58 protein-coding genes and 3 pseudogenes (2 of these 61 running past the window's edge) are annotated in these 55,185 nt (G+C 61.2%); 32 read left to right on the top strand and 29 right to left on the bottom strand.

Going from position 1 to position 55,185, the window contains the following annotated elements; all coding sequences use genetic code 11:
• The 9 genes from FXB38_RS18845 to FXB38_RS42815 all read left to right on the top strand — a co-directional run.
• Window positions 1-627, top strand: partial view of a GntR family transcriptional regulator gene (locus FXB38_RS18845; protein ID WP_148752479.1) — the 3' portion only. 75 nt of this gene lie to the left of the window's left edge; the window shows 627 of its 702 coding nt (coding positions 76-702); the start codon falls outside the window, past its left edge; it ends in the stop codon at window positions 625-627.
• Window positions 628-721: 94 nt separating this feature from the next.
• Entirely contained in the window at window positions 722-1,585 is an 864-nt protein-coding gene (locus FXB38_RS18850; protein WP_148752480.1) for a fumarylacetoacetate hydrolase family protein, read from the top strand.
• Between the two features lie 6 nt (window positions 1,586-1,591).
• Window positions 1,592-2,173, top strand: a complete 582-nt coding sequence (locus tag FXB38_RS18855) for an amino acid synthesis family protein (RefSeq protein ID WP_148752481.1) — start codon at window positions 1,592-1,594, stop codon at window positions 2,171-2,173.
• A 226-nt stretch (window positions 2,174-2,399) separates the two neighbouring features.
• A complete protein-coding gene (locus FXB38_RS18860; protein WP_187434981.1) occupies window positions 2,400-3,170 on the top strand; it encodes a helix-turn-helix transcriptional regulator in 771 nt (256 codons plus the stop codon).
• Between the two features lie 140 nt (window positions 3,171-3,310).
• Complete coding sequence (locus tag FXB38_RS18865) at window positions 3,311-4,255, top strand: ABC transporter substrate-binding protein (protein WP_148752483.1); 945 nt, start codon at window positions 3,311-3,313, stop codon at window positions 4,253-4,255.
• A complete protein-coding gene (locus FXB38_RS18870; protein ID WP_148752484.1) occupies window positions 4,252-5,055 on the top strand; it encodes an ABC transporter ATP-binding protein in 804 nt (267 codons plus the stop codon). Before FXB38_RS18865 ends, FXB38_RS18870 begins: the two co-directional genes overlap by 4 nt.
• Window positions 5,036-5,818 carry an ABC transporter permease gene (locus tag FXB38_RS18875; protein WP_148752485.1) on the top strand — a complete coding sequence of 261 codons (783 nt, stop codon included), beginning with the start codon at window positions 5,036-5,038 and terminating at the stop codon, window positions 5,816-5,818. Before FXB38_RS18870 ends, FXB38_RS18875 begins: the two co-directional genes overlap by 20 nt.
• On the top strand, window positions 5,815-6,576 hold the full coding sequence (locus tag FXB38_RS18880; RefSeq protein ID WP_148752486.1) for an ABC transporter permease: 762 nt from the start codon (window positions 5,815-5,817) through the stop codon (window positions 6,574-6,576). Before FXB38_RS18875 ends, FXB38_RS18880 begins: the two co-directional genes overlap by 4 nt.
• A gap of 33 nt (window positions 6,577-6,609) precedes the next feature.
• A complete protein-coding gene (locus FXB38_RS42815; RefSeq protein WP_187434982.1) occupies window positions 6,610-8,394 on the top strand; it encodes an SDR family NAD(P)-dependent oxidoreductase in 1,785 nt (594 codons plus the stop codon).
• 43 nt (window positions 8,395-8,437) lie between these two features.
• Here the strand turns inward: FXB38_RS42815 and FXB38_RS18890 are convergent, their stop codons facing one another.
• Window positions 8,438-9,337 carry an MBL fold metallo-hydrolase gene (locus FXB38_RS18890; protein WP_187434983.1) on the bottom strand — a complete coding sequence of 300 codons (900 nt, stop codon included), beginning with the start codon at window positions 9,335-9,337 and terminating at the stop codon, window positions 8,438-8,440.
• 48 nt (window positions 9,338-9,385) lie between these two features.
• A complete protein-coding gene (locus FXB38_RS18895) occupies window positions 9,386-10,018 on the bottom strand; it encodes a DsbA family protein (protein ID WP_148752488.1) in 633 nt (210 codons plus the stop codon).
• Window positions 10,019-10,131: 113 nt separating this feature from the next.
• Between FXB38_RS18895 and FXB38_RS18900 the strand changes: the two genes are divergently transcribed.
• Window positions 10,132-11,028 carry a LysR family transcriptional regulator gene (locus tag FXB38_RS18900; RefSeq protein ID WP_148752619.1) on the top strand — a complete coding sequence of 299 codons (897 nt, stop codon included), beginning with the start codon at window positions 10,132-10,134 and terminating at the stop codon, window positions 11,026-11,028.
• On the opposite strand, the pseudogene FXB38_RS44860 reads toward FXB38_RS18900, so the two are convergent.
• Window positions 11,020-11,118: pseudogene (locus tag FXB38_RS44860) on the bottom strand (GMC oxidoreductase); the annotation flags it as partial. The gene FXB38_RS18900 and the pseudogene FXB38_RS44860 overlap by 9 nt on opposite strands.
• A gap of 795 nt (window positions 11,119-11,913) precedes the next feature.
• On the opposite strand from FXB38_RS44860, the gene FXB38_RS42820 reads away from it, so the two are divergent.
• Window positions 11,914-12,141 carry a hypothetical protein gene (locus FXB38_RS42820; protein ID WP_187434984.1) on the top strand — a complete coding sequence of 76 codons (228 nt, stop codon included), beginning with the start codon at window positions 11,914-11,916 and terminating at the stop codon, window positions 12,139-12,141.
• 490 nt (window positions 12,142-12,631) lie between these two features.
• Here FXB38_RS42820 and FXB38_RS18910 read toward each other — a convergent pair.
• Both FXB38_RS18910 and FXB38_RS42825 read right to left on the bottom strand, forming a co-directional pair.
• Window positions 12,632-13,124 (bottom strand): annotated as a pseudogene (locus tag FXB38_RS18910) (IS91 family transposase); the annotation flags it as partial.
• 1,008 nt (window positions 13,125-14,132) lie between these two features.
• Window positions 14,133-14,303, bottom strand: coding sequence for a hypothetical protein (locus FXB38_RS42825; protein ID WP_187434985.1), 171 nt, complete (start codon window positions 14,301-14,303; stop codon window positions 14,133-14,135).
• Window positions 14,304-14,526: 223 nt separating this feature from the next.
• Here FXB38_RS42825 and FXB38_RS18915 point away from each other — a divergent pair, with 223 nt between their 5' ends.
• Together FXB38_RS18915 and FXB38_RS18920 are read left to right on the top strand one after the other, a co-directional pair.
• Window positions 14,527-15,462, top strand: a complete 936-nt coding sequence (locus FXB38_RS18915; RefSeq protein ID WP_148752489.1) for an NADP-dependent oxidoreductase — start codon at window positions 14,527-14,529, stop codon at window positions 15,460-15,462.
• 18 nt (window positions 15,463-15,480) lie between these two features.
• Complete coding sequence (locus FXB38_RS18920) at window positions 15,481-16,203, top strand: DUF72 domain-containing protein (protein ID WP_148752490.1); 723 nt, start codon at window positions 15,481-15,483, stop codon at window positions 16,201-16,203.
• Between the two features lie 25 nt (window positions 16,204-16,228).
• On the opposite strand, the gene FXB38_RS42830 is transcribed toward FXB38_RS18920, so the two are convergent.
• Window positions 16,229-16,399, bottom strand: a complete 171-nt coding sequence (locus FXB38_RS42830; protein WP_187434986.1) for a hypothetical protein — start codon at window positions 16,397-16,399, stop codon at window positions 16,229-16,231.
• Window positions 16,400-16,426: 27 nt separating this feature from the next.
• On the bottom strand, window positions 16,427-18,736 hold the full coding sequence (locus tag FXB38_RS18925; RefSeq protein WP_148752491.1) for an FdhF/YdeP family oxidoreductase: 2,310 nt from the start codon (window positions 18,734-18,736) through the stop codon (window positions 16,427-16,429).
• A 208-nt stretch (window positions 18,737-18,944) separates the two neighbouring features.
• Between FXB38_RS18925 and fdhD the strand changes: the two genes are divergently transcribed.
• From fdhD to FXB38_RS18940, 3 genes are all read left to right on the top strand, one after another.
• Window positions 18,945-19,724, top strand: coding sequence for a formate dehydrogenase accessory sulfurtransferase FdhD (gene fdhD / locus FXB38_RS18930; RefSeq protein ID WP_148752620.1), 780 nt, complete (start codon window positions 18,945-18,947; stop codon window positions 19,722-19,724).
• A 29-nt stretch (window positions 19,725-19,753) separates the two neighbouring features.
• Entirely contained in the window at window positions 19,754-20,074 is a 321-nt protein-coding gene (locus FXB38_RS18935; RefSeq protein ID WP_246229979.1) for a hypothetical protein, read from the top strand.
• 104 nt (window positions 20,075-20,178) lie between these two features.
• Window positions 20,179-20,670 (top strand): DUF305 domain-containing protein, encoded by a 492-nt coding sequence (locus FXB38_RS18940; protein WP_148752622.1) that lies wholly within the window; start codon window positions 20,179-20,181, stop codon window positions 20,668-20,670.
• A gap of 17 nt (window positions 20,671-20,687) precedes the next feature.
• Here FXB38_RS18940 and FXB38_RS18945 read toward each other — a convergent pair whose 3' ends face one another.
• The 6 genes from FXB38_RS18945 to FXB38_RS18970 form a co-directional block, all read right to left on the bottom strand.
• The gene (locus FXB38_RS18945) at window positions 20,688-21,296 is read right to left on the bottom strand and encodes a cysteine hydrolase family protein (RefSeq protein WP_148752492.1); all 609 of its coding nucleotides are present in this window, start codon (window positions 21,294-21,296) and stop codon (window positions 20,688-20,690) included.
• A 2-nt stretch (window positions 21,297-21,298) separates the two neighbouring features.
• Window positions 21,299-23,539 carry a xanthine dehydrogenase family protein molybdopterin-binding subunit gene (locus FXB38_RS18950; protein WP_148752493.1) on the bottom strand — a complete coding sequence of 747 codons (2,241 nt, stop codon included), beginning with the start codon at window positions 23,537-23,539 and terminating at the stop codon, window positions 21,299-21,301.
• A gap of 9 nt (window positions 23,540-23,548) precedes the next feature.
• A complete protein-coding gene (locus FXB38_RS18955; RefSeq protein ID WP_148752494.1) occupies window positions 23,549-24,562 on the bottom strand; it encodes an FAD binding domain-containing protein in 1,014 nt (337 codons plus the stop codon).
• Window positions 24,559-25,056, bottom strand: coding sequence for a (2Fe-2S)-binding protein (locus FXB38_RS18960; RefSeq protein ID WP_148752623.1), 498 nt, complete (start codon window positions 25,054-25,056; stop codon window positions 24,559-24,561). The genes FXB38_RS18955 and FXB38_RS18960 overlap by 4 nt, the downstream gene beginning before the upstream one ends.
• 151 nt (window positions 25,057-25,207) lie before the next feature.
• A complete protein-coding gene (locus FXB38_RS18965) occupies window positions 25,208-26,257 on the bottom strand; it encodes a flavodoxin family protein (protein ID WP_148752624.1) in 1,050 nt (349 codons plus the stop codon).
• Between the two features lie 42 nt (window positions 26,258-26,299).
• Window positions 26,300-26,500: a DUF2934 domain-containing protein gene (locus FXB38_RS18970; RefSeq protein ID WP_347340228.1), complete on the bottom strand. Its 201-nt coding sequence runs from the start codon at window positions 26,498-26,500 to the stop codon at window positions 26,300-26,302.
• A 105-nt stretch (window positions 26,501-26,605) separates the two neighbouring features.
• Here FXB38_RS18970 and FXB38_RS18975 point away from each other — a divergent pair, with 105 nt between their 5' ends.
• Complete coding sequence (locus tag FXB38_RS18975) at window positions 26,606-26,926, top strand: hypothetical protein (RefSeq protein ID WP_148752495.1); 321 nt, start codon at window positions 26,606-26,608, stop codon at window positions 26,924-26,926.
• A 60-nt stretch (window positions 26,927-26,986) separates the two neighbouring features.
• Window positions 26,987-27,829, top strand: a complete 843-nt coding sequence (locus tag FXB38_RS18980) for a thioredoxin domain-containing protein (protein ID WP_148752496.1) — start codon at window positions 26,987-26,989, stop codon at window positions 27,827-27,829.
• On the opposite strand, the gene FXB38_RS18985 is transcribed toward FXB38_RS18980, so the two are convergent.
• From FXB38_RS18985 to FXB38_RS19010, 6 genes are all read right to left on the bottom strand, one after another.
• Window positions 27,735-28,811: a hypothetical protein gene (locus FXB38_RS18985; RefSeq protein WP_148752497.1), complete on the bottom strand. Its 1,077-nt coding sequence runs from the start codon at window positions 28,809-28,811 to the stop codon at window positions 27,735-27,737. The genes FXB38_RS18980 and FXB38_RS18985 overlap by 95 nt on opposite strands.
• Window positions 28,808-29,158: a c-type cytochrome gene (locus FXB38_RS18990; protein WP_347340229.1), complete on the bottom strand. Its 351-nt coding sequence runs from the start codon at window positions 29,156-29,158 to the stop codon at window positions 28,808-28,810. The genes FXB38_RS18985 and FXB38_RS18990 overlap by 4 nt, the downstream gene beginning before the upstream one ends.
• Window positions 29,159-29,337: 179 nt before the next feature.
• Window positions 29,338-29,868 (bottom strand): DUF3341 domain-containing protein, encoded by a 531-nt coding sequence (locus tag FXB38_RS18995; protein ID WP_148752499.1) that lies wholly within the window; start codon window positions 29,866-29,868, stop codon window positions 29,338-29,340.
• On the bottom strand, window positions 29,861-31,216 hold the full coding sequence (nrfD, locus tag FXB38_RS19000) for an NrfD/PsrC family molybdoenzyme membrane anchor subunit (RefSeq protein WP_148752500.1): 1,356 nt from the start codon (window positions 31,214-31,216) through the stop codon (window positions 29,861-29,863). Before nrfD ends, FXB38_RS18995 begins: the two co-directional genes overlap by 8 nt.
• On the bottom strand, window positions 31,213-34,101 hold the full coding sequence (locus FXB38_RS19005) for a TAT-variant-translocated molybdopterin oxidoreductase (protein ID WP_148752501.1): 2,889 nt from the start codon (window positions 34,099-34,101) through the stop codon (window positions 31,213-31,215). The genes nrfD and FXB38_RS19005 overlap by 4 nt, the downstream gene beginning before the upstream one ends.
• A complete protein-coding gene (locus FXB38_RS19010) occupies window positions 34,098-34,754 on the bottom strand; it encodes a cytochrome c3 family protein (protein ID WP_148752502.1) in 657 nt (218 codons plus the stop codon). Before FXB38_RS19010 ends, FXB38_RS19005 begins: the two co-directional genes overlap by 4 nt.
• Window positions 34,755-34,857: 103 nt before the next feature.
• On the opposite strand from FXB38_RS19010, the gene FXB38_RS19015 reads away from it, so the two are divergent.
• Genes FXB38_RS19015 through FXB38_RS19035 form a run of 5 tightly spaced genes read left to right on the top strand, consistent with a single transcriptional unit; the run spans window position 34,858 to window position 38,710 of the window.
• Entirely contained in the window at window positions 34,858-35,226 is a 369-nt protein-coding gene (locus FXB38_RS19015; protein WP_148752503.1) for a hypothetical protein, read from the top strand.
• A gap of 32 nt (window positions 35,227-35,258) precedes the next feature.
• Complete coding sequence (gene coxB / locus FXB38_RS19020) at window positions 35,259-36,200, top strand: cytochrome c oxidase subunit II (protein WP_148752504.1); 942 nt, start codon at window positions 35,259-35,261, stop codon at window positions 36,198-36,200.
• On the top strand, window positions 36,197-37,804 hold the full coding sequence (gene ctaD, locus FXB38_RS19025) for a cytochrome c oxidase subunit I (RefSeq protein ID WP_148752505.1): 1,608 nt from the start codon (window positions 36,197-36,199) through the stop codon (window positions 37,802-37,804). The genes coxB and ctaD overlap by 4 nt, the downstream gene beginning before the upstream one ends.
• On the top strand, window positions 37,797-38,438 hold the full coding sequence (locus FXB38_RS19030; RefSeq protein WP_148752506.1) for a cytochrome c oxidase subunit 3: 642 nt from the start codon (window positions 37,797-37,799) through the stop codon (window positions 38,436-38,438). Before ctaD ends, FXB38_RS19030 begins: the two co-directional genes overlap by 8 nt.
• Window positions 38,435-38,710 carry a cytochrome C oxidase subunit IV family protein gene (locus FXB38_RS19035; protein WP_148752507.1) on the top strand — a complete coding sequence of 92 codons (276 nt, stop codon included), beginning with the start codon at window positions 38,435-38,437 and terminating at the stop codon, window positions 38,708-38,710. Before FXB38_RS19030 ends, FXB38_RS19035 begins: the two co-directional genes overlap by 4 nt.
• Here the strand turns inward: FXB38_RS19035 and FXB38_RS19040 are convergent.
• From FXB38_RS19040 to FXB38_RS19055, 4 genes are all read right to left on the bottom strand, one after another.
• Entirely contained in the window at window positions 38,707-39,936 is a 1,230-nt protein-coding gene (locus tag FXB38_RS19040) for a c-type cytochrome (RefSeq protein ID WP_148752508.1), read from the bottom strand. The two genes, FXB38_RS19035 and FXB38_RS19040, sit on opposite strands and share 4 nt — an antisense overlap.
• Complete coding sequence (locus FXB38_RS19045) at window positions 39,929-41,707, bottom strand: GMC family oxidoreductase (protein ID WP_148752509.1); 1,779 nt, start codon at window positions 41,705-41,707, stop codon at window positions 39,929-39,931. Before FXB38_RS19045 ends, FXB38_RS19040 begins: the two co-directional genes overlap by 8 nt.
• Window positions 41,708-41,715: 8 nt before the next feature.
• The gene (locus tag FXB38_RS19050; RefSeq protein WP_148752510.1) at window positions 41,716-42,444 is read right to left on the bottom strand and encodes a gluconate 2-dehydrogenase subunit 3 family protein; all 729 of its coding nucleotides are present in this window, start codon (window positions 42,442-42,444) and stop codon (window positions 41,716-41,718) included.
• Between the two features lie 120 nt (window positions 42,445-42,564).
• Window positions 42,565-44,373, bottom strand: coding sequence for a thiamine pyrophosphate-dependent enzyme (locus tag FXB38_RS19055; protein WP_210250922.1), 1,809 nt, complete (start codon window positions 44,371-44,373; stop codon window positions 42,565-42,567).
• Between the two features lie 152 nt (window positions 44,374-44,525).
• On the opposite strand from FXB38_RS19055, the gene FXB38_RS19060 reads away from it, so the two are divergent.
• A complete protein-coding gene (locus FXB38_RS19060; protein ID WP_148752511.1) occupies window positions 44,526-45,740 on the top strand; it encodes an oxalate decarboxylase family bicupin in 1,215 nt (404 codons plus the stop codon).
• A 73-nt stretch (window positions 45,741-45,813) separates the two neighbouring features.
• Here FXB38_RS19060 and FXB38_RS19065 read toward each other — a convergent pair whose 3' ends face one another.
• The 4 genes and pseudogenes from FXB38_RS19065 to FXB38_RS19080 all read right to left on the bottom strand — a co-directional run bounded on the left by FXB38_RS19065 (window position 45,814) and on the right by FXB38_RS19080 (window position 48,297).
• On the bottom strand, window positions 45,814-47,100 hold the full coding sequence (locus FXB38_RS19065) for a PLP-dependent aminotransferase family protein (RefSeq protein ID WP_347340230.1): 1,287 nt from the start codon (window positions 47,098-47,100) through the stop codon (window positions 45,814-45,816).
• A 192-nt stretch (window positions 47,101-47,292) separates the two neighbouring features.
• Window positions 47,293-47,578, bottom strand: a pseudogene (locus FXB38_RS43860) (MgtC/SapB family protein); the annotation flags it as partial.
• An 87-nt stretch (window positions 47,579-47,665) separates the two neighbouring features.
• Window positions 47,666-48,100, bottom strand: coding sequence for a PPC domain-containing DNA-binding protein (locus FXB38_RS19075; protein WP_148752512.1), 435 nt, complete (start codon window positions 48,098-48,100; stop codon window positions 47,666-47,668).
• Window positions 48,097-48,297, bottom strand: a complete 201-nt coding sequence (locus FXB38_RS19080; RefSeq protein ID WP_148752513.1) for a hypothetical protein — start codon at window positions 48,295-48,297, stop codon at window positions 48,097-48,099. Before FXB38_RS19080 ends, FXB38_RS19075 begins: the two co-directional genes overlap by 4 nt.
• Before the next feature lie 281 nt (window positions 48,298-48,578).
• Between FXB38_RS19080 and FXB38_RS44865 the strand changes: the two genes are divergently transcribed.
• Together FXB38_RS44865 and FXB38_RS19085 are read left to right on the top strand one after the other, a co-directional pair.
• Window positions 48,579-48,710, top strand: a complete 132-nt coding sequence (locus FXB38_RS44865) for a hypothetical protein (RefSeq protein WP_347340231.1) — start codon at window positions 48,579-48,581, stop codon at window positions 48,708-48,710.
• Between the two features lie 10 nt (window positions 48,711-48,720).
• Entirely contained in the window at window positions 48,721-49,470 is a 750-nt protein-coding gene (locus tag FXB38_RS19085; RefSeq protein ID WP_148752514.1) for a MauE/DoxX family redox-associated membrane protein, read from the top strand.
• A 386-nt stretch (window positions 49,471-49,856) separates the two neighbouring features.
• On the opposite strand, the gene FXB38_RS19095 is transcribed toward FXB38_RS19085, so the two are convergent.
• The gene (locus FXB38_RS19095; RefSeq protein WP_148752516.1) at window positions 49,857-50,417 is read right to left on the bottom strand and encodes a type 1 glutamine amidotransferase domain-containing protein; all 561 of its coding nucleotides are present in this window, start codon (window positions 50,415-50,417) and stop codon (window positions 49,857-49,859) included.
• A 138-nt stretch (window positions 50,418-50,555) separates the two neighbouring features.
• Between FXB38_RS19095 and budC the strand changes: the two genes are divergently transcribed.
• Both budC and FXB38_RS19105 read left to right on the top strand, forming a co-directional pair.
• Window positions 50,556-51,323: a meso-2,3-butanediol dehydrogenase gene (budC, locus tag FXB38_RS19100; RefSeq protein WP_210250924.1), complete on the top strand. Its 768-nt coding sequence runs from the start codon at window positions 50,556-50,558 to the stop codon at window positions 51,321-51,323.
• Window positions 51,324-51,400: 77 nt separating this feature from the next.
• Complete coding sequence (locus FXB38_RS19105) at window positions 51,401-51,694, top strand: hypothetical protein (protein WP_148752518.1); 294 nt, start codon at window positions 51,401-51,403, stop codon at window positions 51,692-51,694.
• 188 nt (window positions 51,695-51,882) lie between these two features.
• On the opposite strand, the gene FXB38_RS19110 is transcribed toward FXB38_RS19105, so the two are convergent.
• Window positions 51,883-52,275 (bottom strand): VOC family protein, encoded by a 393-nt coding sequence (locus FXB38_RS19110; RefSeq protein ID WP_148752519.1) that lies wholly within the window; start codon window positions 52,273-52,275, stop codon window positions 51,883-51,885.
• A 328-nt stretch (window positions 52,276-52,603) separates the two neighbouring features.
• Between FXB38_RS19110 and FXB38_RS19115 the strand changes: the two genes are divergently transcribed.
• The 4 genes from FXB38_RS19115 to FXB38_RS19130 form a co-directional block, all read left to right on the top strand.
• Complete coding sequence (locus FXB38_RS19115; protein ID WP_210250926.1) at window positions 52,604-53,602, top strand: alpha/beta fold hydrolase; 999 nt, start codon at window positions 52,604-52,606, stop codon at window positions 53,600-53,602.
• Between the two features lie 37 nt (window positions 53,603-53,639).
• Window positions 53,640-54,134, top strand: a complete 495-nt coding sequence (locus FXB38_RS19120; protein WP_148752520.1) for an SRPBCC family protein — start codon at window positions 53,640-53,642, stop codon at window positions 54,132-54,134.
• Entirely contained in the window at window positions 54,079-54,645 is a 567-nt protein-coding gene (locus tag FXB38_RS19125) for an alpha/beta fold hydrolase (protein ID WP_148752521.1), read from the top strand. Before FXB38_RS19120 ends, FXB38_RS19125 begins: the two co-directional genes overlap by 56 nt.
• 509 nt (window positions 54,646-55,154) lie before the next feature.
• A protein-coding gene (locus FXB38_RS19130; protein ID WP_148752522.1) for an MASE4 domain-containing protein crosses the window boundary here: on the top strand, window positions 55,155-55,185 show its beginning. 1,664 nt of this gene lie beyond the right edge of the window; only the first 31 of its 1,695 coding nucleotides appear in the window; the start codon lies at window positions 55,155-55,157; its stop codon lies beyond the right edge, outside the window.

Genomic DNA, 55,185 nt, shown 5'->3' on the forward strand with positions numbered 1-55,185 from the left:
GAGGAGATCGTGACCTGCGGTCTGCCCCCCGGCGAGCCGTTGCGGTTCGACGTGTTGCGCGAGCGCTTCGGCGCGAGCTTCACCACATTGCGGGAAGCGCTGACCGCCCTTACCGCCGAGGGACTTGTCGACGCCCAGGAGCAGCGCGGATTTCGCGTGGCGCCGGTCAGCCACCAGGATCTGGTGGAGGTCACCGATGCCAGGGTGCTGATCGAGGTGGAGTTGATCCGCCGCTCGATTGAGAAGGGCGATGACGACTGGGAGATTGCCGTCATCTCAACCCTGCACAGGCTGAAGCGGATCGAGCAACGCGATCCCGAGCATCCGCTGCGCGATCCCGAATGGAAGATCGCCCATCGCCAGTTCCATCAGGCGCTGGTCTCCGCCTGCGGCTCGGCGACGCTGCTCTCGATTAGAGCCGAGCTGTTCGATCGCGCCGAGCGCTACCGGCATCTGTCGGCCAATTTCCGGCCGCGCCCGCGCGACAAGGCTGGCGAGCACCAGGCGATCATGCAGGCCGCCATCTCCCGCAACGCTGATCAGGCCGTGCAACTGATCGAGACACATATCCGCACTACCGCCGACAATGTCGCGAAATACGCCGGGCACCTGCTGGACGCCGAATAGACGGCGCTTTTTCAGGTCCCGCGGGCTTGCGCTCCGGACAATTTTCGAAAAAATACTATAAATCATCGAAAATTCTCACTGGTGGATCACAATCATGAAGCTGCTGTCGTTCCTGGACGGAAATCGGGAAAGCTGGGGAGCCATTGTCGAAAACGGTGTCGTGGATCTCGGCCGCGCCCTGCCCCAGTATCCGATCCTCGCAGACTTCGTCGGCAGCGACGACTACGCGCGCCGCGAGGCCATCGTCGCCGGGCACAAGCCCACGATGGCGCTCAGCGACGTCGAATATCTCCCCGTGATCCCGCGCCCGGAGAAGATCGTCTGCGCCGTGCGCAACTATCTCGACCACCACAATGAAGCGGTCGCCTTCGGCATGAAGCGCGAGATCACCGAATTCCCGCCCATCTTCCTGCGAGTCTGGCGTTCCCAGGTCGGCCACAACGCCCCCGTGATCCGACCGAAGGTCTCGGACAATTTCGACTGGGAGGGCGAACTCGCCGTCGTCATCGGCAAGGGCGGCCGTCACATCAGCCAGGCCGACGCCTGGGATCACGTGGCGGGCTACTCGATCTACAATGACGTCAGCGTCCGCGACTGGCAACGCCATGCCCAGCAGATCGCCTCCGGCAAGAACTTCGTCGGCACCGGCCCGTTCGGACCCTGGCTGGTCACGCCGGACGAGATCGGCGATCCCACCAAATTGAAGCTCGAAACACGCGTCAACGGCGCGGTGGTGCAATCCTCCGACACCTCGATGCTGATCTTCTCGATCCCGCGGCTGATCGAATACTGCTCGACCATTTTCGACCTCGTCCCCGGCGACGTCATCGCTACCGGCACGCCGGCCGGCGTCGGCTTCACCCGCAAGCCGCCGATCTTCCTCAAGCCCGGCGACGTGGTCGAGGTCGAGATCGAGAACATCGGCGTGCTGCGCAATCCGGTCGTGGATGAGGCATAGGCTCGCATGTCCTCCTATGACATTCGCAAGACCGCGCTCAGCGTCGAGACGGTCTGGCACGAACGCGGCCCCCGGCTGGAAAAGCCGCTCCTGATCGGGACGGCCGTTGCGGTCGTCGCCAATCCCTTCGCGGGACGCTACGAGCCAAACCTGATGCCGTTTCAAGCTGCCCTGCGTGAGCTCGGGCGCGAGCTCGCAACGCGCCTGATCGCGCAGCTCGGGGGCGCTGCGCATATCGAAGCCTATGGCAAGGGCATCATCGTCGGCGAGGACGGCGAGCTCGAGCACGGCGCCGTCTGGCATGAAGCCGGCGGCCAGGGTATGCGCGAAGTGCTCGCTCAGCCCAAGGCGATCGTCCCGGCGGCGAAGACCATCGGCGGTCCCGGCACGCGCCTGATGGTCCCGCTCGGACATATCCATGCGTGCTATGTGCGCAGTCATTTCGGCACCGCGGAGATGACGCTCTGGGACGCGCCCAGACGTGACGAGATCGCCTTCGGCCTGGTGATGGCGACCGGCGGCAGACCGCATGCGCGGATCGGCGGGCTCGCCGTATCGGACATCTCTGTGCACGATGGGCAGCGCTAGGCAAACGAAAGAGACATTGACCGCAGCAGCAACCCGGCGCGCTTCCGTCGGCTTTGCTCAACGTCATCGACGGTCCTGGATCCCGTTTCATCGGATTTGGACGCAGGTATTCATGCTTTCCTCCTCATACTGTCGAGCTGCTGAACAGTTCTGGGGCGAGCGCGGACGACCTCCAGCTGGACAGTCGAACTCCCCTTGAATTATGCTCCCAAAGGGGAGGACGGCGATGAACATAAGCACAAAGAAGCAGCGTGTTCTGTCCCGCGTTATCGGGCTGCTTTCCGCGCAGCATGCAAGCAATCAGGAACTCAGAACCATCATTGGACCGTTGTTGCTCGACCTGCTCGATGCCGATTTCTATGCGTCCTACACCTGGAACTCACGCAAACAAGCGTTCGAGCTCGGGGTCTCCGTCAATCTGGACGACGCCTGCGTCCCGAATTACGAGCGCTATTTCCAGCACCGGCACAAGGCGGGACTGTCCCGCTGGTTACGCCAAGGCGTCAATCCCGTCAGCGCGCTGATTTCGCACCGCGACTTGATGCGAACGGAGATCTACAACGAGTTCTTGCGTCCCTTTGGACACTACTACGGCATCAACCTGTTTGCGTTCGATGGGCGTGAAAGCATCGGCGACGTCAGAATCTGGCGGAGAAACGGACGGCCCGATTTCGACGACAACGAAATCGAGCTGCTTAAGCTGATTGAGCCCGGATTTACGCAGGCGCTGAAGCGCACTGCGCTCTCATGCGCACCCAGGCTGCTGCCAGGCCTGCAGGCCAAATTGTCGCCGCGCGAGGCGGCCGTTGCCGGCCTGGCCGCGAAAGGCCTCGCCGACAAGGAAATCGCCCGACGCCTCGCCGTGACCTTTGCAACGGTCAGGGCTCATCTCGACAGCGCATTCGCCAAGCTCGGGGTTCGAAACCGCACCCAGCTTGCTTCTCTCCTGCACGCTGCCGACGTGACGCAAGGCACGCAGAGCCGCACCAAGCACTGAACGGATCGGACGCTCCGGCGCTTTGCAGCTCGCAGCCTGTTGACCTCCCTCAAGCCTGCACCTCCCCAATCTTGGGGAGATGGTCTCACTCGCGCGCGCTGTTATCCTCACCGAGCCATTTCGGATAAGCAGACGCCATCATGCGAAACGCCCTCTCAACTCTTCTCAGGACCGCGCTGGCGGCTCTCATCGTTCAGCTTGCGCTGATCAGCTTCGCCACAGCTCAAACCAAGATCACCATCGGGGTGCCGCCGGTACCCGAATTCGTGCTGCCGATGATCGCGGTCGAGCAGGGCTATTTCCGGGATCACGGCATCGACGCGACGATCAAGATCATTCCCGGCGGTCAGTCGATGCCCGCGGCTCTGCAGTCCGACTCGCTTCAGATCGCCGCGCTGAGTACGGCGTCCCTGATCCAGGTAACAGACAGCGGTCTCGATCTCGTCATTGTTTCGGGAGGCGCCATCGCGTCGGTCAACGACACCAACTACGGGATCGTCGCCGGTGCGAACTCGGGCATCGTGAAATCGGAAGACTTCGTCGGCAAGAAGATCGGAACGCCGGGTCTGGGCAGCTTCTTCCACATCATGGCACGCGAATGGTTTCGGCGGAGCGGCGTCGACTGGCAGAGGATCACCTTCGTCGAAAGCACCTTTCCGCAGCTCGCCGATCTCTTGAAGGCCCGTACGGTGGACGCCGTACTCTCGACAAACCCCTTTCTACAGCGAGCTGCCGCGCCGGGGATCGGCGGGAAGATCTTCTACATTGCCGCCAACCTCCCCGACCGCCTGCCCCCCTTCGTCTATGCCAGCAGCAGAGCCTGGGCTGACGCCCATCGCGAGGCAGCCGCCGGATTCAAGCTCGCCCTGGACAAGGCGATTGCCTTTGAGCAGAGCGACTTGCCGGCGACGCTCGAAATCTTCGGCAAATACGTGAAGATGCCGCCCGAGGTGCTGAAGACGCTGACAATAAACAAGCTGGACACAGATGTGACGCCGCAGCAGGTCCAGCTCTGGGTCGACATGATGGACAAGCAGGACATGCTGCGGAACTTCAAGTCACCCGAAAAGCTCTTCCCGAAATGAACAAAACCAGCTCCCGACTCGCGCCCGCCGCCGAGGCTTGCGCGCAGCCTGCCATTGCGTTCGACGGCGTCCGGCTCGATTTCGGCGGCAAGTGCGTCGTGGACGGCCTTTCATTCACGGTCGCTCCCGGTGAGTTCGCGTGCGTCGTCGGCCCTTCCGGCTGTGGCAAGACGACCTTGCTGCGGCTCGTGACGGGTTTGCTGTCGCCGACCCGGGGCGAAGTGCGTCGCCTCGGGGTAACCGTCGACGGCCCGTCGCGTGACGTAGCGATCGTGTTTCAGGATTATGGGCGGGCTTTACTGCCTTGGCGAACCGCAGCAGGCAACATTGCCCTCGCGCTGGAAGCAATGGGCGTGCCGCGCCTGGCGCGCGCCGAGCGCGTTGCCGCCCTGCTCGACAAGGTCGGTCTCGCGGGACATGGCGACAAGTATCCGGCGCAACTGTCCGGCGGCATGCAGCAACGTGTGCAGATCGCCCGCTGCCTGGCCCAGGGGCCGCGCGTTCTTCTCATGGACGAGCCGTTCGGTGCACTCGATGCACTCACCCGTCAGGCTCTACAGGACGAGATCGCGAGGCTTGTGAGGGACAGCGGAGCAACTGTCCTCTTCGTCACCCATGATCTCGATGAAGCCATCTATCTTGGCGATCGGGTGTTCGCACTGCAAGCCAATCCCGGCCGATTGGCGGAAGTGATCGATGTCGGATTGCCGCGGCCCCGCGACCAACTCCGGACCCGCGAGCATCCGGAATTCCTTCGGCTTCGCCACGTGCTGTTCGACCATGTCCAGAAGACACATTGATATCGTGCTGCGCGCCTTGCCAGCGTGGCTGGTCCCGCTCGCATTTCTCGGCATCATCGAACTCGCAATGCGCGCCTCAAGCATCGAGAGCGATGGGCTCGCACTACCGAGCCAGACCGCGGCCGCCCTGCTCGGCCTGATCACCGATGGCGAGATCTTCCTGCGAACGGCGGAGACGATCGGCGCAATCGCGGTCGGTGTTCCCATCGGGGGCACGCTCGGCTTGCTGCTTGGCGTGTGGCTGGGCCTTTCCCCCACAGCCGCACGCCTCGCCTCGCTGTCGATCGAATTGTTTCGTCCGATCCCACCGGTTGCAGTCATTCCCTTGATGATGCTGATCTACGGTCTCGGCATCAGAATGGAAGCCGCGATCATCGCCTTTGCATGCTTCTGGCCGATGCTGCTGCTGACTCGCGACGCCGTGCTCGGCGTCGAGCCGCGATTGATCGAAGTCGCCCGCATACTCGGCCTGCCGCGCCGCAAGCAGATCACAAAGATCGCGCTGCCAGCAGCGGTTCCGCGAATCTTCACGGCGCTGCGATTGACCCTCGGCATCGCTCTGATCGTCGCAGTCACGACCGAAATTGCGGCCAACCCGATCGGCATCGGCTACGCAATCATCTCCGCCGGGCTCAGTCTCCGTCCCGAGGTCATGTATGCCTTCCTGGTCTGGCTCGCAATCCTCGGATGGCTGCTCAATGAGAGCCTGATTGCCATGCACCGGCGCCTGTTCGGCGCGGCGTACGGGGACGCGGCGACATGAGCAACTGGTCCCTGCGGGCAGGCTCCGTCCTCGTCACCTTGTCGATCCTTCTGCTCTGGCAGTTGGTGACGACCACCGGGTTGGTTCAGCCGATTTTCCTGCCTTCGCCCTCCTCGACATTCGCCAACCTCTTGCGGGGCCTGACCCGTGGCGACCTGCTCGCGCTCACCATCTCGACCATGGAGCGCATGATCCATGGCTGGACGCTGGCATCGCTCGGCGGCATCCTGCTGGGTGCCCTGATCGGCCTGTCGCAGCGCGCGCGCTATTGGCTGACGCCAACGCTCGAGCTCCTGCGTCCACTGCCTGCATCGACGCTCCTACCCGTGGGCATTGCGCTGTTCGGACTACATCCGAACATGCTGCTGGGAATCATCGCCTTTGGCGCAATCTGGCCCGTGCTTCTGCCGACCATTCACGGCTTCAGCGCGATCGACCCACGGCTGCGCGAAGTTGCGAAGAATCTCGGCATCGGCCCACTGGCATTTGCGCTGAAGTTCGGACTGCCGAACGCGCTGCCGGACGTGACCGCGGGGATGCGGCTGTCGCTGACCGCCTGCCTGATCATCACGGTGGTCGGTGAAATGATCACGGCGCAGCAGGGGCTCGGCTCCACCATCATCATGGCGGCGCGCTCGTTCCGCAGCACCGACCTCTATGGCGGGATCGTCCTGCTCGGAGCGGTGGGTGCAGCCAACAACGCGCTACTTGGACTTGTCGAACGCGCGCTCACGCCGTGGCGTAGGGCTCGAGCCTGATCTTTATGAATCTCTCTTGGAAGGACTTCGCCGATGAATGAGATGGCTGGCTTCAATCGCGACACGACCGCAGACGAGGTACTCGCGGGCATCGATCTGTCCGGCAAGGTCTACCTCGTGACGGGCGCATCGTCCGGCCTGGGCCGGGAGACCGCTCGCGTGCTCGCGTCGCGCGGCGCAAAGGTCATCATGGCCGTCCGATCGCCCGACAAGGGCGAAGCAGCCGCCACAGCGATCAGGACGGTCGTACCGGGCGCTGCGCTGGACGTCCGCCTGGTCGATCTCGCCTCGCTTGCCAGCGTGCGCGCGTTCACGGCGACCCTTGCAGGTTCGTACGGCGGCCTCGACGGCATCGTGGCCAATGCCGGCGTGATGGCGATCGACCATGCCCTCACCGCGGACGGTTTCGAGATGCAGTTCGGGGCCAATCACCTCGGGCACTTCCTGCTCGTCAATCGGCTGGCGCCGCTTCTCGAGGCGCGCGCACCCTCGCGGCTCGTCGTGATGACATCGGGCGCCCACCGCTTGCACAATGTCGACCTTGAAGATCCGAACTTCCGTCATAAGCCGTATGATCGCTGGGACGCCTATGGCCAGTCGAAATCGGCCAATGCTCTGTTCGCATTGGCGTTCGACGCGCATCACCGCGACGCAGGCGTGCGCGCGTTCACGGTTGCCCCAGGAATCATCACCGATACCAACCTCCACCACCATCTGACCCAGGATGATTTCGCGCCGCTGCGCCGCCGTCAGCCGGAGGTCGCCAATCTTCCGCGAAAAACTCTGGCCGCCGGAGCTGCAACGATGCTCTGGGCGCTCGTTCATCCCGAGCTCGATGGCCTGGGCGGCCGCTTTCTCGAAGACTGCGGCTTCTCCGAGGTGAACCCGGATCCACGCCTGCCCAACGGGATCATGCCATGGGCCCTCGATCAGGCTCATGCCGAAGCGGTCTGGGGCTTGTCGGAGCGCCTCGTCGGCGAGTTCTTTGCAAGAACTGCAGATTCGGGCGTCAAGACGTCCGCGACGGCTCTTCCCTCGTCGGCTGCTGTTGCCAGCGGGCTGTCCGTGAACCGGCAGCCCAGCACGAACCGGCTGCAAGGCCGGACATTGGAAGTCGCACTCGAAGCAGACGGCAAGACAATCCTGGAATTTCTACCAGATGGCGTGCTGCGCTGGCGCGGCCTGCCTGGTCTCGCGCTGGATCAAAGCGGGTTCTGTCCGGTCGACGTGGTGGAGGCGGCTCCAGACGTGCTGCTCATCGTGGCGATGCTGCCGGCACAGGGCCGCGAGACCATGGCCATCGTGCTCGACCTCAGCACGCATCACGTGTTGTTCGTCGCATCGCAGCTTGCCGACGGTCGGCGCCCGTTCGAAAGAAAGACCAGAGTGACGCAAAGATTCACGAAGGGACAAATTCGCAGCTCTCGACCTTCGTTGCAATCCTCTGCCCCCGAGCCTACACGCGACCTCATCGGAACGCGGGCGATCTACCGCTACAGCGAGGACACTGTTTACGAGCACCTATATCTGAACACGCACTGGTACTCATATCAGTGCCTGAAGGGCGTACGCCGGGGCGATTGCGGCACGGACGAAGCGAGTTATTGGAAGATCCGGGATGACATCTATGTCGTCACCTGGCGGGAGATCCTGATCGATCTCGCCGCCACTTTCGTCTACGACATGAAGGCCCGTCGGAGCACCGGCTGCGCCTGGGGAACGCCGGGCGGATCGCCGGAGCCCCGACATATCCTGACGGGAGCCTTCTTTGAGAAGCTCAAGGACGCGGGCTATCCTGCCGACATCGAGCTCATTTGACCTGTGGCTGAGAGGCGGATCAGCCCGATCCGCCCTCCCTTTCTTAGCCCCACTTCATCTCGCCCTTGGCGACCTTGGAGCCGATATCGAGTGCCACGCCCATTCCGAGATTCGGGAAGCGGGCTTCCATAGCCGCCTTGAGCGCGGCACCGTCAGCTGCCTTGGCGAGCTCTTCATCGAACGCGAGCAGATATTTTTTGGTGTGCTCGACGGCGGAGAGATCGACGGCAACGCTCGGCGCCATGTGACCTGCCACGACGATAGACGGCCTGCGTGCGGCGATCTTGTCGAGGTTCGCGACCCAGGCCGCGCGCTGCTCCTTGGTCGGCGTATCGGCGGTCCAAACGTGAACACCGGAGAAGATCATCACACCGCCGAACACGGCGTTCAGGGAGGGAACGAAGAGATAGCGGCGGTTGGCAAGGCCGTCGGCATTGACGATTTCGATCGTCTCGCCGTCAACCGCGAAAGAGGTTTCATCGAAAGCTTCCGGCAGCACGATGTCTGCCAGGGTCTGCGGACCGTTCTCCTTCAACTGCGGGCCCCAGACGGCGAGCTTTTTCTCCACATTTCCCTTGATGGCCGCAAGCGTCGCGGATGCCGCCAGCACCTTGGCATTCGGAAAGGCTTCGCGCACGGGCTTCAGGCTGAAATAGTAGTCGGGATCAGATTGGCTGATGTAGATGGTCGTCAGCTTCTTGCCCGTCGCCTTGATCGCCTCGGCCAGCGCACGTCCGTCGGGATAAGAGAATCCGCCGTCGATCAGGACCGCCTCGGTGGGACCATCGAGCAGCACCGGAGCACGAAAAAACCCGTTGGGGCCGGCGGGAAAATGCTTCCAGCTCAGCTTGGACTCAGCGGAATACCCAACATCAGCGGGAGCAAATACGGCGGCGGCGCTGGCAGCAAGGATCGTTTTCACGATCTGTCTCCTTGAGAACATCGGTCTCTCCATCAAACTTCGTCAGTGGGATAAGTCGGTCTTGAGCCTTCAAGCCGCGCGCAACTGGGCAGCCAGCAGATCGAAGCGCCCGAACAACAAGCTGCTGCTCAGCAACCGGCGTCCGGCACCTTCGCCGGCCACCAGCGCCGGCACACCATCGACGGCAAATCGCGCCATCTCGGAACGGGCAGCTTCGACCCGTCCCCGGTAAGCCGCGAGGATGGCATCGTCTGGCGCCCGAACGCGGCCAGCCGCATCGGTGAATTGCGCTTCGTCGAGCACGTCGGCGACGACCTGAAGACTGGAATTGTCCCGGCCGTCGACATAGCGAGCGCGCTGCAGCAGTTTTAGCGCCTCCAATTCGCGAGCGGGCTCCGCGAGGCCGACTGCGACCAGGCCAAGGGTTGCGGGGGCCGAGTCGAACATGCCGCCGATATTGCTGAGGATCTGGTTGCGATAAGGCTCAGTGAAAGCTTGGCCCGTGAGTCGCGCAATGCGCCGATCGTTCTGCCAGGCATAGGCCGCAAAATGCTGGTCCATTGGTCGGGCGGCCTCACCTGCGAACATGCCGGTCGGTGCGAGCTCCAGCCTCGTGTCGGCCAGCCGCGCAAGCTGGTCCAAAACCGGTCCAGCGCCGTAGCACCAGCCGCACAGAGGGTCGAAGAGATAGGTGATCCGCATGATTTCAAGCCGCTGCGATTCCATGTGCCGCAGAATTAGCCGACGCCAATTGATTGATAAACGCTACATAATGATACATATTGTTAGCTGCTGGCTTACAATCACTGAGTCCAATGGAAACGATCAACCTCAATCGCCTGGCCTATTTCGCGGCAGTGGTTGACGCGGGCTCCTTTACCCGCGCGGCCGAGCGGCTCGGCATCACCAAGACGGTCGTCAGCCAGCAGGTCGCGCGGCTCGAGGCCGAACTGAAGACGGCGCTCCTGCTGCGGACGACCAGAAGAGTGGGGCCGACCGAGGCCGGACGCCTGCTGCACGCCCGCTGCGTCATGATCCTGCGCGAGGCCGAGTATGCCATAGACGAGCTTGCCCAGACGAACGCCGAGCCCATGGGGGTACTGCGGATCGCAGCGCCGAACGACTACGGTGCATCGACCATTGCGCCGGTCGCGGCCGAATTTGCGCGGAAGTACCCGGCATGCGGCGTCGATCTGGTTCTCTCGGATACCAGGACGGACCTCATCGCCAACCAGATCGATCTGTCGATTCGCGTCGGCTGGCTGAATGACTCAAGTCTTCAAGCCCGACGGCTCGGGACGTTCCGCCAGTTATTGGTAGCCCCGCCGGAGATCGCCGTGGCGGTTCGCGTGGACAAGCCCGATGACCTTGCGGCTTTGCCGTTCATCGCCAATGGGGCGCTCAGTGAGCCGCTGGTCTGGCGCTTCACGAGAAACGATATCGAAGTCTGCACAGTTCGCATGCGACAAGCGATCGCGATCAACACGACGCCAGCAGTGCTTGCGGCGGCACTTGCCGGCGGAGGCCTGTCCGTGCTGCCCGACTTCCTTGTTTCGGAGCATCTGAAAGCCGGACGGCTTGTCCATGTCCTGCCGTCCTGGGCCCTGCCATCAGGCGGTATTCATGTCGTCTATCCCGCCGCCCGCTTTCGCGCGCCCAAGGTCACGGCATTCGTTGCGATGCTGTCGCGGGTCGCAAGACGCTCATCTTAGTTCTTTTATCATCATCGTCGGAGCGTTGGTGTTGCCGGAAACGAGACGCGGCATGATCGACGCGTCGGCGATCCGGAGGCCTTCGACCCCTCAGATCCTCCGAGACGACCGACATCGGATCATCGGCCGCCCCCATGCAGTCCTCGAGGCCGCCAGTTCATTCATTGATGCAACAAGGTCGATCAAGCAGCATCCTTGATGGATCCCGCGCCCAACCTGCGTGACAGAAACCTTCGGATTTTCTCAACCATCATGAACTTGTGAAGAAATCTTTTGTTTGAACTACTCTGCTTAACGCGGCGGCCACCAAACGACCGCCGCTTGTCTGAGCTGCTTTTGGACTCGATACGGCACTTGGCACTGAATGTGTGCTGGCGACCTTGCTTCACCGAGCTACACCATCATCGTGGACACGACAGGTTGTCCGATTTGTGCGCCGTAATGAGCTATTCTACGATGAGCGCATCACAGATCTGTCGGCGTGGCCTCCCTGCGGTATATGTTGCGGATGAAAGCCACGCAGATAGGCCAGTATGGTCGCTGTAATGCACCACACCGTTTAGTTCGATTCTGGAACGAGCATCAGAAGCTCCATTTCCAGACCCGCCCAAAAATTCGACGGGAATAGAGCTGTTACATAACGAACTTAGCAGCTTTAAGTGCTGGCTGGGGCGGAAGGGATCGAACCTCCGAATGGCGGAATCAAAACCTGCTTGATTATTCAATGATTCCACGGCGCATTTGGAAAAAAGGCTCAGAATGTCCTCCAGATAATTCAATAGCTTGGCAGCTGTTTCCAAATGAAAGCAGTCCTCCTCGCTATCCTGGCGATTGCGCTCAATGTTCCCCGCGCCTTGACTAAACCAAAAGAGAGCCACCGCTTTCGTGGCCGACGTTTTCGTTCCTGAACATCAGGCCGGACAAAATATCACGATCTACACAGCAGTCAGTTTTAGGGATATGGGACCGATTCCACGTGGAAAGCGCTTCCCGGTCGCCAAGGCTTCTGCGTGGAAGAGCCCAACCAGCTTACGCGCGGCAGCCTCCGGACTGGCAAATGGGCGTTCGGTGACGAGTTTCTTCGCTGGAAGCAAACCTGAAGCCCATGCTTAATGCCGTAACTCGCCCGGCAATCTCATGCCAATTCGGCGATGTTCACAAATCCCGCCGAGCGACGCTCTGGAGCAGACCAGGCGTACCCGACGCGCGACCACGGCTGATCCTGGGGAAGCGCGTTGTCGAGCCGATGCTCGCCTTCCGCGGTTTGATTCAGCTGCGACCCGTTTCTGCTTCTGTGAAGGTTTTCGGATGCCGGCCCCCTGACGGTGGGGCCGCGCACACGGGGCCGACGTCCGCAAACCTCCAAGGGAGGAAACCGCGGGATGGGCACGAGGGTAGCGCGGCGTGAACTATGGGGATTTGAGTGCCGCGGATGATGTGGGTGATTGGAATTGAGCCGGTTCAGTGAGTTGGCCGAGGGCGGAGCGGCTAACGCATGAGCGGCGGGTCGCGCTGAACGTTGTGAGTTGGCGGCCGATTTGCTACACCGGCTGGATATCTGAGCGCGCTCTGCCGTGGCCGATCGAGAGGCAGCGATCGCGACGATGATGATCATGCGACCGCCGCAGCATGGGCAGCTCGGCTTGGTTTGATCGGCGGGGGCAGCAGTGGTGGGTTGGCCTTCAGAATTTGCAGCGGCGAGCAGCTCACGCGCGCGAGCGATGTTATCTGTGCGGGTGCCACTGGCGAGCAGGCTGTAGTGACGGATGCGGTGGAGCCCTGCGGCAGGACGTGGATGAGGAAGCGGCGGATGAACTCGCCGGTAGCAAGTGTCATGACCTTCTGACGATCACGACCATCGGCACGATAGTCCTTACTCGGAAGGTGACGCGGCTGCGGTCGCAGGCGATCAGCCGGCTGTTGGCGATGGCAACGCGGTAGGTATAGCGCGACAGATAGACCAGCACAGCCTGTGGCCCGCCGAACGGGCGCTTGGCATAGACCACCCATTCGGCGCGGCGTAGCGGAGCCAGATAGGCCGCGAACGTCTGCGGATCGGCGAGACCGGCATGATTGCCATCTGCGGATAAATGTCCGTCAGCCGCCAAGATCGACTGATCTTTACAACGCCGGCTTGTATCGCAATATCGGACATCAGCGCCGACGTTGAAGGCGACGGCCAAGGGCTAATTGCGACCATTGGGACTAGCGCATCGTATTGCTTCGGTGGTTGAAAGGGCGCAACGCCGCGAAGGATACGCGGTTCTGGAACGATTCCGCCTGTGCCACCTTAAATCACGTGTTGCATGGAGTTCGTTCGTGGCGCTTCTCCGCTATCTCCGCGATGTAGGGAAGGAGATCATCCGTTCCGCCGGTCTTCGTGAAGGGCTGTCGCTCACCTCTTCCCGCCACCGGCGGGTTCACTGAGGGAGCCGACAGCGATCTCACGGATGCTGAATTGCGAGCGGCCGGACGGCACCGGTCCTCGCGACAGCTCCCGACATACGCGATGCGCACGCGCAAACAGCATATTTCGGGCACGAAGAAGCGTCGCGAGGAGCGAACAAAGTCAGCGGGGCCGCTGACCGCGTGTCAGAATGGCTTCTGGGGATCGTTCGGCCGGAAGCGTGCGTTCATCGCACGACCATTGTGCTTCGTTCATTAGCCAACAGATGCACCAGCATTTGACGAATGCTGGCTCTGCGACGGCAAGGAACCATCGTCTCGGAAGCGAGTTCGGAGGTGATGAACGCGCAAATCAACATTTTTGAGAAGGCAATCGAGCGGATCAAGAAGGCGTGCGATCTGGTGGGTCTTGGTTGCCGGAACTGGAGACTTACCTGGAAGGCCTCGTCGCGGACGGCGAGACCAGCGAGGACCGGCTAACCGTCGACGGCCTGACTTTTCTCAAGAGCAACACAAGATAGCCCGTCAGGAAATCTCGTCCGGAAGCTTCCATTCGGGCCTTGGCTTGCATCGTTCGACCTTGAGCTGAACTCTGTATCGTCTTGCCGCGTCCAGGAGATCCTTCCTGACGTCGTGATCGGCGGCCTCGGCAGCGAGAGCTTGGGCTCGATCGGCTTGGTGCTCCAGAGCTTCCCGATTCACGGCTCGACCCGTTTAACGTGGTAGCCGTCTGGCAGGATTTGGCCACCTTCCTCGTCAGCCACCGGAACGTCGGTGACGAGCCCTTCTATGAGCGCCGCCTCCCACACTTCCTTCTCGGTTGGAAATGCAGCACCGATTTGTCTGTCGCGTTCGAACAATGCGTACATCGGAACTCCCATGCAGCATTCCTTTCGTCGTTTCGCCATCCTGACCGAGCGACCATTCGTTCCGGGGTTCTCCCTGGGTCTCCAGTCTTCGACTAACCCAGTGCCATAAACTGACGTTCCCAAGAGGATACCAAGCTTCGCGCTCGGTCCCGGCCCGTCTTTCGGAACGAGGGGTAACGGACACCGTTGATCGTCCAGTCATGGCGAGAGGAACGGTTCAGAGATGACCAGGATACGGAAGATCAGGTTTCACCGTTTCGGTGACAACGAGGTACTCCAACTCGACGAAGTCGAGCAGTCGGGGCCGGACGCTCGCCAAATTCTGGTGGCTGTCCGCGCTGCAAGCGTGAACCCGGTCGACTTCAAGATCCGCTCCGGCAAATATCCCTCGGTGAAAGATGACCGGCTGCCTTATACCCCCGGCCGTGACATCTCCGGCATCGTTCTGCAATGCGGGCCCCAGGTCGATCGCGTGCGCGTCGGCGATGAGGTGATCGGCATGGTCCCGGTCTGGGGCGGAGGCTATGCCGAGCAGGTCGTCCTCGAGGAGCGCGCCATCGCCATCAAACCCGCTGGTATTGACCATATCCACGCGGCTGCAATACCGCTGGCCGGACAGACGGCGCATCAGGGCCTGTTTAGACACGGCCAATTGCGGGCCGGAGAATCCGTCCTGATTCACGGCGGGTCCGGCGGCGTCGGCCATTTTGCCGTTCAGTTCGCCAAGGCAAGCGGGGCGCGTGTCCTGACCACGGTATCGACAGAACACGTCACGTTTGCCCGCTCCCTCGGGGCAGACGTCGTGATCGACTACAAGAACCAACGCTTTGAAGACGCCGCTTCTGACGTCGACCTGGTGTTCGACTTGATCGATGGAGAGACGCGTGAGCGGTCCTGGGCCGTGCTGAAGCAAGGCGGACGGCTGATTTCCACCCTGACAGCACCGTCGCAGGATAGGGCTCGCGCCGCGGGCGTGAAGGCGATGCGATATACCGTCGAGCCCGACGGAGACGAACTGTCCGGGATTGGCGCGCTGATCGCGACTGGAAACGTCCGACCGCACGTCGAGAAAAGCTTTCCACTCGAGCAAGCGATGGTGGCACTTGCGTCGGTCGAGCGCGGGCATTCGGCGGGAAAGGTCGTGCTTGCGGTGTCCTGAGTTGAGTTGAAATTCCACATGGCACGCGTTCATATCGGCACGTCAGGTTGGCACTACGCATCTTGGCGTGGGCCTTTCTTTCCCAAGGAGCTTCCGATCAAGCAGCAGCTTTGCCACTACGCCAGCCAGTTTGATACGACCGAGCTCAATGGGGTGTTTTATCGGACGCCGACGCCGGAGGCCGTAAAAGGCTGGCGCGAGCAGACCGGCAAGGATTTTGTCTTCGCGTGGAAGGCTTCAAAGTTCATTACGCATTGGAAGCGATTGTCGGATCGGTCGGTGAACAGTCTTGAGCTACTTGAAGAGCGCCGTTCGCTGTTGGGGCAGAAAGCCGGCCCCATCCTCTTCCAGCTTCCACCGCAATTCGAGGCCGATGCAGATCGGCTCGCCTCCTTTCTTGAACTTCTGTCTCGCAAACGACGTTACAGCTTCGAGTTTCGGCATCCCAGCTGGTATCATCCGGGCATTCTGAAAATACTGAGGAAGGCAAACATCTCGCTTTGTCTTTCCGATCATCACGATGCACCAGCGCCTTGGAAGCGAACCGCGAATTTCGTCTACATTCGAGGCCACGGACCGAGCGGCCGCTATCACGGTCGTTACCCGCCGGCCATTCTGGAAGAATGGGCCAGACGCATCAGGTCCTGGAAGCGGCAGGGCTGCGACGTCTATGTCTATTTCGACAACGACCAGAAAAGCGCGGCGCCGGCCGATGCCAAACGGCTGAAGGAACTAGTCTAGGCATTTTCGGCTGACATTCGACGCATCACGGACCGCCAGACACAGACCCTGCGATGACCATGACGAGCTCCGACAGGTCGATCTTGCCGTTGACGACCAACTCGTCCGAGCCTTCCACTCTGAGAATCTGAGGGCTGTTTGCGGCCTGACGCTTCAGTTCACCGATGATTGCTTCCTTGAGCTTCTCTTCAAGCATCGTTTCCTCCTTCAACCGCCATGGCTGTCAGACCGCAGCGGCTTCGGCTTTCACCCGGACCGGGATCGATTTCGCCGCCGGCGTCTTGGCCTTTTCCTCATGGTGCCACAGCGGCAATAGCGGGTTGCATTCCGGAAAGTAGCTGGCGATGCAGCCTTCCGGGATATCGTAGGCAACGACGCGCAGGCCGCTCACCTGACGATCTACGCCGTCGTCAACCGCAGTCGCCAGCGTCACCGTCACTCCTTCTTTCAATCCCCATCTCTCGATGTCATTGCGATGCATAAGCACCACAAGCCGCGAGCCGTAGATGCCGCGGAAGCGGTCGTCATAATTATAAATCGTGGTGTTGAACTGGCCGTTGCTCCGCAGTGTGATCAGCTGCACCACGTCGCGTGCCTCCGGGGGCGTGTCGATGTCGGTCACGAGCGACGATGGGACGATGAAGTTGGCTTTCCCCGTTTTGGTTCTCCATGATCGTTGCCGGGCAGCGATCGGACGGTGAAAGCCGCCGGGCTTCCACATTCGCTCATTGAAGTCGTGGAAAATGTCCGGATACGTGGACGCGATGGCGTCGCGGATCCGGGCGTAGTCCGCAACCCAGGCGTCCCAGGAAATGGTCGTTCGGCCAGACACCGTGGCCTTGGCGAGCTCGGCAACGATCCTTGGCTCGGACAGAAGGTCAGGACTTGCGGGCCGGGCCTGTCCCCGTGAGCCATGCATGCAACCGGTGGAATCCTCGACGGCGACAGCTTGCTGGCCGGTTTCCTGCAGATCGATCTCGGTCCGCCCGAGACACGGCAAAATATAGGATACTTCGCCATGGACGAGCGCCGACCGGTTCAGCTTGGTCAGGATCTGCACTGTGAGCCGAAGCTTGCGCCACGCTGGAACCACCAGGCGATGCTCCGGTACGGAGCGTACCAAATTGCCGCCGAGCTGGATCACGGCCCGAACCGATCCGTCGATGATACCCTTGCAGGCCTCCACGGTGGTGAGACCCTTCTTCTGCGGCACGTCGATGCCGAACAGCGCCTTGATCTTGTCAGCTGGCACCATCCCAGGCTTCTCGGTAATGCCCACCGTACGCTGGCCCTGGACGTTGGAATGGCCACGCACCGGGCAGATGCCGGCACCCGGTCGGCCGACATTGCCGCGCATCAGCGCGAGATTGACCATGGTTTGCACGGTCTCCACGCCCTTGCGATGTTGCGTCAGCCCCATTCCATAGATGAACATCACCGAATTTTTCTGCGCGTAGACGTGAGCAGCTGCCTCGAGCGCGCCCCGCGTCAAGCCGGATCTGTCCTCGATACCGGACCAACTGCACGCCTTGACGGCGGTCGACCAGTCGTCCCAGCCATGACCATGCTCTTTGATGAAGTCCCAATCGATGACTGAGCCACCCACAGGGCTGGCCTCCTCCAGCTGCAGCAACGCCTTGGCGATGCCCATCATCGCGGCGGTGTCGCCACCGGTCCTGACCTGATGATATTGCGAGCTGATCGGCGTCGCTGCGCCGCTGAGCATTTCGCCCGGCGCTTGCGGATTGGTGAACTCAATCAGCCCCCGCTCTCGCAAGGGATTGAAGGTGATGATCGGGACGTCCCGCTTCACCGCCTCTTGAAGCTGATGCAGCATGCGCGGGCTCGACGTACCGACATTCTGACCAAAGAAGAAGAGGCAATCGGTCTTGGCGAAGTCATCCAGCGTGCAGGTTCCCACGGGAACGCCAATGCTCTCGGGAAGCGCCACCGATGAGGTCTCATGACACATGTTGGAGCTGTCAGGCAGGTTGTTGGTGCCATAGGCTCTGGCCAAAAGCCCATACATGAAGGACGTCTCGAGCGAGGCCCGTCCGGAGGTGTAGAATACGGCACTGTCGGGCGTGAGCTCGCGCAGCTCCCGGCCGATCTCCGCAAAAGCCTCATTCCAGCTCACAGGCAAATACCTATCGCTTGCAGCGTCGAAGCGCATCGGGTGCGTCAATCGCCCGGCCGCCTCGAGCTGATGATCGTCCCACGAGTCCAGCTCGCTCACGGGATGATGATCGAAAAACCCGGGCGTCACCCGCTTCTGGGTGATCTCCCACGTCGTTGCTTTCGCACCGTTCTCGCAGAACTCGAAGACGCGCGGATCGGCGGGCTTCGCCCAAGCGCAACTCACGCAGGCAAAGCCATCGGGTTTGTTCTGCTTCAGAAGAACGCGCGAACCACTGAAAGGAACATGAGAGCGTGCGAGGCTTCTGGCCAGCGACCTGACCGATCCCCATCCGCCCGCAGGCGCATCGTATCGCTCGACTTTCAGATTGGGGCTGAGTCTGCGTGACTTTGCCATTGGCCGATTCCCAAAAAGCCCCTGCCCCTAAAGGGAAAAAACCGGGCGGCATCTTTCGTTCCAACGCATCGACCAGGGACCATCCAGCCAATCCCACCGACGCTCGTCGTCAAGGAACCATTCGGATAGCTCGGGCGTCACCACTTCACAGGAGGCTCATTTGCATCCCGCGTCACTCGATCAGGACCGTGCCGCCCTCCCGCCTGCCATGGTGAATGCAGGCCGTCTCAATCATCGCCATGAGGCGTCCTCACGCCTCCTTGCGGAAGAGGCGCCGGTCGCCCTGATCTACAACGGAATATCACTGGCGGTCCTGATGGCGACGCCGGCGGACCTCACCGACTTGGCGGTCGGCTTCAGCCTGACTGAAGGCATCATCAGCGATCCTGCGGAAATTCGCGATACGGAGATCATCTGCCATCCCGAAGGCACCGAGTTACGGGCGTGGCTGACGACCGGGCGCGGGCGCGAACTTATGGAGCGGCGGCGACAACTCGTCGGGCCGACGGGGTGTGGCCTTTGCGGCATTGAAAGCCTGCAGTCCGCGACAAGAGTGCTGCCGTCCGTGCCGCGCGGCATATCGCTTCGCCCGCCCCAGATCGCAGCCGCGGTGCAAGCGATGGTCGACGCGCAGGAGCTCAATCGCAGGACACGAGCCACCCACGCAGCCGGCCTCTATCTGCCGCAAGAACGAACGATTTTGGTGAGAGAGGACGTCGGTCGCCATAATGCGCTCGACAAGTTGGCTGGCGCACTGGCCGTGCGCGGCATATCCGGGTGCGACGGCGCCCTCGTTCTGACCAGCCGCCTCTCGGTCGAGCTCGTTCAGAAGGCTGCCATGGTGGGGGCGGGGCTTCTGATCGCGGTCTCCGCGCCGACGGCTCTCGCCGTCCGAACGGCCGAGGCCTGCGGCATAACGGTTATCGGAATCGCGCGAGGCCATGAATACGACGTCTTCAGTCATTCCGGTCGCATCCTGCCGGCCTAGAAAATGCTACTGGCTCGCCCTGGTCATGAATGACCCCAATCGGATTTTCCGCCGGTCACCGACCATCCCAGCAGTATTTCGTGATTGGAACCCGGCGTTCTGCAGATGGTTTTAGCCGCATCGCAACGAGGACATTCAACATGGCAAGTTCCGCAGACCGCGATCCTCGTCATCATACGCAGAAGATGCAGAAGGCGCTCGAGGAAATTCGAACCCATCTCCGCGAGGACATCCAGAAGGTCGACGAGCCTCAGCTAAAGGCGATGTTCGAGACCGCGGCCGAAGTTCTGGGTGGCCTCGAAAAGGCGTTCAAAGACTATGAAAACAAAAACGAAAGCGCTTGGCAGTGATCAGTGTTCGTTCGGGCCGGTCGGTCTGCGCCAGCCATGTTGGGAGAGCCGCGTAACGATCATCGTCTGAGTCAAGTGACCTGCGCGTGAAGGAATTTCTCCTGATGTCTTACGGACGTTTCGTCGCCATGATCGTGACTTCCACACTGATCATGTTCGGGCTCATGTATCTCAATACGTTCGCGATGGATCACATATGGTTCAGTCAAACGCGTGCCTGGATGGCGCTTCTAATGGGAGCCGTGATGGCCGCCGTGATGCTCAGCTTCATGTGGAGTATGTACAAGAACCGCACCGCAAACATCTCCATTTTGATTGGATGCATTGCTGTGTTTGTCGTCTCGCTATGGCTGGTCCGCAGTCAAGAGACGGTGACCGATGTTTTCTACATGAAGGCCATGATCCCGCATCATTCAATTGCCGTGCTCACGAGCGAACGGGCTCACATCAGAGACCCTCGTGTCCGCAAGCTGGCGGATGGCATTATTGAAGCGCAGGTTAGGGAGATCGGGGAAATGGAGAACCTGATCGCCGATCTTGAAGCCAGGCCGACGCCAGCCGACGCCAAAGACTTGGCGCCGAGGCCGCCAAAGTAAATTTGCTCCAATCCCCATCACATCGCCGTCCGCCACCGCTCGAGAACGCACTCGGTCGTCGTGACCTCAATCTGCAAGCTAAAGCGCTGGCTGTAGACACCGAGCAACGCATCGTGACTTTGGTCCGAGGAGCTGCAGAGCGCATCCGTGACGAGTATGACGCGGTAGCCATAGTCCACGGCAGCCAGGACGGTTGCCAGAACGCACACGTCCGTTTCGCCGCCGGAAACAATCAGCGCATCGACGTTGTGCTCAACGAGATAGGCCCGCAGACTCCCATTTCCGAAGGCATTGTAACCGTGACGATCGACGACGACGGCAGGCGGCACAAATTTTACCAATGGCGGCACGAGGTCGAGCAGAGCGGGCGCGAGCTTCTCACGGGTGACGCTTTCCCATTTCTCATAATAAGCTCGCCAAACGCCGCACGCCTCCTCCTTGGTACGCGGCGGAATGAAGCGGGTGAAGACGGTGCGCGGTGAATCGTGCTCGACAAGACGTACGACCTGGGGCAACGCGCGCTCGAGCCAAGGCGTGGCCCAGGGAGCGCCCGGTTCAAACAATCGTTGCATGTCGATGCAAAGATGCACGACGTTTGCACCGGGAGAGGCAAGCAACTCACCCACGACTACCTGATGATCTTGTCGAGCGTGATGGGAAAATCGCGTACGCGCTTCCCCGTCGCGCTGAAGATCGCATTTGCAACAGCGGCTGCGGTTCCGACGATACCGATCTCGCCAAGTCCCTTCACGCCCAACGGACTGACCTTCTCATCCTGCTCGTCCACAAAGATGACCTCGATGTCGGCGATGTCGGCATGTGCCGGAACATGATATTCCGCCAAATTATGGTTCATGATTTTGCCCAGGCGGTGGTCGGTCATGGCCTCCTCGTGAAGCGCCATACCGATGCCCATCACCACGCCACCCAGGATCTGGCTGCGGGCCGTCTTAGGGTTGATGATCTTGCCCGCGGCCACGGCACAGACGATTTTGGGAATTCGAACGATACCGATGTCTCTATCCACCCTCACTTCGGTAAACACTGCGGAGTGGGTGTAGCTGACGTACTTGCGCATCTGCAACAGCTTCGGAGCGGCCTTCCCGCTCCCCCTGATCTCGTCGAGATCCGAAGCATGCATCACCTCAGGAAGAGACAATCCGCGATCCGGATCGGTCCGAAGGGCGATACGACCGCTAAGAAACACCACTTCATCGAACGAGGCTGCTGTCAACGGAGAGTTGGCCATCTTCCTGGCATGCTTGAAAAGTGTCTGCTTTATCGCCTCGCATGCGGCAAGGACCGCCGACCCGTTCGATGCGGCGGTCCATGACCCTCCTTCCACGGGAGAGGCTGGCAGCGAGGAATCCCCGATCATGGGCGTGACATCCTCGACCGGCAGGCCGAGTGCGTCGGCACCGATCTGAGCGAGGATCGTCCAGGTGCCGGTCCCGATGTCGGAGGCGGCGGTCGATACCTGAAGGCGTCCATCCGGCGTCAACTTCGCCTCGGCTGATGCCTTCATGAGAAAGGCCTCCCACATGCCGGTCGCCATCCCGAGCCCGACCAACTCATGGCCGTCCCGCACCGCGCCCGGCTCGGCGGAACGCCGTTCCCATCCAATTCTTGCCGCTCCTTGGTGATAGCAGGCGCTGAGTGCCTTTGACGTGAATTGCTTGCCCATGTTCTCGTCGAGCGTCGCGAAATTGCGCTTGCGAAACTCCAGCGGATCGATGCCCGCCTCATGAGCGAGCTCGTCGACGGCACATTCAAAAGCAGTCACACCGACAGCCGCTCCCGGTGCCCGCATGTCGCACGGCGTCGCAGTATTCAGCTTAGCGAGGCCGTAGCTCAGCTTGACGTTGTCGCAATGGTACATCATGCCCGACCAGTTCACGATGCTTTCCTGGTAGTCCTCGTAATGCGAGGTGGCGGCAACGGCGCCGTGAATGATCGAGGTCAGGCGCCCTTCGTTGTCTGCCGCCATGGAGATGGCGTGGCGGGTCTCGGGCCTGTAGCCGATGTAGAACATCTGCGAGCGGGTGAGAACCACCCTCACGGACCGCTTGAGCTCGAGGCTCGCCATGACGGCAAAGAACAGCTGTTGCTGCGGCCGCAGCGCAGATCCGAAGGCGCCGCCGACATAGTGATTGATGACCCGCACATTCTTGGTTTTCAAGCCGAAAACGGATGCGACATAGCCCTGACTGTTCTGAGAACCCTGCGTTTTCTCGTAGATCGTGAGCTTGTCCTTGCCTTCGTAGACGCAAGTCGTCGCAAACAACTCCATCGGATTGTGGTGCTCTGCGCGAATCCTGTAGTCCGCGGCAATGCGATGGCGAGCGCGCTCGAAAGCATCTTCCGGCTTGCCACGGGGCTCTGGCGGTGGCGGGATGCCTGATCTCTTTTCCGGGGGCTCGTAAGCCTCGGATCGCTTGACCTCCAGCTCGGTGCAATGCTGCTCGACCTCGTAGGCGGCCGTCACCAGCGAGGCGGCATCCCGGGCTGCCTCCAAAGTCTCCGCCACGACGAGAGCAATAGGCTGGCCAGCGAACAGGATGCGGTCGGAATGCAGGGGCCGAAATGGATGGCCAGGCGGCGCGACTTCATCCTTCCAATTGCGGTCGAGCCACGCACCGCTTCCACGATTCTCGTGCGTGAAGATTTCGACCACGCCCGGCACAGACAAGGCGCGCTCGGTTTCAAGGCTCACGACGCGGCCGGCAGCGACAGTCGCCGAAACGATGACGCCATGAAGAAGACCAGACGCCTCATGTTCGGCGGCATAGCGAGCCGCGCCGGTGACCTTGAGGCGCCCGTCGACCCGGTTGGTCGGGTTGCCGATGTGGTGAATGTTTGCCGTTTCCACGATGCACCCTCAGCGAATGACTTTGTCTGACTGGTTCTGAGGCGTGCCTGCGGCAGCCTGCATCAGCGCACGAAGGATCGTGCGCCGCGCCAGCTCGATCTTGAAGTCGTTGTGGCCCTGCCCCTTCGCATCGCGCATCAGGCGCTCGGCAAAAGCACGAAACGTGGTCTCGTCCGGCCTCTCGCCGTTGAGCAGGTCTTCAGCCTCATTGTCGCGCCAGGGCTTATGCGCCACACCGCCGAGCGCGACACGTGCATCCCTCACGATTCCATCGCGCATCTCGAGGGCTGCGGCCACAGAGACCAGCGCGAACGCGTAGGACAGACGATCGCGGACCTTTAGATAGGTGTGGTTGCGGCCGAAATTAGCAGGCGGCAGGATCACCGCAGTAATCAGTTCGTCGGCCTGCATCGTATTATCCTGCTGTGGATCGTCCCCAGGCAGCCGATGGAATTCCGGGAACGGGATCGTGCGAACGCCTTGCGGGCCCACGACCTCGACCTCTGCGTCCAGTGCGGCCAAGGCGACGCACATGTCGGAGGGATGGACCGCGATGCAGCTATTACTGGCGCCCAATATCGCATGGATGCGATTGAGGCCGCCGATGGCCGAGCAGCCGGACCCTGGTTCTCGCTTATTGCAGGGCGTCGACGTATCGTAGAAGTAATAGCATCGCGTCCTTTGCAGGAGATTTCCGCCGGTCGTTGCGGCGTTTCTCAGCTGTGGCGACGCCCCGGCGAGAATGGCGCTGGCAAGCAAGGGATATCGTTTCGCAACCCGTGCGTCCCAGGCGAGAGCGGTATTAGTGACCAAGGCACCGATTCTCAGACCGCCGCTCTCTCTTTCCGAGATGTCCTTGAGCGGAAGCCGATTGATGTCGACCACCCGGCGAGGCTTCATGACATCGTATTTCATGAGATCGACGAGGTTGGTACCGCCGGCGAGGGCCCGGGTGCCGGGGGACGAAAGCGCCGTTACGGCCTCGGCGACCGAGTTTGCCCTGACATAGTCGAACCGGATCATTCAGCAGCCTCCCGGCCAGCATTTTGCCGATCCAGAACCGTCTCGATCGCATCGGCGATGTTGGTATAGGCCCCGCAACGGCAGAGGTTGCCGCTCATCAGCTCTCGGATGTCTTCGCGCGTATGGACGCGTCCCTCATGCAACAATGCAACACCCGAGCAGAGCTGGCCGGGCGTGCAGTAACCGCACTGAAACGCGTCGTGCTCGATGAACGCAGCTTGCAAGGGATGAAGCTCTCCTCCCTCGGCCAAGCCCTCCACGGTGGTAATCGCGGCCCCATCGCGGGAGACGACCAACGCCAGGCAGGAGTTGATCCGCTCGCCGTCCACCAGCACCGTACACGCGCCACACTGCCCTTGATCGCAGCCCTTCTTCGACCCGGTGAGGTGCAGGCGTTCGCGAAGAACATCCAGCAAAGTCTCCCACGGTGCCACCGCGATGTCGTGGCGGACGCCGTTAACGGTCAAGGCGATCTCAATTTTCGGAGTGTCCATCTTGGTCACAAGCGCTCTCGCTTCGGTCTCAGCTCTTAAACCACGATCCGGAGAACAGTTCCTGTTTGACGGCAGAGGCCGCTTCCATGGAACCTGGCCATTGCTCGCCGCAAACTTTGCTGTGGCGCGAGGCAAGTCCGCTGGAGCAAGACTACTTGGGATAAGGCTGCTTGAGATCCTTGCCAGGATTCTCCAGACGCCCTGTCCGTGCGAGATCTACCGCCGCTCCAAGGGCACGAGCCACGTTCAAGACCTCTTCCTGAAAATTCCGGTCCTCGTCGAATTCCTCGTGCGATGTGGCATAAGGCTTCATGTACCCGACATAGCCGTCGCTCTCGGCCAGCCCGCCTGCAGAAATCAGCTCCATGTCCGTCAGCCAGTCTACGAGCGAACGGCGCACCGTCTCGGCGCCGATGCTGTCGCCATGTGCCACGATACCGAAATGGCGTCCCTTCAGATGACGGGGATAGGGCCAACCCTTCAATTCCAGTTCCTTGGCTTCAACCGCAGTCTTGCCGTGGGTTGACGTCGGATCCGGATTGCCGCCATCGGCGCAGACGAGACGGTCGATCATCGCCTTGAGGACAGTCGGCGCGTGGTACCAATTGACCGGCGCGATGATCATGACGCCATGCGCCGCGACCCACAGCGGATAGATTTCATTCATCCAGTCGTCCGTCTGCCCGAGAGAGTAGTTGGGGTAACAGCTGCAGGGCCAATGACAGAGCGGCATGGAAGTCGAGACGCACGATTTGCAGGGATGGATTTGCCTGCCGTATTCCGAAGTCAGGCGTGACAGGTCGAGGATATCGACATCGAACCCCATTTCGTAAAAGCAAGGCTCGGCGAGCTTCACCATGCGCCAGCTCTTCGACATTTCGCCCGGGCAGGTATGTTCACTGCGAGACGAGCCGTTGATGATGAGAATTCGAGCTCTTTGAGCCGGATCATCATGACGGCGACGTGCGTCATCGATTGCTTCTTTGGCTCTGATCCAGTCAGTAGCCAGATCATAGTCCGGATCTGCGTAACCCGGACCGGCCTTCCGCGTATGCGGTGATTTGCGCGAATTTGAATAACTGTCCCACGCTGCGTCGAGAAGTGCAGCAATTTCGGCCTGAAGGTGATCGAAGGCGGGATCGGCGAGACGGGAGCGGAATCGCTTCTCGAATGTCTGCCGGTCGAGTTTGGTGGGCGGCATTCCCTTGCGGACGTCGATCGCCAAGACAATCTCCTCTTCGATTTAGGCGGCGCCGCCGGGACCGCTGCAACCCGGCAGGATGGTCCGGTTGGGCTGGTCAGTGGTGCCGGCAGGCTCGTCTTCGGCTCCGAGTTCGGCCTTCGCGGCCCGCCAGAACTCTTCATCTCGCCCCTCGGGCTTTCCCGCCTTTTCCCAAAGCTGATAGGCATAATTTCGGATCTGCTCTTCCAGTGCCATCATCATCTCGATTGACCGCTGAAACAACACTCGGACCGTTGGCGGGCTTCGCCACGCTGGAACGGATCAGGGTGCCGTTCATTGCATGCATCGGAAGCACGGAGCGTCGTCTTGGGAAAACTGTTTCTCGCCGTCATGCCAGTCGGCCTCGCCATTCTAATCGGCGCCGCCGCGTACATCATCACGCTGCAGATTGTTTCTGCGGCGCCTGACCGGTCGCGGTTGCCGCAGAAAACGGATACCCTCTACGGCAAGCTGACGCTCGGTACCTTCGCAGGCGGCGAGATGACGCTCAAGCCTGCTCCGCGCTGCCCGCGCCTCCTCATCAGTCAAGTTGGCCATCATGGCGAAGGTCCGCATGACATGATCGATAACATTCACTCTCGCTCTCCCGTTTTCGGCAAAACGCAGGAACAAATCGGCCGTTCCTAAATTGAAACCCGAGAAGAGAGCACTTCATGGGCCAGTGGCCCATTCGGGGAGCGCCACTCCGTGATACGACTGCTCGCGATCGTGCTGGCTGTCATCCTCGTCGGCGGCACCGCCACAGCTCCGGCACGCGCTGTGACGCCGCTTCAGCTAGGCAATGTTGACGTCGCCCCTCCTTCAGAGGCCGGTCTGCCCGCCTCCCTCGTTCTGTATGGCGAAAACGGCGCGCCAAGACCGCTACGGTTCTGGCTCGACGACAAACCGACCGTCTGGCTGCTCGCGGATTACACGTGCGCGACGCTCTGCGGCCCGATGATCTCGATCGTTTCAGATGCGCTTGCTAGCAGCGGCCTGCATCCAAGCGTCGATTTTCGCCTGGTCGTGGTCGGGCTGGACCCCAAGGATACGGCTGCTGACGCCGCTACCATGAAACGGGCACGGATCGGCTCGGACGCAGTTCTTTCAGCGACGGACTTTGTGAGGGGCGACGCCGCCACAATCGGAACTTTGGCACGGGCGCTGGGATTTCGCTCCATCTACGATGCCGAGCACGACCAGTACGCACATCCGGCAGCGGCGTTCGTCATCACGCCATCCGGCGGTCTTGCCAGCGCGCTATCCGGCTTGGCGGTCGATCCGACGACCATTCGTCTCGCACTCATTGCCGCTGGCGAAGGCAAGACCGGCGGCTGGACCGACCATCTCCGGCTGCTCTGCTACGGTTATGATCCGGCCAGCGGGACCTATACGCTCGCGATCGGCCGCCTGCTGGCAGCCGCCGCGGCGGTGACGGTTGCCGTCCTTGTGCTGCTCATCGGGATCCTGTTTCGGCATGAGCGTCTGGCGCGAGGCATGCGCGCACCGAATTCCTTTGCTCCGCCATCTCGAACGTCCACCACAAACTGATCCCGATGAAAGCAACGGCGGGGATCAACAGAAGCCCCACGGTCAAAGGTTCAATGTGCGGTATCGCTGGCAGAATGAGAATAGCGGCTTCCAGCCACCGCATGACCAGCGTCAATCCGCACAGGCCCAGCAGCCAGGTTCGATCGCCTCTCACTCGCGCGCTGAGCAAGGCAAGGAACGGAAAGACGAATTGACCGAGTGCAAGGATTCCGAGGGCGACCTGCCAGCCACTGGACGATCGCTTCAGATACCACGTTACCTCGTCAGGAAGATTTGCCGCCCAGATGACGATGTACTGCATGGCATGCAGATAAGCCCATACTAGGATCGTCGACAGCAACAATGCACCATAGCCCCGGGTGGCTCCGATACGGCGTGCCGACAACAGTGCGGCGCCGATGGCGAAGCTAATTCCAGTCAATAGGGTGAAGCACAGAAAGAGGAGCCCATAGATCGACGAGTGAAACTCCGGTTCGAGCGACTCCATCCAGTCGACGCCGGCCAATAAGACCAGCAAGGCATAGACGATCAGCCCTACGGATGCAGAACGGATCATGCGCTGACGTTCGCCCCACGTGCTCCGCTGCCAGAGCGCGAGGAGTGCGAAGATGACGAAGTAGGCCATGGACCGCAACGCAAAGAACCAGGGTGCGAGATAGACAGCCTTGAATGCCGGCAATGAGCTCGCGTCCGAGGCGGCGGGATAGAGCTCCTTCATTCCGATCAGGACCGGTGCGAACAGCAACGCCGCCACGGGTAGCACTGCCGTTCCCGCAGCAAGGATCGTATGCAGGGCGCGCGTCCAGGCCCGTTGCACCAGATAGGTCGTCATCAGCACGCCCAGGGCGCCGATCGGGACCGCGCCGAGGCCGATCCAGGCCACGAGATAGGTCGCAACCGTCGCGCGGCGGTCGATCACCGCTCCTGCAAGAAGAACCAGCGCGGAGATGGCAAGCACAATGATCTTAGCCGGGCGCCTCATCGAGCTTCCGACAGTTTCGCGCGCTGCTCTGGAGGCACGTCATCGATCGAAGCGTGCCGGCTCAACTGGAGCGCGCGGATATAGGCCACGATGGCCCAGCGATCGCGCGGAGGTACCCGCGCGGCGTGGGAATACATCGCACCGTAGCCATTGCTGATGACGTCGAAGAAATGCTGGTCGTCCGCCGTTCGCAGACGCTCGTCATGATAACTGGTCGGCCGCGGCATGCCGCGCTGGACGATGATGCCGTTGCCGTCGCCGCCGGCGCCATGACAGGGCGAACAGAAAATGCCGAACCGGTCCCGCCCGCGATCGAGCAGCGCCGTCGTCACCGGCGGCTTGTTCACGGCAGCTAGATCCCGCGCCGGATCGTCTCTCGCAACGGCTCCCGGCGGCGGCTCGCGCGATGCCCCGCCTCGAAAGGCCGGTGCATAAGTGTATGCGCTGTATTTCGGCTGCGCGTCCATGTTCTGCTCACAGCCAGCAAGTACGATCGCGGAGACTGCAAGGATGACAGCCACCTGCCTCATAGCGCCGTGAACTCCACCGATTTGGCTCCGATCTGCCTAAGGAAGCTACCGATTTCCGTCTCGTCAAACCTTCCGTCGTCATCAGCGATGCAGAGAAAAAAACGGTCCTTGCTGGCAAGATGAAACCGCTTGGCATCAAACAGCGGATGATTCAGCCGTGGCAGCCCGTTCTGCCACAGCATCGCCGCGATCATCGACAACGCTGAGAACAGGATCGTCAATTCGAACATCACGACGGCAAACGCCGACAAGGCGTACAGCGGCCGCCCACCGACGTTGATCGGGAAGTCGTAGTTGACATAGCACTGCATGAGCAGCGCGACGCTGGCACCGGTGACACCGCCGGCCAAGCCGACCCAGGAGATGCTGGGCTTCGGCAGCCTCAGGATCTGGGCCAGCCCCTCGACCGGAAAAGGCGTGAAAGCGTCGAGCCGTCGATACCCTGCCGCACGTGCTTGCTTTGCGGCCGCCTTGAGCGCCTCGGGGCTGTCGAACTCCGCCAGCAGGCCGCAGCTCTTCTCAGCCATGCTTCGTCTCCTGCTCCTCGTGCAGAAGTTCCTTGGTCTCGAAAATCGAGATAAGTGGAATAACGCGAATGGCAATGAGAAACGGGACGAGGAATAGGCCGATGGTCCCGAAATAGGTCGACCAGTCCCAGAATGTTGGCGTGAAGCTGCTCCATGACGACACTAGGAAGTCGCGATAGAGGCTCGTGACCAGGATCAAATAGCGCTCCAGCCACATACCTAGCGCAACAAAGATCGAGATCAGCATCAGCGACCAGCCGGTTCGCCGCGCGCTACGCCACCACAAGGCTTGCAGCGGAATGAAGTTGAAAAAGATTGCGCCCCAATAGGTCCAGGCATAGGCGCCGGTCAGCCGATCGGACAGGGTCTGCAGCTCGTGGGGCTCGCTGGAATACAAAGTGTCGAAAATTTCGAAGATGTAGCCGTACGCGGTCATCAGGCCGGTCGCGAGCAGCACTACGCCCAGGAGGTCGAGATGCTCGTCGGTGACGAGATTGTTCAGTCCGAACCAGGAGCGCAGCGAGATCGCGATGATCGAGACCACCGCGAAGCCGGAGAACGCGGCGCCCAACACGAAATAAGGCGGGAAGATCGTGGAATGCCAGCCGGGAATCTGCCCGGCCGCGAACAGCAATGAAACCTCGCTGTGCACGGAGACGACGAGCGGAACGGCCAGTCCCGCCGTCAGCCGATAGGCCTGCGACCAGCGCAGCCAGTGCGCCGCCGAGCCGCGCCAGCCGAGCGAAGTAATCCCGAAGAAGATCTGCCAGATGCGTGTCGTTGCGCGGTCGCGCGCGGCGGCGAGATCAGGAATGAGGCCCGTGTACCAGAAGGCTAAGGAAACCGTGAGATAAGTGAGGACCGCCCAGATGTCCCATTCCAGCGGACTGCGAAACTGCGGCCAAACGCCCATCGTGGCGGGATACGGAAACATCCAGTACAGATACCAGGGCCGTCCGAGATGCAGCACGGGATAGATCCCCGCGCACACCACCGCAAACAGTGTCATGGTTTCGGCGAACCGGTTGAGCGAATTGCGCCATTCGCTTTGGGTCAGGAGCAGCAGCGCCGATATCAGCGTGCCGGCATGCCCAATGCCGAGCCACCAGACGTAATTGTGGATCGCAAAGGCCCAATTGACGGGGATGTTGATGCCCCAAATGCCGACCCCCCGCGTAAATAGTGCGATCACCGAGATCACAAACATCAGCAGCAGAAGCGAAGCGAACAGCATGGCAATCAGCCAGCGCCGCTCGGCCGGAAAATGCAGGGGAATGCCGGTGAGCTGGTCGGAAACACCGCCAATGCTCTGATCGGTAGGAAGCACATCGCCCGAGCGGTCGGTCATCCCTGCCCTCCGCCATTGTCGCGCCAGCGGGCGAGATAGGTCGTGCGCGGCCGCGTTCCGAGATCCTCCAGCAGCGCATAATGGCGGCCATCGCGCCGCAGACGCGACACTTCGGAATCGGGATCATTGATGTCGCCGAAGACGATGGCCTTGGTTGGGCAGGCGGCCTGGCATGCGGTCACCACCTCGCCGTCGCGCAGTGCGCGGTTTTCCTTGTCGGCGGCGGCGTGCGCGGCCTCGATCCGCTGTGTGCAATAGGTGCACTTCTCCATCACACCGCGCGAGCGGACGGTGACATCCGGATTCTGCGCAGCCTGCTCAGGCGCTTCCGGAGCGGCGCGATAGTCGTAGAAATTGAAACGGCGCACCTTGTAAGGGCAATAGCTGGAGCAGGTCCGCGTGCCGATGCAGCGGTTATAGACCATCTGATTGACGCCCTCGGGACTGTGCGTCGTTGCATGGACGGGACAACCCATCTCGCAAGGTGCCTGCTCGCAATGCATGCAGGGGACGGGTTGGAAGAAACTGCGCGGCGTCTCCGCCTCGCCGGAATAATAGCGCGCGATGCGGAGCCAGTGCATCTCGCGGCCGACCGTCACCTGGTCCTTGCCGACGACTGGAACGTTGTTCTCCGCCGTGCACGCAGCGACGCAGGCATTGCAACCAATGCAGGAATCGAGGTCGATCACCATGCCCCACGCGTTTTTCGAGGACGGCCAGGACGGATAGAAGCTCTCTTGCGGTTTCGGCTGCGGCAGTGCCGGCTGGTCCGCGCTGACCTCGCGCACGAGATCGAATCCTTCCATGCGGTGGTGCAACTGGGTCACCGCCAGAGTTTCGTTGCCACCTACCTTGCGGAGACGCCCTTTTGCGATCCAGGGGTGATCGGCGGGTTGAACGCTGTAGGCGTTGTAGCCAAGGCCGTCACCGACGCGCCCTACCCGCCTGCGGCCGTATCCGAGATACAGTGCGATCGTGTTGTCGGCCTGGCCAGGCATGATCCAGGCAGGTCCCACGACTTTGCGCTCGTCGATCTCGACCTCGACGTGATCGCCGTTTGAGATTCCCATGCGCTTCGCAAAAGCGGGGCTGACGCTCACCACATTGCCCCAGGTCAAGGTCGTCAGTGGCTTTGGCAATTCCTGCAACCAGCCGATATTGGCGAAGCGGCCGTCCCAGACGGTTGGATCCAGCCGAAATACGACATCAAGGCCTTCGCTTGTGTTGCTGGCTGGCATATTGGTGGTCGTCGAGGGCGTCGCGTCGACGAAGGGCGCGGCACCTTCGATGAAACCGTCATGGAGCGCCGCCCGCCAACGCGCGCCGAAATCGTTCCCGAACGCCGACTGCCATGTCGCGCGAACCGCCGCATCAGGTGCCGGATCGATCTCCCCGAGCAGCATCGCCATGAATTGATGCACGTTGCGGACGTCATAGAACGGCGTAATCGTCGGTTGCAGGATTGACGCGGTACTGTCGACCGCCCGGGCATCGCTCCAGCTCTCCAGGGAATGCGCCAGCGCAAGTTGCCATTCACAGAGCTCGCCGGTTTCGTCGCGTTGCAAGCCGATATGCAGCCTCGAGGAGACCTGCTTGAGCGCGTCCGCGAATCCGAGCACACCAGGCGCCGCATAGGCCGGATTGCAATCGAGAATGATCAGCGAGCGAACCTTGCCAGCGCGCATGTCGTGCGCGAGCTCAGCAAGCGTCCCTGCGTCGGCCGGACCCATGACCGGTCGTGTGGCCTTGAGCGTGTGACCGGCGCCTTTCAGGGCATCGTTGATGCGCGCAACCCAAACCGCTGTCGCCGGGTCCCCGCACGCGCTCGACGTCACAAGTGTCCGTTCCAGAGCGGCACGGCAAGCCTTGGCGGCGCTCTCGATCCAGCCTTGCTCGGTCGACGTGAGGTCCCAGGCTTCCGCACCGGCAATGTCCAATGCACTGGCAAACGCTTCGGCAAGCCGCGCCATACGCGAGGCGTCTGCGATCAGGCGTTCGCCAGCAACCGCTCCCGTCGCCGACGGCACGCTTTCGACGGCATACAGAGCGATGCCGGGCCGATCCGCAGCCCTCCGTCGCGATGCCGCCCAGCCCCGCGCGTTGCGCACCTGATCCGGTCCCGGCCCCAACACATCATCATCGAAGCTGACGACAACGTCACAGGCGTCCAGCACATAGTGCAGATCGAGCGCCTGACCATAGGCAGCGGTCGTGAGGGCTGCACGCGCAGTCGTGCCCGCGGGCGCGTCAAGATGGATCCTCATCTTGGGAAATTGGCTACGGAGCGCATCAAGCTGCCGCAACAGGGTCGGTGAACTGGTCGGACCAAGCAGCATCCGCAGCCCGTCGCCCTGGTCGCTTCCCCATGTCGTACGAAGGAGGGAAATAGCTGCGCCCACGTCTTTCCAGGTGACCGGCTCGCCATGCCGGGCCGGTCCCTGCGCACGATCGGGATCATAGAGGCCAAGCACGGCAGCCTGCATGAACGCATCGCTGCGCCCCCTCGTAACAGGATGCTCCGGATTGCCGTCGAGTTTTGTCGGACGGCCGGAATATGTGGTGGCAATGACCGGCTGCGCGTAGCCGTCCAGAAGCACCGCAGTCGCATAAGAACGCGGCTCGCCGATCGCGTCCCGTTCGGGCTGGTTTACATAGGGCAGCGCCGCAACGAACGGGCTCTTTTCGCATCCGGTCAGTCCCGCGAGCGCGAACGAGGCGCCCATGAGCTTGAGAAACTGACGCCGCGCGGTCGGCGCGAATTCGGCAGCGGCCGGATACTCGGCATCGATCCACGCCTGGAAAGCCGGATCATCGAAGAGCTCTTCCACGCTGGACCACTGCCGCGGCGCGGGCGGGTTCATGCGTTGCGACGAGCGGCTGGTCATCGGTGACACACATAGCAATGGGTGAGTTCGCCAAAGCGGATGCCTTCATGCGCCGCCGTCGCCTCGCCTTCGGACCGGGCGTCTGCCGCCGGTTTCCAGGCCATGTCAGTGATGTGATCCTGCGGACGCAGATTGGGCGTGGGATCGCGGTGACATTCGAGACAGAACTCCATGGTGAACGCCTCGGCGCGATAGGTCAGCGCCATCTGGTCGATGCGTCCGTGGCAGCTTTCGCAGCCGACGCCCTTGGCGATATGGACGTCGTGACGAAAGAATACGTAATCGGGAAGCTTGGCGACCCGCGTCCATGGGATCGGCTGATGGTCGGCGAGGCTTTGTCGCACCGGCTCCAGCATCGACGCGTTAGTCCAGATCTGGGAATGGCAGGTCATGCAGGTTTCCGTCGGGGGCAATCCGGCGCGCCGCGATGTCTCGACGCCGCTATGGCAATAGCGGCAGTCGATCCCGAGTTCGCCGGCATGATGCCGGTGGCTGAAGGGAACCGGCTGCGGCGGCCGAAACTCGGTCGAAGTCATGTAGCTCGATCGAGCAAAGCCGACGATTCCAACCGTTCCGCCCGCCAGGATGGAAAGCGCCGCAAGCAAGGACATTCGCAGCCAGGTGTCGGCGGCAGGAGAGAATATCTGTGCCATCCCGGCTGACCGCTCGTGAGTGCTTTGCGACGAACAATCCAGCCGATTGGGATTCGTTCCTGTTTTGGAACCCCCTTGCAGCTCTGGAATTGTCCGGAGGCGCTTGGAGGTCCGGGCCATGAAAGACACGACAGGGTTCGACTATGAGCGAACTGATATCAACGCGACCGGCATCGGCCGGATTGCGTTGGGGCTTGGATTATTCGTGATCGCCACGCCGCTGTTGATGCCGGTCGTCTTTCCGCAAGCCATGAGCCACCGCACGCCGTCCGCCCCGCCTGCGCTGAGTGCCGATGCCCCGCAGCTGGAAATAACGCCACGAAGGGATCTGCAACACCTGCGCCGAGGCGATGATGAACTGGCGCAAAGCTACGGCTGGACCGACCGCGGCCGCGGCGTCGTTCGCATTCCGGTCGCGCGAGCGATGGAGCTGCTGGCAAGGAAGGGTCTACCGGCATGGCCATCGCCCTGATGCCAACGTTCGTCATCTAGCCGGACAGTTCAATGTGGCGTCAATGGATCCCCTTTTGGCATCCCGGCATATCGCCCCATGGCGGCGACGTTGACCTTCTCTTCAGCGGTCTTCTGGTCGTCAGTTCGCTCGTGCTCGGCCTGTTGTTTTTCCTGCTGGCTCTGTTCTGCGTCCGTTACCGCGCGTCCAACCCGATCGACCGCGGCCATCAGACCAGCAAGAGCTGGCACTGGGAGGTGAGCTGGACGGCGGCTTCGCTGATCTGCTTCCTCGCCTTGTTCGTCTGGGGCGCGAGCATCTACTTCCAGATCTTCCGAACCCCGCCGGAGGAACTGTCGGTATTCGTCGTCGCCAAGCAGTGGATGTGGAAGGTTCAGCACACCGGCGGCCAATCCGAGATCAATGCGTTGCATATTCCCGTCAACCGGCCGATCCGCTTGGTGATGGCCTCGCAGGATGTCATTCACAGCTTCTTCATTCCGGCGCTGCGCGTGAAGCACGACGTGGTGCCGGGTCGCTACCAGGATCTGGAAATCACGGCGCAAGTGCCCGGCCATTATCACCTGTTCTGCGCTGAATACTGCGGCACCAAGCACTCCGGCATGACCGGCGAGATCGTGGCGATGGAGGCTGCTGACTATGCCGCCTGGCTGGCGAGCCAGACACCATCGAGCCCTCTCGCACAAGAGGGCGGCAGCCTGTTTCGCGAACTTGGCTGCAGCGGCTGTCACGGCATCGGCAGCAAGGTCCGGGCCCCACTACTCGAGGGGGTCTACGGAAAGCCGGTGCCGCTTGCCGACGGCAGCGTCGTCACCGCGGATGACAAATATATCCGCGACTCCATCCTGCTGCCCCGCAGCCAGATCGCCGCAGGCTACGAACCGTTGATGCCATCGTTCCAAGGCAAGATCGATGAGGAGCAGTTGCTGAGACTGATCGCCTACATCAAGTCGTTGGGGGGACACGGATCATGACCGACGCCAACTATCTGAACGCGGAATACAGCCTGAGATCGTGGTTTTTCACCACCGACCACAAGCGCATCGCGATCCTGTATTTCGCAAGCCTGATCCTGTTCTTCTTCATCGGCGGCGCGGCGGCAACCGCGATCCGGATCGAGCTGGCGACGCCGCAAGCCGATCTCGTCAGCTCAGACATGTACAACCGCCTGTTCACCATGCACGGCATCATCATGGTGTGGTTCTTCCTGATCCCTTCGATCCCCAACACACTCGGCAACTTCATCGTGCCGTTGATGATCGGCGCGCGCGACCTGGCCTTTCCGCGGCTCAATCTGCTGAGCTGGTATCTGTTCATGCTGGGAGGTACCGTGACGTTGTTCACGGTTCTGGCAGGCGGGATCGATACTGGCTGGACGTTCTACACGCCCTTCTCGACGCTCTATTCGAACAGCTATGTCGCTGTTGCGGTCACCGGTGTCTTCATCTCCGGCTTCTCTTCGATCCTGACCGGACTGAACTTCATCGTGACCATCCATCGCCTGCGCGCTCCCGGCCTCACCTGGTATCGGCTGCCACTCTTCATCTGGTCGCTTTACGCCACGTCGATCATTCTCGTCCTTGCCACACCCGTTCTGGCGATGACGCTGGTCTTGATCGCCGTCGAGCGACTGCTCGGCGTCGGCATCTTTGACCCCGCCATCGGTGGCGATCCACTGCTGTTCCAACATCTGTTCTGGTTCTACTCCCATCCTGCCGTCTACATCATGATCTTGCCTGGCATGGGTGTGATCAACGAATTGATCTCCTGCTTCTCACGCAAGGCGGTGTTCGGCTACAAATTCGTGGCTTGGGCGAGCCTCGCCATCGCCGCGGTCGGCTTTCTGGTCTGGGGTCACCACATGTTTGTCAGCGGGCAATCATTGCTGGCAAGCCTTGTTTTCTCGTTCATGAGCTTCGTCGTCGCCGTGCCGTCCGCGATCAAGGTGTTCAATTGGACCGCGACGCTGCACAAGGGTTCGATCCATTTCGACGCGCCGATGCTGTATGCGCTGGCCTTCATCGGGCTGTTCACGATCGGCGGCCTCACCGGCCTGTTTCTGGCCTGCCTCGCCTACGACGTGCATGCCACCGACACCTATTTTGTCGTCGCCCATTTTCACTACATCATGGTCGGCGGCATGGTGACTGCTTATTTCGGCGGACTGCATTACTGGTGGCCGAAGATGACGGGCAGGCTCTATTCCGAATACTGGGCACGCACCGCGGCCGTTCTGATCTTCTTCGGCTTCAACCTGACGTTCTTTCCGCAGTTCGTGCTCGGAGCCGAGGGCATGCCGCGCCGCTATCACGTCTATCCGCCCGAATTCCAGGTCTGGAATGTGCTCTCGTCCGGCGGGGCTACCATTCTTGCGGTCGCCTACCTGTTGCCGCTGTTCTATCTCGGCTATTCGCTGTTTTTCGGCGCCCGCGCGCCGGCCAATCCGTGGAACGCGCCCGGCTTGGAATGGCAAACGCCGTCGCCGCCGCCGGAGCATAATTTCGACCAGCAGCCGATCGTCACGCGGCCGCCCTATCAATACTCGCCCGATTTCAAAGCCGAGCCACAAAATGCCTGAGACCAGGGCCTTCGCGCCGCAATTCGTCTCCGGTCGGCATCGCGACGAAGCGGCCGCACTCGGCATGTGGGTGTTCATCGCCACCGAGGTGCTGCTGTTCGGCGCGCTGATCTTGGGTTATTTCGTCTATCGCCATCTCCACCCCGCTGGCTTCGCCGCCGCGAGCAGCCGGACCGATCTCGTCATCGGGACCGCGAATACCGCAATCCTGCTTACGTCCAGCTTTGCCGTCGCCTGGGCCGTCGAAGCCTTCTCGGCAGAGACGCGAAAATTCTGCGCGACATTGCTCGCCTGCGCCATCGGACTTGGAATTGCGTTTCTCGTCCTCAAGAGCTTCGAGTACAGGAGCGAGTATCGCGAGCATCTCGTTCCAGGCATCGACTTCAAGTTTGATCCTGTCCATGTCGACGGCGCTCAGTTGTTCTTCCTGTTCTATTTTGTCGCGACCGGACTCCATGCGCTTCACATGATGATTGGCATCGCCGTGCTCGGCGTCATGGCGCTACTCATCAATCGGACGCCGTCGGCCCGACACCGGACCGCGTTGCACAGCGCCGCACTCTACTGGCACTTCGTCGATGTCGTCTGGATCTTCCTGTTTGCCTTGGTCTACTTGCCGGGGCGAGCAGCATGACGAACTGGCCCCCTCCTCTTCATCTCGTCGGAGCATGGCTCGCCCTCGTTGCGTTGCTTGTACTGACCGTGAGCCTGGCCCATCTGCCGCTCGGCGCTTTCAACGCCGCAATTGCCATGTCGATCGGTGCTGTCAAAGCTGCGATTGTCGCAGCGATCTTCATGGAGCTTCGTCACCGCGACGCCACAACCCTCATCTTTGCCGGCGCCGGCTTGTTTTGGCTTGGTATCCTGCTCTGGCTGGGGATGATGGATTTCCTGACGCGCACCTAAAGGTCAATTGGTTCGCGCGCCACGCGTTCGTTTTTAACCTGAGCTTCGCTGACGGCCGGCGCCTTGCCGAAATGATCGCGAACATAGGTCGCGACCGCGGCGATCTGGGCATCGTTTAGCTGCCACCCAAAGGCTGGCATTGCCGGCGCCGTGCGTTCGCGATCTGTCGCGGCCGTCTGCGCGCCCTGGAGGAGGACTCGAACGACACTTGTTGGATCGGCCGTTTTGACGGTAGCGGCCTCCGCAAGATTCGGGAACATATTGGGGACACCATGACCATCCCGCCGATGGCAGGCCACGCAGAGATCCTGATAAATGGCACCGCCGGCAGCAAGAATGTCTTGATCGGCGGCGGGTGAGCCTTCTGCTGGCGCTCCCGAGACGTCCTTGAGGTACGCCGCCATTGCCTTGATATCGCTGTCGGTCAATTTTGAAGTCGAGAGCTCGATCACCTCGCCCATCAGTCCGGCAGCCGCGGCGTAAGTGTTGTGGCCGGATTCGAGGTAGGTCGCAATTTCATCTGCCGACCAGTCTCGTAGGGCACCCTGTCCGCTCGTAATATCGGGTGCGGTCCAGCCTTGCAGCGTGTAGCCCCGAAGAAATTCAGACGTTTTGTCGCCACCAAGAAAGGTCTTCGGCGTGTGGCACGCACCACAATGTGCTGGTCCCTGCACGAGATAAGCTCCGCGATTCCATTCTGCCAGCTTGGAAGCATCGGGGCGGAATTCGCCGGGCGTAAAATAGAGCGCATCCCAAACGATCATCGCTGATCGCAGATTCAGCGGGAACGGCAGGCGGTTCACCACGACTGCATTATTCGCTGGCTCGATTGTGTTGAGATAGGCACGAATGTCGCTGACGTCTTGGCGTGACATCCGGCTGTAATAGGGAAACGGCATCGCCGGATAAAGCCGTGCACCATTGCGGCTGCGGCCCTGTCGTACCGCCGCATCGAACTGCTCATCGGTCCAGCTGCCGATTCCAGTTTGTTGATCCGGTGTGATGTTGGGCGCGGCAAGATATCCGAACGGCGTTTCGATGGCCCGGTCGCCGGCGAACGAATGGTCGCTGCCAGGCAAGGTGTGGCAGCTGCCGCAATCGGCGGCGACGACGAGGTAGCGGCCCCGCTCGACGGCCGCAAAATCCTGCGGGCCTGCGGCACAACAGACGTTCATTCCGACGCCTAGGACGCCAAGCACCACCGCGATGGTCTGTATCCTAGCCATCGATCAACTGGCCCGGATTCTTGAGGTATCTTTTTCGGATAGCAGCAGCGGCCCAGTAGGCCAACGCCGCGACCGTGCCAGTCGGATTGTAGCCGGGGTTTTGCGGAAAAGCACTGGCGCCGCTCACGAACAGGTTCGGGACATCCCAATTCTGGAGATAGCGATTGAGCGCACTGGTCGACGGATCGGTGCCCATGATGGCGCCGCCACACAGGTGAGTGGTCTGATATTTGGTAATGTCATAGGGGCCCTTGCGGTATTCCTTGACGACCTGTCTCGCGCCCATGGCTTGGAAGATTTCGGCGAACCTGTCGGTCAGGAATTTGTTCTGCTTGATCTCGTTGTCGTGGAAATCCATCGTGATGCGCACGAGGGGGCGACCGAAGCGGTCCTTGTAGAACGTATCGAGATCCAGGTAGACGTCGCGATAGCTGTACATGCTGCCGTGGACGCCGGTGCCGGGCTTCAACGCACTCTGGTAGTTGTCCTTGACCGCCTTTTTCCATTGCGCGCCCCAGCGCGGAGTTCCGGGCGGAACGGGGGCGGTCTCGATCGGCCGGCCGTTGGTCTGCACCTGTCCGATGTAACCGCCACCGACAAATCCATGTGGACCATGATCGAAATTGTCGCCGTTGAACTCGTCGATGCACGTTCCGATCGCGCCGGACGCGATGAACGGATTGAAAACGAATTTGGCGGGGTCGAAAAAGCTCACGACATCGGAGGTCGTCTGGTGCGTGAAATTGCGACCGACGACGCCGGAATTGGCATTGGGATCATAGGGCTTGCCGATCCCCGACAACAGGAGAAGTTGAACATTGAAGATCGTATAGGCCGACAGGATGACGAGTTCGGCAGGTTGCTCCCACTCATTGCCGTCCGTATCGACGAAGGTGACGCCAGTCGCACGCTTGCCTGATGCGTCGAGATTGATGCGCGTCACCTCGCTGTTGTCGCGGGCCGAGAAGTTCGGCTTGCGCAGCAGCGCAGGCAGGATCGTGGTTTGCGGCGTCGCCTTGGAGTAGTTGCCGCACCCAAACCATTCGCAGAAGCCACAATAGGTGCAGGGTCCCAGGCGAATGCCAAGCGGATTCTGGTAGGCGCGCGACATGTTTCCGGATGGTTGGGGAAACGGCTTGTACCCGACGCCGCGCGCGGCTTTTGCAAACAGGGTGGCCCCGAACGGCTGCTCCTGCGGGGGATTTGGATAGGCGCGAGAACGCGGTCCCTCGAACGGATTTCCGCCGTCAAGAATCTGCCCCTTGATGTTGCCTGCTTGTCCCGACGTACCGCAGAGATATTCGAACCGATCGTAATGCGGCTCGAGATCGTCGTAGGTGACACCCCAATCCTGGATCGTCATATCGCCCGGGAGGAAGCCGGCGCCGTAGCGCTCGGTCAGGTGCGTGCGCGCGACGAAATCCGAGGGGAGGAAGCGCCAGGTCTCGGCATTCCAGTGCACCCCACCGCCCCCTACGCCATTTGGAGGCATGAATGCGCCCCAGGAGCGGATCGGCAGCGCCGTCTGGTTCATCTTGTTGCGAAACGTAAATGTCGTCTGCTCCGGGCGGAGGAACAGCTCGTGGCGAATCCGATACCGTAACTCGTCAGCTGCATAGCCCGGTGGATGATCCGTTGCCGTGTTGCGCCAAGGCCCGCGCTCGATCGCCGTCACAGCGAGACCAGCCTCGGCGAGTTCGTACGCCATGATGGATCCGGTCCATCCCAGCCCGATTATCACGACGTCCGTGGCCGGCAGTTTTCGCGGCATGGCGACACTCAGGATTTGTGCGGCGTCCAGTCTGCACGCCCGGCTATGCTGACTGGAGGGTGAGGATAGCGTTCGTTGTGACGGCCAACCCAATCGCGGTAGTCATAGCGGATGCCGGGAAACCCGATCATCCTCCAACCGACCATGTCGCGATTGCCGCCGTGAATGGGATCGGAGAAGAACCCCTCGGGTACATCCTTCAACAGGGCATCGAAGAAGCCTTGCGCGTCGACGCCGTCGAACTTGATCTCTCCTGCTTCGAGTTTCTTCAGCGTGTTGTCCTGCTGGTCAGCCGAGAGCTGGTCGAAGGCTTGCCCCAAAGACACCTTGCAGTACCGGTCGAGTGCAGCAAGGCCCTTCCGATAGAGCTCTGCCGGCGAGAGTTCCGATTGCGGTCCCTGCTCCTTCGTACCCTTGAGGTACGGTCCAAACTGATACAGTCCCGCGGCCGAGCCGTAGGGTCCCTTCAATTGCCGATCGATGAAGACAGCACAGCCGGCGTCTTTGCCGCCTGGCGTATCGGAATCCGGCGGAATAATGCGATCGGCCAAGGCTTCGACGACCCGCGCCTCGTTTGCCGTGAAGAACTGCCAAGGGCCCGGCCGCGCGTCGTTCGGGGCAGAGGAGGGAAAAGGCGACCACGGCATATGATCACGAACGACCGAAGCACGAGTCAGCGACGTCGAGCCCGCAAACCAGAAAGCGGCCGAGATCAGAAATGAACGACGATTGACCATGACAGCGCCCGATGACGCCTGTGAACGCAAACGGAAGCGGGTTAGTTCCTGGAAATGGACCAATCGTGCCACAGTCGCTCGGCCGCCGGGCATCCTGCGACGAGACGCCTGACACCCGGATTAGGCTTTCAACTGCTCCGGTTTTGTCGGCTTTTCCTCGGCATCCACGACCGCTTCGACCAAGGCGGGTTTCCTCGAGTCCAGCGCGGCTCGAATAGCCGGCTTGATCTCGTCTGGCGTCACGCAGCGGAACGCATCGGCGCCACAGGCTTTCGCAAAGCTCACGAAATCAATCGGCGCCAGCCCGCAGCCGAACTCCGGATTACCGATCTCGCGCTGCTCGAACATGACCTCCGCGAGACTGTTATTCTTGAGCAGGATGATCTTGACCGGGAGACCTTGCGCGACTGCGGTTGAAAGTTCGGCCATCAGCATGGCAAAGCCGCCATCGCCGACGACGGCCACCGGCTGCCGCTTCGGCCATGCCAGTTGTGCCGCGATTGCGAATGGGAGGCCTGGCGCCATGCTGGCCAGCATGCCGGTGCCCGTCAGGCGCTGGTTTTCGCGAAGGCGAAGACAACGCGCCGCAAAATGGGTGTTGGCGCCGCAGTCGAGTGAGATGATGGCGTCGTCAGCCAAGAGGTCGCTCAACGCGCGTACCACCATCTGCGGACGCAAAGGCGCGCACCGGTCCGTCTCAATCTTCTTGAGCATGCCGTTCCAGTCGGACATGCGCTGCTGCGCCTCGATCAGGAACGACCGGTCGCCGTTGCGTCGCAACAACGGCAACATGGCTCTGAGGCTGGCCTTGACGTCCGCCACGAGCCCGACCTCGACCGGATAGCGCAGGCCGACGCGGTCGGCCTTGAGATCGATCTGGATCCCGCGCGCCTGTCCCGGACGCGGGTAGTATTCCTCCCACGGCATGGTCGACCCAAGGATCAGCACGGTGTCGCAATTCTTCATTGCCCAGGATGATGGTGCTGTGCCGAGGTCACCGATGCCGCCGGTCGTCAGCGGTGACTCGTCGGCGAGCACGGCCTTGCCAAGCAGCGACTTGGCGACGGGAGCGCCCAGGACATCGGCGAGCTGCGTGACTTCCTCACGCGCATGCAGCGCGCCCTGCCCCGCCAGAATGGCAATGCGACGCCCGGAATTCAGGACTTCCGCCGCCGCGCGGATTTGATCTTCCGGGGCCGGCGCGAGCGGAACCGTCCAGGATGACGAGGTGCGGGCGCCTGGATTTCGCATTGATCTCCGGTCCGCGGAGCGTTTCACCACCTGCACGTCCTTCGAGACGGCCAGATGCGCGACGCCGCGATCGCCGAACGCCGCCCGGCAGGCGCGGTTGCCGACGATGACCGCATGCTCCGGCCCGCTGACCGCCTCATTGTACAGCGCCACGCCCTGCATCAGCCTGACGGTATCCACGCTCTGCTGATAACGGACACCCGTGAGATCGTGGAAAGTCAGGCCGGTGAACGCCACGACTGGTGCGCCATCGAAGGCAGCGTCGTAGAGACCATTGAGCAAATGGATCGCACCGGGTCCGGTCGTGCCGACACAGACGCCAAGCCGGCCGGTGTGCTTGGCAAAGCCCGACGCCATGAAGGCCGCAGCTTCTTCATGCCGCACGCCGACATAGCGAATGCGGTCGGAGCGCTTGCGCAACGCCTCGACGATGGAGTTGATGCCGTCTCCAACAATGCCGAAGGCGTGCGTTGCGCCCCAGGCGATCAGGGTCTCGACCAGAATGTCGGCTGTCGTCTCCTCGTCACCCAATTCCGGCGCAGGCTGCGACGATACCGAAGGCTTCGTGTCTGTTGGGGGAGCGTCCATGGCAGGACTCGCCGCAGTGCCTGCGAGCGCGAGCCCCGTCGCGGCGCCGGAAATGACGTCTCGTCGATCCAGATCGAAAATGCCCGGCATGCCGTCGCTCCTGGAGTTGAAATGGAAGCTTCGCTGGCCCAGCAAACCGCCTTGAAAGCTTCGGGTTGCAATTTCGCAGCAGGGCCGATGCCACGCCTTCGTGAGTTTGGAACTGCGGACGGTTGCGGGCGTTCGCCCGAGAGGAGCAGGCTATGAACCCTCCAGGTAACTCTCCGACCCGGCGAACTCTCCTGGCGTCTGTGGCCGCTCTGGGCCTTACCGCAGCCAGCGCTCAGGAAATGAGCGAGCCCGTGATGAACAGCAACGGGGCCCCGATTGCAGGCCCGCGCAACCCGGAGCGAGAGCAGGAAAATCCTGACATCCTGCGTCCGCCCTCGACAGATCACGGCTCAATGCCCAATCTCCGGTTCTCGTTTGCGGACGCTCATATGAAGATGCGCGAAGGTGGCTGGTCCCGCGAGGTCACACAGCGCGAACTGCCGATTTCGACCACGATGGCGGGCGTCAACATGCGCTTGACGTCGGGTGGCGTCCGAGAGCTTCATTGGCACAAACAAGCCGAATGGTCGTTCATGCTGGCCGGAAGGGCGCGTATTACGGCGGTCGACAATGACGGCCACAACTTCATTGCCGATGTCGGCCCTGGTGACCTCTGGTATTTTCCGGCTGGCATCCCGCATTCGATTCAAGGGCTGCCGGACGACGGTTGCGAATTCCTGCTGGCGTTTCCTGACGGCGAGTTCTCGGAGGACAGTACGTTTGCGATCACGGACCTGTTCACCCACAACGACCGCAGCACGCTGGCGAAAAATCTCGGCATTGGCATCAATGCGCTCGATCGTATCCCGAAGGAGGAGCTGTTCATCTTTCAAGCCGAGCCACCACCGCAAAACCTATCGGCCGACGCGGTTCGCAATCGCCTGGGCGAGGTGCCGTCAGACATGGTCTTCAGGCTCATGCAACAGCCTGCAACGCAATACCCGGGCGGTAACGTTAGAATAGCCGACACCCGCAATTTCCCTATTTCCACCGACGTCGCCGCGGCCCTAGTCGAGGTCAATCCGGGTCACATGCGGGAGCTGCATTGGCACCCGAATGCCGACGAGTGGCAATATTACATATCAGGCAAGGCGAGAATGACTGTGTTTGCTGCCGAGGCTCGCGCTCGCACGTTCGACTACCGGGCAGGCGACGTCGGATACGTGCCGATGTCGATGAGCCATTTCGTCGAGAATGCCGGCAGCGAGCCGCTACGCTTTCTCGAATTGTTCAAGGCGCCACGTTTCATGGACGTGTCGCTGGCACAATGGATGGCGCTCACGCCGCCGGAGCTGGTTCATGCACATCTGAAGATCGACCGCGCCGTTTTGGACCAGTTACGTAAGGACAAGCAGCCCGTCGTGTAGGGCTACGCTTGGAAGCTCCTTCTGTTTTCTCACCACCTAACCAGGGACAAGCCCGCGAACGGCCGGCCAATACCTAGGCCTTACGCGATGGCGCCTGCCACGCATTCCACCAGTTCGCCGCAGCCAAGGCGACTTCGTCCCAGAGTGCCGTTGGCAGATCTGGCACCGCAAGCCTCACGACGTGGCGTTCGCGTCTCCCATCGTAGCTCCATTCGGCGGCGCCGAAATCGAAGCCAAAACTCCCTGCGTGTCGCAGCGGCAGACCGGCCTTGGCCAAGTCCTGGCTTAACTCCGCAGCGACCTCCTTTGCCTGCCGTTCATCCAGCGCTCTCAAGGGAGCAAGCGTGACATATAATCCGTGAGCGAAATGAAGTTCTGCAGCGGCGCAAGCAAGCTCCGAGGCAAAGCAACGCACTGTACGCCTGCTGTTGCGCAAGATAGCCGCAATACGCTTATTAGTCAGACGTCGATAAGCCCGACTGCCCGCATAAGGCGGAAAGTGTGCGGGCAGCGCCGCGCCTCCGAGTAGTCTAACGGCAATGCGCGTCTCCCCAATCAGGCTCCGCAGCGAGAAGTGCCGCGCGACGCCCGCCGGACCGCCGCCAAGAAACGCGACAGATCCAAGCCGGCCATATTCCAGTCCGAGAGAGTCCAGCTTGGTGTGACTGCGAACAAGGACGACAGGAATCTGATGACGTCGCGTCCAGTCAATCACCCGACGGATGCGCCCCGAACCGCTCGAGAAGCAGGTCGTGTCAAAGATCACCAAATCCAGCTCGGGCTTCGCGCACCGTAGCGTCGCTGCAAAGTCGTCGGCCGCCGCGCAGGAATCGAGGAACAGCATTTGGGGTCGCCGAGCCCGCAACACCGTTTCACCGAGCGGCTTATCCAATACCCGGGGCGTCAAGTGCCGGACATGAAGGTCAATGAGCTCGACCGTTTCGCTATAAGATCCGGGCAAGAGCAGCAATTCAGCTTCACCCACGACGCGGGCGGAGGCCAGCAGCAGGGCCGATATCGCCGCCATACCGGATGAGGTATAAATGCACGCGTCAACTTCGAAATCTTCGAGTTGGTAGAACGACGGGCCAGTGACCTCGAGATCAGCACGCTGATAGTCGTAGCTGAATTCAAACGGTCCGGACCGCCGCCGGGCTGGCTGGGCCCAGGCCGTTTCAGTCAGCGCCCAATCGTGAAGGTCGTGCTCTGCCTTTAGCGCCGCAGCGAGGTGGAATTTGCGTTCAATCACTTCGGCGACGGATTCCGGCCGACGAATGGTCATTGGGTTTTTAAGGGAGCCGTTCAACAGCTCGAATTCTTCGCGCTTCCTGTCGAGATATCGCTCAAGCGTTTCCATCATCGATTCCCAACCGTCCACGAAGATAACGCGGACAGTCGGATTCGGCTCCTACACCGGAAAGGCGGGGCTCGACGCCGCAAATCAGCGTCCGCCGTCGGTCGTGAGTTCGAATGCCTTGAGCTCGAATTTGTTTTCGACGATTCGCAACAAATCCAGTGGCACTTCCTCCTGTTCGGGCTGCTTCCACGCGACGCCGCCCTTCAGGATCGTGCCGCCCCCGATAAAGCCTACGCCGGTCAAAATGCCTAGCGGCAGCCGCATGAGATCCATGACGGAAGACGGCTCGGAAGTCTTACCGGCCAACGGCAGCAGGATATTGGCCTGGATCATGGCAACGGACGCAGCGAGACACACCGGGATGGTCGTCCTGAACCCCGCCGCGGGCCAGCGCGCCTCGGTTGAGGCCTATGATGCCACCGGCGAACATGGTCAACGCTAGCCGTATGGCAATGTCCGCCGGCGTTCGATACATCGGCATGTCCATCGCACGTCCCCAATCCAGTCCAATTCAGAACCAGTCAGAAATGCCGCTTCCTCATGTTCGCAACCGTCCGCGCGTCTTCCTCTAGATGCTGATGAGCGCGATACCGAGATCGCTGCGTTTCTTGCGACGAAGGTGCAGCGCAGTCTCGATGATCGTCACCTCCAGCGTCGGCTGAACTGCTCCCGACAGGAAATGACCGCCACGGAGCGTACCATCCTTTAGGCCGAGGACTGCGTGCAGATGCAAACTGGCCTTGCCGTCATCACCTTGCGCCACATCACCGAGCAGGCTCAGAACCTCGCATTGCTCTTTCACTTCGATCGGCTTGTATGCTTTTGCAGCGAAATCAAACCAGCCGACCTTGGCTCCCGAGAAGGCACCAATTGCTGATACGGAAGCGCCCGCGATCCGCTCGCGATCTGCGAATTCCGTGATGGATTCAAAAGCCTCTTCGCCTTGATCGAGAATCAGGACGAAAGTCCGCTCTGCGCCGTCATTGATCGACTTCGATTTCATCGGACAATCCCGCGCCTTGGTTTGGTCGCCGGGTTATCACGGGTCTCGCCTTCTGTCCGGTCGCCAGCGTCAGCGGCCTCGTATCCTTCGGCCCGCCGATGCTCCTCCTTGCCCTCTTCCACCAGCTCGTTGTCGCCGACCATTTGCCCGATGATCCGCTTGGTCCGCGCCTTGGCCTTCTCTTGCAATCGCGTCATAGGGTCCTCCATGATCCGCGAAACCAACGAGCCGGACCGTGGAAGTTTCCATCGTCAGTTTTCCGGGACCGTCGGTCCTTGAGCGCGGCGGATTGCCGCCTGCGCTGGTGCGGCAGCGATAGGAACCTCCGGCGGCACGCCGTATTGAGGACAAAAGACCGCTGCGGCGAACCATGACGAGCGAAACGCGAGAGAGGGGCAACTTGATCGGGAGTGACAAGGCGAAGGTACGACCGTTTTACGGCTCAGATAGGCAGAGGATCGGCACGATCGGGCGCATCATGATCGACAAGATCAGCAGCAAGGTATTGTACGCTGCGCTCGGCTTCCGCACCGCGAAGCGTCAGCGACCATTACGGCGTCCCGTTCACCTGACGGGCTTCGACCGCGTTTTTTCAGAAGCCCAGAACTGATGGGTTGGGAATGTTGGATCAGACGCGCAGGAAATCGGCGGCTCTCTATCGAATGGTGACGCCCGAGCACATCTGCCCTTTCGGCCTCAAATCGCTGGACCTCTTGCAGCGCCAGGGGTTTGATGTCGAAGACCATCAGCTCAAGAGCCGGGCCGAGACGGACGCCTTCATGGCAAACCATCGCGTCGAAACGACGCCGCAAACGTTCATCACCGGGACTCGCATTGGAGGCTACGACGACCTTCGGCGGTATTTCCACAAACCGATCGCCGCTCCAAACGCGGCCAGCTATCAACCCGTCATAGCGGTCTTCGCAACGGCGCTGGCCATAGCGCTGGCGGCAACGTGGGCAGCCAGTGGAACGTTGATGACGCTACGCGCCCCGGAATGGTTCGTGGCATTCAGCATGTGCATCCTGGCGATCCTGAAGCTTCGGGATCTGGAAGCCTTTTCGAACATGTTCCTTGGCTACGATCTTCTGGCCCAAAGAAACGTGCGTTATGCTTATGTCTATCCATTCGGCGAAGCCATTGCCGGCGTACTCATGATTGCCGGCGGCCCGTTGAGGTGGGTCGCTATACCGATCGCGATCGTCATCGGCGGAATAGGAGCCACCTCCGTCTTCAAGGCCGTTTATTTCGATCACCGCGAGCTCAAATGCGCATGCGTCGGAGGCGACAGCAAGGTTCCACTCGGATTCATTTCGCTGACGGAAAATTTGATGATGGTCGTCATGGGCATGTGGATGGCGATCCGCTAGGGCTGAGCTGCCGCGTAAGGATCAGGATCATCAGCGCGAGAACGGCCGCGCCTGCCAATCCAGCCACGAAGATCGCTTTCCTTGCCAGTGTCTTGAGGATGGTCTCTCCACCCCTCGCCCTTTCCACGGGGGCGAAGGTGTCTGAGCGGGACCTTCACGAACCATATAACTCGCCAGACCACCTTCGTTCCTCCGCGCCCAATCTCGTTGTCGCTTGCTGTTCGCTCGGGGTGGAAATCACACGACGGTGCATTGATGGCCATCCGACGATGTTCGCATCCGCCGAAGTCAACACGAACGGCGTAAAAACGGGCCGGCCAGATGCACTCAGACTGCTCGGCAATCGAGGCCGGCCTTGGCCGCTATCTTTGCGGTTCTCACCGCCATCAAGCCGCGCTGCGCTGCGTGTGCCGGCCTTCCTTGACCTCCTCGACTATCTTGACGCAAAACGCCTCGAGATCACCGGGATTGCGAGAGGTGATGACGCCTTGGTCGACGACTACCTCGGCATCCTCCCACTTCGCGCCGGCATTCGCGACGTCGGTCTTGATCGATTTGAACGAGGTCATCTTGCGGCCCTTCGCGATTCCTGTCTCGATCAGAAGCCAAGGGGCGTGGCAGACCGCCGCGACGACTTTCTTGGCATCGAAGATGTCCTTGATGAACTTCAGCGCTTTCGGTTCGACCCGCAGGAGATCCGGATTGATCTGGCCGCCGGGCAACACGATCGCGTCGTAATCGTTGGCCGAAGCCTCGTCGAGCGTCTTGTCGACCTTCACCGGTTGGCCCCAATCCTTCTTGTCCCAGCCCTTGATCTCGCCAGCGGTGATCGAGACGACATGGACCGTCGCACCGGCCTTCTTCAGCCGTTCCTGAGGCACCTCAAGCTCGGCCTGTTCGCAGCCGTTCGTTGCGAGAATGGCGATCTTTTTTCCAGTCAGATCCATCGGTCCACTCCTTCGTTTGAGCTTCGTCCAACAATCGATCGCCTCGGACTTCGTTCCTGAGAAGCCTCGCCCTGACGAGTTAGGACCCCAATGGACGCGAAGAGGGTTGTCCGACGGGCAGATGCAGGAGCGTCTCAGATGTCCGAAAGGTTCCATGGCAAGGTCATCATCGTCACAGGGGCGCCTTCCGGCATCGGAGAAGCCACGGCACGTCGCTTCGTGGCTGAGGGCGCCAAAGTGGCCATGGTTGACCGCAACAAAGATCTCCTTGAGAAAGTCGCCAAGAGCCTGCCCGTCGACAAGACCATGGCTCATGGCGCCGACGTATCGGATTCGAAGGCGGTTGACCGTATGGTCGCCGCAGTCCTCGAGCGCTTCGGACGTTTGGACGTTATCGTGAACAACGCCGGCGTCCATGAAGGCGGCGATGTGGCGGCGATCACCGACGACAAGTGGCGAAACGTCATGGCGATCGACGTCGATGGCGTATTTTACGGCTGCCGCGCAGCGCTACCCCATCTTGAGAAGACAAATGGCTCGATCGTGAACACGGCATCGGTTTCAGGGACCGGCGGCGACTGGGGCATGAGCCCCTACAACGCGGCCAAGGGGGCGGTCGTGAATCTTACGCGAGCTCTTGCGCTCGACTTCGGCAAGAAGGGCGTCCGCGTGAACGCGGTTTGTCCGAGCCTCACGCGCACTGGAATGACCGAAGACATGATGGATGACAAAAAACTACTCGCGAAGTTCGCCGAGCGGATCCCGTTGGGGCGCGTCTGCGAGCCGAAGGAAGTCGCCGCAGTCATCGCCTTCCTCGCCAGTGAAGACGCGAGCTTCATGACCGGGGCCAATGTGGCGGTTGATGGTGGCGTGTCCGCCTCCAACGGGCAGCCGCCGCAGGAATAGCGCCTCGACGGACCGCTGTAGAGCGAGCATGGAACAAACCTGCTGATTCGTGCCTTAGTTTTTTTTGGAGGACCGAAATGGCACGTGCAGCATGGAAACGACCCGCCTCGCCCATCGGCAAGAAGGGGCCGCGCAAGGCAAGCCCCTCATATAAGCGGCGCTCGCGTCAGCCGTGGTCGACGGCTGATGTCAGAATGTTGAGACAGCTCGCGAAGGGCAATACGCCCACGGGAGTGATGAGCATCAAGCTTCAACGCCCGATCACGGCGATTCGCAGCAAGGCTCAGCGCGAAGGTATTTCGTTGAAGCCGATCAATCGCTCTCCTTATAACCGGCGCGCGACGAAGACAGGCGCAAGGAAACGCCGCTGACGGTTTGAGCCCGGTCTCTCAGCGAGGCCGCGCTCGTCGATGTCTCGTTCGTCCACTTTGCGCATCGGGTCGTAGCGCGCACTCTTCAGGAAGCCGGGATGATGCTCACCGGGGTTTGAGTGCCGCTTTTCGAGCGCATTGCAATTACCCACGGAAGCGCTTCGCCGGCTCGGCACAATCCGGCTTTGTTACGGATTCCAGCCGCCGCTCCCATAGGGACGCGTGATAATTTCGAGCAGGTGCCCGTTCAGCTCCTCGAAATAGATACCGCGCCCGCCGTCGTGATTGTTGATTTTGCCTGCTGTTTGCCGACCGGGATCGGCCCAATAGGCCAGGTTCCGCTGGCAAATTCGCTCGAGTATCGCGTCGAACTCGGCGTCGCCAACCAGAAATGCGTAGTGCTGATGCGCAATCTCGCCTTTCGAGTCCATGTAATCGAGATTGGCGCCGTTGTCGGTCGTCACCATGTAGAACGGCCCCCAACGCCGCGGCGCCGGCAATCCCAGCATCTCGGCGAGGTAGTCAGCCGAGGCCTTGCTGTCGCGAGCCGCCAGAATCGTGTGATTGAAATCGATTGTCATGATGGCATCTCCCACAACAGAGAACACGACCTGCCGAGCTCGCACCTCGATGCGACCGGATCAGATCCTCACAGCCCGATCGGGCATTTTCCCTCTCGTCAAATGAGAGCGATCGATACCCGTTCCAATGCCTGCGGCATTTGAGCGGCGCCAGGATCCCGCTGGCGTCACCTGGCCCGCCGGAACAACAGGAACTTGCTTCGGCCTCCGTCGTTGGGCGGCGACTTGCCCCACCTCGCCCAGCAACGGAAGTTCTCCCATGCGTTGGTTTTCAAAGGCACAAGCCACGTTGTCACTCCGGACAATCGCATTTGCCGTAACGTTCAGCATGAGTATGGCGGCGTGCGAAGCGGCGCACGCCGAGGGACCGAAGCCGATCTCCGGCGACGAACCATCATCTCTCGCCTTGCGCAGCGGCCTGCCCGCCGATTTCGATCGGCAATTCACGCATGCTTATATCGAGGCCAATGGCGTGCGCTTGCACTATGTCGTCGGCGGTCCCGCCAGCGGCGAAATGATCATCCTCCTGCATGGCTGGCCGCAAACCTGGTATACTTGGCGGCATGTCATGCCGGCGCTGGCGGCGGCCGGATTTCGCGTGGTCGCGGTGGACTATCGCGGCGCGGGCGATTCGGACAAGCCGCAAGGTGGTTATGACAAGGCGACCATGGCCGCCGATATCCGCAGCATGGTTCATCAATTTGGCCGCGATCGGATTGATCTGGTTGGCCGCGACATCGGCGCGATGGTCGCCTACGCCTATGCGGCTCAATGGCCAGCCGAGATCAGCAAGCTCGCGCTGCTCGACGTGCCCTTGCCCGGCACCCAAGTTTGGGACGAGGCGCTCGCCAAGCAGGACCCGCAGATCTGGCATTTCGGTCTGCATCAGCAGCGCGACGTCGCGGAGATGCTCGTTGCCGGTCGCGAGCACGCCTATGTTTCCGACTTCTACAAGAAGCGGCTCGCAGCGCCGGTGGCCGATGAAGATGTTGCCGTATACGCGCGCGCCTACACTGCTCCCGGCGGTCTCAGGGCCGGGTTCGAACTCTACCGTGCCTTTCCTGAGGACGAGCAGCGCTTCAAGACATTCATGAGCAGAAAGCTGTCGATGCCGGTTCTGGCGCTGGCGGGCGAGAAGAGCAATGGTTGGACGGAAACCGCGATGGCGAAGGAGGTCGCGCAGGACGTGCATGGCGGTGTTGCGCCGAAGACAGGACACTGGTTGCCCGATGAAAATCCCGACTATCTTTCACGGCAACTTCTCGCCTTTTTGCGCGATCACGGCAGCGGCGAGCGTCTGGGAGCACAGACGGACCAGCATGATTGATCTCGAACCGTCATATTGAAATAGGGAGGAGCGCGCGATGACCAGGGTCGTTGAGACCACGCGGATTACCGAAAGGCCGGATGCGCTTTGGACGGATATCGGCAGGTTCGGCGCCGTCGGGCAATGGTACCCATTATTGTCCAAGGTCGAGAGTGAGGGCGAACGTGCAGGTGCTCTCCGCACGGCCGAAGGCACGGACGGAGATCGACAGATCGAGCGTTTGCTCGAGGCTGCGCCGGCACGGCATTCTTACCGCTACCGAATGGAAAAGACGGCCATGCCGGTTCGCGACTACACCGCCGAATTGCGGGTGAACGATAACCACGACGGCTCCAGCACCGTCGTATGGTCAGCGGAATTCGAGCCAACGTCGGACGGGGCAAGGACGGTCGAGGATGTCAGAAATTTTTTGAAAGCGGGTCTCGACAACATTGCGAAGCTGCACGGCCGGCGACAGCCCTCCCACGTCCGGGCGCGTGCTGGAGCCCGAGCAGCTCGTTTGCCGAACCAACGAGCTGGACATTGCCTATGAGAGGACGGGGCCGGTCGACGGCCGACCGCTTGTTCTTGTGCATGGCTGGCCGGACAACGTTCGATGCTGGGACAAGACGATCGCGGGGCTCGGCGGGCACAAGTTCTGTATCTACGCACCCTACCTTCGTGGATCGGGGCCGCCCCAATTCCTGCACGACTCCATCATGCGCAGCGGCGCAATTGCGGCCCTCACGCTCGACCTGTCGCAATTCCTGGACGCGCTGAATCTGAACGACGTCGTGCTCGCCGGCTATGGCTGGGGAGCACGTGCCGCATACGGAGTGGCCGCGCTGTTTCCGCAAAGACTGGCCGCTCTTGTGACCGCGGCGGCAGGTTACGCAACCGCCATTCCGCCGCGCGACAGCGAGTTCTTCAAAAACGATGACCATTCCGGCGAACTAGACGGCTCAGCTCTGTGGCAACATCACTGGAATGAAAAGAAAGGTCGCTCGTCAATGAATTTCTGTACGCCGAATGCAGAAGTAGCCATGGCGCATCCTCAGGCCTAGCCGCGTCCTGCGGCGGAACCGCCTCGGGTTGACTCCCGGGTGCCGGGACAAGGTCGCGCGTCGGATCTCGGCGTGCGTTGCGGTCGGAGCAACTTCTACCTAAGCCCTGCTCACGCTTTCCGCTGCACCCGGGTGACTATTCTCGTCGGCGGCCAGCCTCCCACCGGCGCAAGGGCGCCTCAAACGATCCAGAGGGAGACATTTTCGTGTCGAAACTGAACCTTCCTGAATGAGTGACGCCGCTCGCAGAGGTATCGAAGACCAACTCGAGCGATCCGCAGGTTCGTCCCGCGAGCCTAATTCCGGCGCGGGAGCGCTCGGTGGCGCCGCAAAGCCTAAGATATTTCTGGGCCACGTGTGGCGGTCAGCGCGTCCGTGAGGAGCGCGCTGCACGGAGCGGCAGCAAAGCCCCGATTGACGCACCTGATTATGTACATCCCGGTCGCTTCCGGACTATCAAAGGGCGTCCGAACAAGTAAACTGTCCCCCGGTGGGCACTCGGAAACGGCATGAGCCAGCGCAAGTTCATGGGACTTGTCG

The sequence above is a fragment of the Bradyrhizobium cytisi genome (assembly GCF_008123515.1).
GTDB lineage: Bacteria > Pseudomonadota > Alphaproteobacteria > Rhizobiales > Xanthobacteraceae > Bradyrhizobium > Bradyrhizobium cytisi.

Bases quoted from the DNA above. Each gene is read 5' to 3' on its own strand.
- FXB38_RS18850 (WP_148752480.1), top strand. From the start codon at position 722: ATGAAGCTGCTGTCGTTCCTGGACGGAAATCGGGAAAGCTGGGGAGCC.
- FXB38_RS18855 (WP_148752481.1), top strand. From the start codon at position 1,592: ATGTCCTCCTATGACATTCGCAAGACCGCGCTCAGCGTCGAGACGGTC.
- FXB38_RS18860 (WP_187434981.1), top strand. From the start codon at position 2,400: ATGAACATAAGCACAAAGAAGCAGCGTGTTCTGTCCCGCGTTATCGGG.
- FXB38_RS18865 (WP_148752483.1), top strand. From the start codon at position 3,311: ATGCGAAACGCCCTCTCAACTCTTCTCAGGACCGCGCTGGCGGCTCTC.
- FXB38_RS18870 (WP_148752484.1), top strand. From the start codon at position 4,252: ATGAACAAAACCAGCTCCCGACTCGCGCCCGCCGCCGAGGCTTGCGCG.
- FXB38_RS18875 (WP_148752485.1), top strand. From the start codon at position 5,036: ATGTCCAGAAGACACATTGATATCGTGCTGCGCGCCTTGCCAGCGTGG.
- FXB38_RS18880 (WP_148752486.1), top strand. From the start codon at position 5,815: ATGAGCAACTGGTCCCTGCGGGCAGGCTCCGTCCTCGTCACCTTGTCG.
- FXB38_RS42815 (WP_187434982.1), top strand. From the start codon at position 6,610: ATGAATGAGATGGCTGGCTTCAATCGCGACACGACCGCAGACGAGGTA.
- FXB38_RS18890 (WP_187434983.1), bottom strand. From the start codon at position 9,337: ATGTTCTCAAGGAGACAGATCGTGAAAACGATCCTTGCTGCCAGCGCC.
- FXB38_RS18895 (WP_148752488.1), bottom strand. From the start codon at position 10,018: ATGCGGATCACCTATCTCTTCGACCCTCTGTGCGGCTGGTGCTACGGC.
- FXB38_RS18900 (WP_148752619.1), top strand. From the start codon at position 10,132: ATGGAAACGATCAACCTCAATCGCCTGGCCTATTTCGCGGCAGTGGTT.
- FXB38_RS42825 (WP_187434985.1), bottom strand. From the start codon at position 14,303: ATGTACGCATTGTTCGAACGCGACAGACAAATCGGTGCTGCATTTCCA.
- FXB38_RS18915 (WP_148752489.1), top strand. From the start codon at position 14,527: ATGACCAGGATACGGAAGATCAGGTTTCACCGTTTCGGTGACAACGAG.
- FXB38_RS18920 (WP_148752490.1), top strand. From the start codon at position 15,481: ATGGCACGCGTTCATATCGGCACGTCAGGTTGGCACTACGCATCTTGG.
- FXB38_RS42830 (WP_187434986.1), bottom strand. From the start codon at position 16,399: ATGCTTGAAGAGAAGCTCAAGGAAGCAATCATCGGTGAACTGAAGCGT.
- FXB38_RS18925 (WP_148752491.1), bottom strand. From the start codon at position 18,736: ATGGCAAAGTCACGCAGACTCAGCCCCAATCTGAAAGTCGAGCGATAC.
- fdhD (WP_148752620.1), top strand. From the start codon at position 18,945: ATGGTGAATGCAGGCCGTCTCAATCATCGCCATGAGGCGTCCTCACGC.
- FXB38_RS18935 (WP_246229979.1), top strand. From the start codon at position 19,754: ATGACCCCAATCGGATTTTCCGCCGGTCACCGACCATCCCAGCAGTAT.
- FXB38_RS18940 (WP_148752622.1), top strand. From the start codon at position 20,179: ATGTCTTACGGACGTTTCGTCGCCATGATCGTGACTTCCACACTGATC.
- FXB38_RS18955 (WP_148752494.1), bottom strand. From the start codon at position 24,562: ATGATCCGGTTCGACTATGTCAGGGCAAACTCGGTCGCCGAGGCCGTA.
- FXB38_RS18960 (WP_148752623.1), bottom strand. From the start codon at position 25,056: ATGGACACTCCGAAAATTGAGATCGCCTTGACCGTTAACGGCGTCCGC.
- FXB38_RS18965 (WP_148752624.1), bottom strand. From the start codon at position 26,257: ATGCCGCCCACCAAACTCGACCGGCAGACATTCGAGAAGCGATTCCGC.
- FXB38_RS18970 (WP_347340228.1), bottom strand. From the start codon at position 26,500: ATGATGATGGCACTGGAAGAGCAGATCCGAAATTATGCCTATCAGCTT.
- FXB38_RS18985 (WP_148752497.1), bottom strand. From the start codon at position 28,811: ATGAGGCGCCCGGCTAAGATCATTGTGCTTGCCATCTCCGCGCTGGTT.
- FXB38_RS18995 (WP_148752499.1), bottom strand. From the start codon at position 29,868: ATGGCTGAGAAGAGCTGCGGCCTGCTGGCGGAGTTCGACAGCCCCGAG.
- nrfD (WP_148752500.1), bottom strand. From the start codon at position 31,216: ATGACCGACCGCTCGGGCGATGTGCTTCCTACCGATCAGAGCATTGGC.
- FXB38_RS19005 (WP_148752501.1), bottom strand. From the start codon at position 34,101: ATGACCAGCCGCTCGTCGCAACGCATGAACCCGCCCGCGCCGCGGCAG.
- FXB38_RS19010 (WP_148752502.1), bottom strand. From the start codon at position 34,754: ATGGCACAGATATTCTCTCCTGCCGCCGACACCTGGCTGCGAATGTCC.
- coxB (WP_148752504.1), top strand. From the start codon at position 35,259: ATGTGGCGTCAATGGATCCCCTTTTGGCATCCCGGCATATCGCCCCAT.
- ctaD (WP_148752505.1), top strand. From the start codon at position 36,197: ATGACCGACGCCAACTATCTGAACGCGGAATACAGCCTGAGATCGTGG.
- FXB38_RS19030 (WP_148752506.1), top strand. From the start codon at position 37,797: ATGCCTGAGACCAGGGCCTTCGCGCCGCAATTCGTCTCCGGTCGGCAT.
- FXB38_RS19035 (WP_148752507.1), top strand. From the start codon at position 38,435: ATGACGAACTGGCCCCCTCCTCTTCATCTCGTCGGAGCATGGCTCGCC.
- FXB38_RS19040 (WP_148752508.1), bottom strand. From the start codon at position 39,936: ATGGCTAGGATACAGACCATCGCGGTGGTGCTTGGCGTCCTAGGCGTC.
- FXB38_RS19045 (WP_148752509.1), bottom strand. From the start codon at position 41,707: ATGCCGCGAAAACTGCCGGCCACGGACGTCGTGATAATCGGGCTGGGA.
- FXB38_RS19050 (WP_148752510.1), bottom strand. From the start codon at position 42,444: ATGGTCAATCGTCGTTCATTTCTGATCTCGGCCGCTTTCTGGTTTGCG.
- FXB38_RS19055 (WP_210250922.1), bottom strand. From the start codon at position 44,373: ATGCCGGGCATTTTCGATCTGGATCGACGAGACGTCATTTCCGGCGCC.
- FXB38_RS19060 (WP_148752511.1), top strand. From the start codon at position 44,526: ATGAACCCTCCAGGTAACTCTCCGACCCGGCGAACTCTCCTGGCGTCT.
- FXB38_RS19065 (WP_347340230.1), bottom strand. From the start codon at position 47,100: ATGATGGAAACGCTTGAGCGATATCTCGACAGGAAGCGCGAAGAATTC.
- FXB38_RS19075 (WP_148752512.1), bottom strand. From the start codon at position 48,100: ATGAAATCGAAGTCGATCAATGACGGCGCAGAGCGGACTTTCGTCCTG.
- FXB38_RS19080 (WP_148752513.1), bottom strand. From the start codon at position 48,297: ATGACGCGATTGCAAGAGAAGGCCAAGGCGCGGACCAAGCGGATCATC.
- FXB38_RS44865 (WP_347340231.1), top strand. From the start codon at position 48,579: ATGATCGACAAGATCAGCAGCAAGGTATTGTACGCTGCGCTCGGCTTC.
- FXB38_RS19085 (WP_148752514.1), top strand. From the start codon at position 48,721: ATGTTGGATCAGACGCGCAGGAAATCGGCGGCTCTCTATCGAATGGTG.
- FXB38_RS19095 (WP_148752516.1), bottom strand. From the start codon at position 50,417: ATGGATCTGACTGGAAAAAAGATCGCCATTCTCGCAACGAACGGCTGC.
- budC (WP_210250924.1), top strand. From the start codon at position 50,556: ATGTCCGAAAGGTTCCATGGCAAGGTCATCATCGTCACAGGGGCGCCT.
- FXB38_RS19105 (WP_148752518.1), top strand. From the start codon at position 51,401: ATGGCACGTGCAGCATGGAAACGACCCGCCTCGCCCATCGGCAAGAAG.
- FXB38_RS19110 (WP_148752519.1), bottom strand. From the start codon at position 52,275: ATGACAATCGATTTCAATCACACGATTCTGGCGGCTCGCGACAGCAAG.
- FXB38_RS19115 (WP_210250926.1), top strand. From the start codon at position 52,604: ATGAGTATGGCGGCGTGCGAAGCGGCGCACGCCGAGGGACCGAAGCCG.
- FXB38_RS19120 (WP_148752520.1), top strand. From the start codon at position 53,640: ATGACCAGGGTCGTTGAGACCACGCGGATTACCGAAAGGCCGGATGCG.